Annotated in this window: 59 protein-coding genes and 2 pseudogenes (1 of these 61 running past the window's edge); 24 read left to right on the top strand and 37 right to left on the bottom strand. The window is 67.8% G+C overall.

Annotated elements, in window-relative coordinates; translation table 11 throughout:
- The 6 genes and pseudogenes from AC1DY7_RS27170 to AC1DY7_RS27195 form a co-directional block, all read right to left on the bottom strand.
- A pseudogene (locus AC1DY7_RS27170) lies at positions 1–190 on the bottom strand (HNH endonuclease); the annotation flags it as partial.
- 32 nt (positions 191–222) lie between these two features.
- On the bottom strand, positions 223–771 hold the full coding sequence (locus tag AC1DY7_RS27175; RefSeq protein WP_477496858.1) for an isochorismatase family protein: 549 nt from the start codon (positions 769–771) through the stop codon (positions 223–225).
- A 9-nt stretch (positions 772–780) separates the two neighbouring features.
- Entirely contained in the window at positions 781–2,055 is a 1,275-nt protein-coding gene (locus AC1DY7_RS27180; RefSeq protein ID WP_477496859.1) for a hypothetical protein, read from the bottom strand.
- Positions 2,052–2,465 (bottom strand): hypothetical protein, encoded by a 414-nt coding sequence (locus tag AC1DY7_RS27185; RefSeq protein ID WP_477496860.1) that lies wholly within the window; start codon positions 2,463–2,465, stop codon positions 2,052–2,054. The genes AC1DY7_RS27180 and AC1DY7_RS27185 overlap by 4 nt, the downstream gene beginning before the upstream one ends.
- The gene (locus AC1DY7_RS27190; RefSeq protein ID WP_477496861.1) at positions 2,462–2,632 is read right to left on the bottom strand and encodes a hypothetical protein; all 171 of its coding nucleotides are present in this window, start codon (positions 2,630–2,632) and stop codon (positions 2,462–2,464) included. The genes AC1DY7_RS27185 and AC1DY7_RS27190 overlap by 4 nt, the downstream gene beginning before the upstream one ends.
- Positions 2,629–4,467, bottom strand: coding sequence for a hypothetical protein (locus AC1DY7_RS27195; protein ID WP_477496862.1), 1,839 nt, complete (start codon positions 4,465–4,467; stop codon positions 2,629–2,631). The genes AC1DY7_RS27190 and AC1DY7_RS27195 overlap by 4 nt, the downstream gene beginning before the upstream one ends.
- A gap of 136 nt (positions 4,468–4,603) precedes the next feature.
- On the opposite strand from AC1DY7_RS27195, the gene AC1DY7_RS27200 reads away from it, so the two are divergent.
- The 4 genes from AC1DY7_RS27200 (at position 4,604) to AC1DY7_RS27215 (ending at position 8,246) form a co-directional block, all read left to right on the top strand.
- Positions 4,604–5,116 carry a hypothetical protein gene (locus AC1DY7_RS27200; RefSeq protein WP_477496863.1) on the top strand — a complete coding sequence of 171 codons (513 nt, stop codon included), beginning with the start codon at positions 4,604–4,606 and terminating at the stop codon, positions 5,114–5,116.
- Positions 5,117–5,208: 92 nt separating this feature from the next.
- Positions 5,209–6,441: a glycosyltransferase family 4 protein gene (locus tag AC1DY7_RS27205; RefSeq protein ID WP_477496864.1), complete on the top strand. Its 1,233-nt coding sequence runs from the start codon at positions 5,209–5,211 to the stop codon at positions 6,439–6,441.
- Positions 6,435–7,169, top strand: a complete 735-nt coding sequence (locus AC1DY7_RS27210; RefSeq protein WP_477496865.1) for a class I SAM-dependent methyltransferase — start codon at positions 6,435–6,437, stop codon at positions 7,167–7,169. Before AC1DY7_RS27205 ends, AC1DY7_RS27210 begins: the two co-directional genes overlap by 7 nt.
- A gap of 6 nt (positions 7,170–7,175) precedes the next feature.
- A complete protein-coding gene (locus AC1DY7_RS27215; protein WP_477496866.1) occupies positions 7,176–8,246 on the top strand; it encodes a prenyltransferase in 1,071 nt (356 codons plus the stop codon).
- Here AC1DY7_RS27215 and AC1DY7_RS27220 read toward each other — a convergent pair.
- Complete coding sequence (locus AC1DY7_RS27220; RefSeq protein WP_477496867.1) at positions 8,243–9,565, bottom strand: cytochrome P450; 1,323 nt, start codon at positions 9,563–9,565, stop codon at positions 8,243–8,245. The genes AC1DY7_RS27215 and AC1DY7_RS27220 overlap by 4 nt on opposite strands.
- Positions 9,566–9,613: 48 nt before the next feature.
- Positions 9,614–10,264: a class I SAM-dependent methyltransferase gene (locus AC1DY7_RS27225; protein ID WP_477496868.1), complete on the bottom strand. Its 651-nt coding sequence runs from the start codon at positions 10,262–10,264 to the stop codon at positions 9,614–9,616.
- Between the two features lie 53 nt (positions 10,265–10,317).
- On the opposite strand from AC1DY7_RS27225, the gene AC1DY7_RS27230 reads away from it, so the two are divergent.
- A complete protein-coding gene (locus AC1DY7_RS27230; RefSeq protein ID WP_477496869.1) occupies positions 10,318–10,887 on the top strand; it encodes a TetR family transcriptional regulator in 570 nt (189 codons plus the stop codon).
- Here the strand turns inward: AC1DY7_RS27230 and AC1DY7_RS27235 are convergent.
- Complete coding sequence (locus tag AC1DY7_RS27235) at positions 10,864–11,448, bottom strand: TetR/AcrR family transcriptional regulator (protein WP_477496870.1); 585 nt, start codon at positions 11,446–11,448, stop codon at positions 10,864–10,866. The genes AC1DY7_RS27230 and AC1DY7_RS27235 overlap by 24 nt on opposite strands.
- 98 nt (positions 11,449–11,546) lie before the next feature.
- On the opposite strand from AC1DY7_RS27235, the gene AC1DY7_RS27240 reads away from it, so the two are divergent.
- Entirely contained in the window at positions 11,547–12,866 is a 1,320-nt protein-coding gene (locus AC1DY7_RS27240) for a cytochrome P450 (RefSeq protein ID WP_477496871.1), read from the top strand.
- A 21-nt stretch (positions 12,867–12,887) separates the two neighbouring features.
- On the opposite strand, the gene msrA is transcribed toward AC1DY7_RS27240, so the two are convergent.
- Genes msrA through AC1DY7_RS27255 form a run of 3 tightly spaced genes read right to left on the bottom strand, consistent with a single transcriptional unit; the run spans position 12,888 to position 14,781 of the window.
- Positions 12,888–13,397, bottom strand: coding sequence for a peptide-methionine (S)-S-oxide reductase MsrA (msrA, locus tag AC1DY7_RS27245; RefSeq protein ID WP_477496872.1), 510 nt, complete (start codon positions 13,395–13,397; stop codon positions 12,888–12,890).
- Complete coding sequence (msrB, locus tag AC1DY7_RS27250; RefSeq protein WP_477496873.1) at positions 13,394–13,846, bottom strand: peptide-methionine (R)-S-oxide reductase MsrB; 453 nt, start codon at positions 13,844–13,846, stop codon at positions 13,394–13,396. Before msrB ends, msrA begins: the two co-directional genes overlap by 4 nt.
- A gap of 26 nt (positions 13,847–13,872) precedes the next feature.
- Positions 13,873–14,781 (bottom strand): alpha/beta fold hydrolase, encoded by a 909-nt coding sequence (locus AC1DY7_RS27255; protein WP_477496874.1) that lies wholly within the window; start codon positions 14,779–14,781, stop codon positions 13,873–13,875.
- An 82-nt stretch (positions 14,782–14,863) separates the two neighbouring features.
- Between AC1DY7_RS27255 and AC1DY7_RS27260 the strand changes: the two genes are divergently transcribed.
- The 5 genes from AC1DY7_RS27260 to AC1DY7_RS27280 are packed head-to-tail and all read left to right on the top strand — an operon-like array spanning position 14,864 to position 19,454.
- A complete protein-coding gene (locus AC1DY7_RS27260) occupies positions 14,864–15,673 on the top strand; it encodes a DUF4349 domain-containing protein (protein ID WP_477496953.1) in 810 nt (269 codons plus the stop codon).
- 42 nt (positions 15,674–15,715) lie between these two features.
- Positions 15,716–16,222: a nuclear transport factor 2 family protein gene (locus AC1DY7_RS27265; RefSeq protein WP_477496875.1), complete on the top strand. Its 507-nt coding sequence runs from the start codon at positions 15,716–15,718 to the stop codon at positions 16,220–16,222.
- Positions 16,219–17,235, top strand: a complete 1,017-nt coding sequence (locus AC1DY7_RS27270) for an NAD-dependent epimerase/dehydratase family protein (RefSeq protein WP_477496876.1) — start codon at positions 16,219–16,221, stop codon at positions 17,233–17,235. Before AC1DY7_RS27265 ends, AC1DY7_RS27270 begins: the two co-directional genes overlap by 4 nt.
- A gap of 55 nt (positions 17,236–17,290) precedes the next feature.
- On the top strand, positions 17,291–18,064 hold the full coding sequence (locus tag AC1DY7_RS27275; protein ID WP_477496954.1) for a class I SAM-dependent methyltransferase: 774 nt from the start codon (positions 17,291–17,293) through the stop codon (positions 18,062–18,064).
- A gap of 22 nt (positions 18,065–18,086) precedes the next feature.
- Positions 18,087–19,454, top strand: a complete 1,368-nt coding sequence (locus AC1DY7_RS27280) for an NAD(P)/FAD-dependent oxidoreductase (RefSeq protein WP_477496877.1) — start codon at positions 18,087–18,089, stop codon at positions 19,452–19,454.
- A 4-nt stretch (positions 19,455–19,458) separates the two neighbouring features.
- On the opposite strand, the gene AC1DY7_RS27285 is transcribed toward AC1DY7_RS27280, so the two are convergent.
- Both AC1DY7_RS27285 and AC1DY7_RS27290 read right to left on the bottom strand, forming a co-directional pair.
- Positions 19,459–20,433: an aldo/keto reductase gene (locus AC1DY7_RS27285; protein WP_477496878.1), complete on the bottom strand. Its 975-nt coding sequence runs from the start codon at positions 20,431–20,433 to the stop codon at positions 19,459–19,461.
- A complete protein-coding gene (locus tag AC1DY7_RS27290) occupies positions 20,433–20,900 on the bottom strand; it encodes an SRPBCC family protein (protein ID WP_477496879.1) in 468 nt (155 codons plus the stop codon). Before AC1DY7_RS27290 ends, AC1DY7_RS27285 begins: the two co-directional genes overlap by 1 nt.
- Before the next feature lie 63 nt (positions 20,901–20,963).
- Between AC1DY7_RS27290 and AC1DY7_RS27295 the strand changes: the two genes are divergently transcribed.
- Positions 20,964–21,323 (top strand): DUF427 domain-containing protein, encoded by a 360-nt coding sequence (locus AC1DY7_RS27295; RefSeq protein ID WP_477496880.1) that lies wholly within the window; start codon positions 20,964–20,966, stop codon positions 21,321–21,323.
- Between the two features lie 9 nt (positions 21,324–21,332).
- A complete protein-coding gene (locus tag AC1DY7_RS27300; RefSeq protein ID WP_477496881.1) occupies positions 21,333–22,217 on the top strand; it encodes a DNA-3-methyladenine glycosylase family protein in 885 nt (294 codons plus the stop codon).
- Here AC1DY7_RS27300 and aqpZ read toward each other — a convergent pair whose 3' ends face one another.
- The 3 genes from aqpZ to AC1DY7_RS27315 form a co-directional block, all read right to left on the bottom strand.
- Positions 22,218–22,988, bottom strand: coding sequence for an aquaporin Z (gene aqpZ / locus AC1DY7_RS27305; RefSeq protein WP_477496882.1), 771 nt, complete (start codon positions 22,986–22,988; stop codon positions 22,218–22,220).
- Positions 22,989–23,089: 101 nt separating this feature from the next.
- Positions 23,090–24,448 carry a chloride channel protein gene (locus AC1DY7_RS27310; RefSeq protein ID WP_477496883.1) on the bottom strand — a complete coding sequence of 453 codons (1,359 nt, stop codon included), beginning with the start codon at positions 24,446–24,448 and terminating at the stop codon, positions 23,090–23,092.
- Positions 24,449–24,480: 32 nt separating this feature from the next.
- Complete coding sequence (locus AC1DY7_RS27315) at positions 24,481–25,284, bottom strand: PaaI family thioesterase (RefSeq protein ID WP_477496884.1); 804 nt, start codon at positions 25,282–25,284, stop codon at positions 24,481–24,483.
- 543 nt (positions 25,285–25,827) lie between these two features.
- Between AC1DY7_RS27315 and gltB the strand changes: the two genes are divergently transcribed.
- Positions 25,828–30,411: a glutamate synthase large subunit gene (gene gltB / locus AC1DY7_RS27320; protein WP_477496885.1), complete on the top strand. Its 4,584-nt coding sequence runs from the start codon at positions 25,828–25,830 to the stop codon at positions 30,409–30,411.
- Positions 30,404–31,870, top strand: a complete 1,467-nt coding sequence (locus tag AC1DY7_RS27325) for a glutamate synthase subunit beta (protein ID WP_477496886.1) — start codon at positions 30,404–30,406, stop codon at positions 31,868–31,870. The genes gltB and AC1DY7_RS27325 overlap by 8 nt, the downstream gene beginning before the upstream one ends.
- Before the next feature lie 666 nt (positions 31,871–32,536).
- Here AC1DY7_RS27325 and AC1DY7_RS27330 read toward each other — a convergent pair.
- From AC1DY7_RS27330 to AC1DY7_RS27350, 5 genes are all read right to left on the bottom strand, one after another.
- Positions 32,537–33,379, bottom strand: a complete 843-nt coding sequence (locus AC1DY7_RS27330; protein ID WP_477496887.1) for an LLM class F420-dependent oxidoreductase — start codon at positions 33,377–33,379, stop codon at positions 32,537–32,539.
- Between the two features lie 77 nt (positions 33,380–33,456).
- Positions 33,457–34,875 (bottom strand): hypothetical protein, encoded by a 1,419-nt coding sequence (locus AC1DY7_RS27335; protein WP_477496888.1) that lies wholly within the window; start codon positions 34,873–34,875, stop codon positions 33,457–33,459.
- A 21-nt stretch (positions 34,876–34,896) separates the two neighbouring features.
- Positions 34,897–35,385, bottom strand: coding sequence for a YbaB/EbfC family DNA-binding protein (locus AC1DY7_RS27340; protein ID WP_477496889.1), 489 nt, complete (start codon positions 35,383–35,385; stop codon positions 34,897–34,899).
- Positions 35,386–35,390: 5 nt separating this feature from the next.
- Entirely contained in the window at positions 35,391–35,714 is a 324-nt protein-coding gene (locus tag AC1DY7_RS27345; RefSeq protein ID WP_477496890.1) for an ESX-1 secretion-associated protein, read from the bottom strand.
- 33 nt (positions 35,715–35,747) lie between these two features.
- Positions 35,748–36,701, bottom strand: a complete 954-nt coding sequence (locus AC1DY7_RS27350) for an EspA/EspE family type VII secretion system effector (protein ID WP_477496891.1) — start codon at positions 36,699–36,701, stop codon at positions 35,748–35,750.
- Positions 36,702–36,777: 76 nt separating this feature from the next.
- On the opposite strand from AC1DY7_RS27350, the gene AC1DY7_RS27355 reads away from it, so the two are divergent.
- A complete protein-coding gene (locus AC1DY7_RS27355; RefSeq protein WP_477496892.1) occupies positions 36,778–37,782 on the top strand; it encodes a PHP domain-containing protein in 1,005 nt (334 codons plus the stop codon).
- Positions 37,783–37,792: 10 nt separating this feature from the next.
- Positions 37,793–38,224, top strand: coding sequence for a hypothetical protein (locus AC1DY7_RS27360; RefSeq protein WP_477496893.1), 432 nt, complete (start codon positions 37,793–37,795; stop codon positions 38,222–38,224).
- Here AC1DY7_RS27360 and dinB read toward each other — a convergent pair.
- Together dinB and AC1DY7_RS27370 are read right to left on the bottom strand one after the other, a co-directional pair.
- Positions 38,221–39,426 carry a DNA polymerase IV gene (dinB, locus tag AC1DY7_RS27365; protein WP_477496894.1) on the bottom strand — a complete coding sequence of 402 codons (1,206 nt, stop codon included), beginning with the start codon at positions 39,424–39,426 and terminating at the stop codon, positions 38,221–38,223. The genes AC1DY7_RS27360 and dinB overlap by 4 nt on opposite strands.
- A 26-nt stretch (positions 39,427–39,452) precedes the next feature.
- Positions 39,453–40,082 (bottom strand): TetR/AcrR family transcriptional regulator, encoded by a 630-nt coding sequence (locus tag AC1DY7_RS27370; RefSeq protein WP_477496895.1) that lies wholly within the window; start codon positions 40,080–40,082, stop codon positions 39,453–39,455.
- A 78-nt stretch (positions 40,083–40,160) separates the two neighbouring features.
- Here AC1DY7_RS27370 and AC1DY7_RS27375 point away from each other — a divergent pair, with 78 nt between their 5' ends.
- Complete coding sequence (locus AC1DY7_RS27375) at positions 40,161–41,630, top strand: flavin-containing monooxygenase (RefSeq protein WP_477496896.1); 1,470 nt, start codon at positions 40,161–40,163, stop codon at positions 41,628–41,630.
- A gap of 51 nt (positions 41,631–41,681) precedes the next feature.
- Here the strand turns inward: AC1DY7_RS27375 and rraA are convergent.
- From rraA to AC1DY7_RS27410, 7 genes and pseudogenes are all read right to left on the bottom strand, one after another.
- A pseudogene (rraA, locus tag AC1DY7_RS27380) lies at positions 41,682–42,107 on the bottom strand (ribonuclease E activity regulator RraA); the annotation flags it as partial.
- A 23-nt stretch (positions 42,108–42,130) separates the two neighbouring features.
- On the bottom strand, positions 42,131–42,559 hold the full coding sequence (locus AC1DY7_RS27385; protein ID WP_477496897.1) for a hypothetical protein: 429 nt from the start codon (positions 42,557–42,559) through the stop codon (positions 42,131–42,133).
- A 61-nt stretch (positions 42,560–42,620) separates the two neighbouring features.
- Positions 42,621–43,487 (bottom strand): CopD family protein, encoded by an 867-nt coding sequence (locus AC1DY7_RS27390; RefSeq protein WP_477496955.1) that lies wholly within the window; start codon positions 43,485–43,487, stop codon positions 42,621–42,623.
- A gap of 41 nt (positions 43,488–43,528) precedes the next feature.
- Positions 43,529–44,032, bottom strand: a complete 504-nt coding sequence (locus tag AC1DY7_RS27395; protein ID WP_477496898.1) for a copper resistance CopC family protein — start codon at positions 44,030–44,032, stop codon at positions 43,529–43,531.
- The gene (locus tag AC1DY7_RS27400; protein WP_477496899.1) at positions 44,029–44,703 is read right to left on the bottom strand and encodes a YcnI family copper-binding membrane protein; all 675 of its coding nucleotides are present in this window, start codon (positions 44,701–44,703) and stop codon (positions 44,029–44,031) included. The genes AC1DY7_RS27395 and AC1DY7_RS27400 overlap by 4 nt, the downstream gene beginning before the upstream one ends.
- Before the next feature lie 41 nt (positions 44,704–44,744).
- On the bottom strand, positions 44,745–45,254 hold the full coding sequence (locus tag AC1DY7_RS27405; protein WP_477496900.1) for a hypothetical protein: 510 nt from the start codon (positions 45,252–45,254) through the stop codon (positions 44,745–44,747).
- Between the two features lie 10 nt (positions 45,255–45,264).
- On the bottom strand, positions 45,265–45,933 hold the full coding sequence (locus AC1DY7_RS27410) for a DUF6474 family protein (protein ID WP_477496901.1): 669 nt from the start codon (positions 45,931–45,933) through the stop codon (positions 45,265–45,267).
- A gap of 187 nt (positions 45,934–46,120) precedes the next feature.
- Here AC1DY7_RS27410 and AC1DY7_RS27415 point away from each other — a divergent pair, with 187 nt between their 5' ends.
- The 3 genes from AC1DY7_RS27415 to AC1DY7_RS27425 all read left to right on the top strand — a co-directional run bounded on the left by AC1DY7_RS27415 (position 46,121) and on the right by AC1DY7_RS27425 (position 48,993).
- Complete coding sequence (locus AC1DY7_RS27415; RefSeq protein WP_477496902.1) at positions 46,121–47,278, top strand: hypothetical protein; 1,158 nt, start codon at positions 46,121–46,123, stop codon at positions 47,276–47,278.
- 63 nt (positions 47,279–47,341) lie between these two features.
- Positions 47,342–47,833, top strand: coding sequence for an ImmA/IrrE family metallo-endopeptidase (locus tag AC1DY7_RS27420; protein ID WP_477496903.1), 492 nt, complete (start codon positions 47,342–47,344; stop codon positions 47,831–47,833).
- Complete coding sequence (locus AC1DY7_RS27425) at positions 47,830–48,993, top strand: hypothetical protein (RefSeq protein ID WP_477496904.1); 1,164 nt, start codon at positions 47,830–47,832, stop codon at positions 48,991–48,993. Before AC1DY7_RS27420 ends, AC1DY7_RS27425 begins: the two co-directional genes overlap by 4 nt.
- A 55-nt stretch (positions 48,994–49,048) precedes the next feature.
- On the opposite strand, the gene AC1DY7_RS27430 is transcribed toward AC1DY7_RS27425, so the two are convergent.
- The 5 genes from AC1DY7_RS27430 to AC1DY7_RS27450 form a co-directional block, all read right to left on the bottom strand.
- Positions 49,049–49,447 carry a helix-turn-helix domain-containing protein gene (locus tag AC1DY7_RS27430; protein WP_477496905.1) on the bottom strand — a complete coding sequence of 133 codons (399 nt, stop codon included), beginning with the start codon at positions 49,445–49,447 and terminating at the stop codon, positions 49,049–49,051.
- Positions 49,448–49,882: 435 nt separating this feature from the next.
- Positions 49,883–50,611, bottom strand: a complete 729-nt coding sequence (locus AC1DY7_RS27435) for a TMEM165/GDT1 family protein (RefSeq protein ID WP_477496906.1) — start codon at positions 50,609–50,611, stop codon at positions 49,883–49,885.
- 252 nt (positions 50,612–50,863) lie between these two features.
- Positions 50,864–51,397, bottom strand: a complete 534-nt coding sequence (locus tag AC1DY7_RS27440; protein ID WP_477496907.1) for a peptidase — start codon at positions 51,395–51,397, stop codon at positions 50,864–50,866.
- A 175-nt stretch (positions 51,398–51,572) separates the two neighbouring features.
- Entirely contained in the window at positions 51,573–52,196 is a 624-nt protein-coding gene (locus AC1DY7_RS27445; protein WP_477496908.1) for a superoxide dismutase, read from the bottom strand.
- A gap of 168 nt (positions 52,197–52,364) precedes the next feature.
- Positions 52,365–52,520, bottom strand: coding sequence for a hypothetical protein (locus tag AC1DY7_RS27450; RefSeq protein ID WP_477496909.1), 156 nt, complete (start codon positions 52,518–52,520; stop codon positions 52,365–52,367).
- A gap of 422 nt (positions 52,521–52,942) precedes the next feature.
- On the opposite strand from AC1DY7_RS27450, the gene AC1DY7_RS27455 reads away from it, so the two are divergent.
- From AC1DY7_RS27455 to AC1DY7_RS27465, 3 genes are read left to right on the top strand one after another with little or no spacing between them, the layout of a single operon-like run.
- Positions 52,943–53,284: a rhodanese-like domain-containing protein gene (locus AC1DY7_RS27455; RefSeq protein WP_477496910.1), complete on the top strand. Its 342-nt coding sequence runs from the start codon at positions 52,943–52,945 to the stop codon at positions 53,282–53,284.
- A 21-nt stretch (positions 53,285–53,305) separates the two neighbouring features.
- The gene (locus AC1DY7_RS27460; protein WP_477496911.1) at positions 53,306–54,361 is read left to right on the top strand and encodes a DUF4328 domain-containing protein; all 1,056 of its coding nucleotides are present in this window, start codon (positions 53,306–53,308) and stop codon (positions 54,359–54,361) included.
- Between the two features lie 4 nt (positions 54,362–54,365).
- A complete protein-coding gene (locus AC1DY7_RS27465) occupies positions 54,366–55,232 on the top strand; it encodes a glycerophosphodiester phosphodiesterase (RefSeq protein WP_477496912.1) in 867 nt (288 codons plus the stop codon).
- Between the two features lies 1 nt (position 55,233).
- Here the strand turns inward: AC1DY7_RS27465 and AC1DY7_RS27470 are convergent, their stop codons facing one another.
- On the bottom strand, positions 55,234–55,400 hold the final stretch of the coding sequence (locus tag AC1DY7_RS27470; RefSeq protein ID WP_477496913.1) for a ferritin. 379 nt of this gene lie beyond the right edge of the window; 167 of the gene's 546 nt are visible here — the last part of the coding sequence; its start codon lies beyond the right edge, outside the window — the gene reads right to left on this strand; it ends in the stop codon at positions 55,234–55,236.

Raw genomic sequence — 55,400 nt, forward strand, 5'->3', positions numbered from 1 at the left:
GTCCGCGGCCGCGTTTGTTCGTCGAGACGCCTGCGGCTGCTTCGGTGGCGTGGCGTTTGGTGGCCCAGGCTTCGGTGGCGCGGGCCTGTGCTGCCGCGGCGGCGGCCTTGAGATGCTCGAAGCGTTCGACCGCGCCGCGCAGGACCGCTTCATCGGCGTCGGCATCGAAGTCGAACAAACTTTCGAACATGAGGACGACGATACGCCCCGCCACCGACAAGTTCAGACGACCTCGACACCGGCTTCCCGCAACGCCGCGACAGCGTCGGAGGTGCTCGTCGGCGCCACGCCCGCGGTGAGATCCAGCAGCACCCGGGTACGGAAGCCCTCGGCTGCGGCGTCCGCGGCGGTGGCCTTCACGCAGTAGTCGGTGGCGATGCCGACCACGTCGACCTCGTCGACACCGCGCTCGCGTAACCACGAAGCCAGTCCGGTGCCGGCCGCGTCCGCGCCCTCGAATCCGCTGTAGGCCGCCGAATACTCACCCTTGGTGAACACCGCTTCCACCGCGGCCGGATCGAACGACGGGTGGAACTCGACACCGGGCGTGCCGACCACGCAGTGGCGCGGCCACGAGTCCCGGTAGTCGGGCGTCTCGGAGAAGTGCGAGCCGGGATCGATGTGGTTGTCCTTGGTGGCCACCACATGGTCGTAGTCGTGGGCGGTCAGCAGGGCCGCCACCGCGCGGGCGACCTCGGCGCCGCCGGCAACGGCCAGCGATCCGCCCTCGCAGAAGTCCCGTTGCACATCGACGACGATCAAGGCCCGCATACCGAAAGCCTAGCCGCCGAACAGCAGGTACAGCCCCGTGAAGGTATAGCCGACCATCACCAGCATCATCGCCAGCTGCCCGGTCAGCTGATGCCGCCTCGGCAGCACCCGTAACGCGCAGTCGTGCGCGGCCACCACCCCGGCGATGTGGCCGCCCAGGACGAAGAGGACCTTCAAGGTGGCCAGCACCGACGGGTGCAGGGACAGCACGTAATACACGTGCGCATCGTGCATACCCAGCAGTGCGTAGACGGTCTGCTGGCCCTTCTCGACCAGATAGGTCAGGTAGTGCGCGAACACATAGCCGATGACGATCGGGATGAGTGAGTGCGCCATCAACCCCGGCAGTCGGCGGCGCAGATCCCCGTCCACCCCGCCGGTGGCGCGGGCGGCCACGCTGAACGTCACGGCCACCGTCACCACGAACACCAGCAGCCCGACGGTCTTGAAAGCTGTTGGCTGCCAAGCGCCCGAGGTGTGGGCGTCGACGAAACCGCGCCACGCCGGCGTCGCCGAGAAGCTGTCGAAGGCCGTCGACCCCAGCAGTACCGCGAGTACGGTGACCGTCGCGGGCCGAATCGGCAACGTGGGTAGGTGGTGGAACGGGTTGCCGACGGCGATCTGGCCGTCCGCGTTGCGCCGCACGGGGGCACACCGCGACGCGACCACGCTGTACACCTCGAACGGGTCGGCGTGCGAGCACCACCGGGTGCCTAAGGCAATGGCGCCGCCGAGGGTCACGCCGAGGTAGATCAGCAGCCAGATCTTCACGGCGCCAAGCGAACCCGGATCAGGGCTGGCCAGCTCGAGCCAGACGAAGGCGAACAGGCCCAGCGCTGCCGGCCAATAGCCGAGGCGCACCGGATACCCGTCGGCGCGGACGCGGAGCAGCCGGGCAAGGGTGCGGACGGGCGACAGTACCCGCCAGACCGGGCCGAAAAGCACTGACAGCGCGACGATTCCGACCCACAGCAGCACGTAGAAGACGCCAGGCAACGCGTTCGACGAGTTCTGCGGACCCCATACCGCAGCCGCGGCCACCCACAGCGTGAAGGCGAGCCCCAGCAGGCCCACGGCCCAGCGGGTGACCGCAGCGTCCACCGCGGAGGTCACCCACCGTGGCAGCGGGCGTCCCGGCGTCGCCGGATCGAAGCGAGGCTTACGCCATGCCAGCGCCACCACGGCGAACGTGAAGGTCAGCGCCCAAGCCGCGCCGATCAGCGCGTAGGTCAGCGGGATCGGCAGATCGGCCGAGCCGCCGAGCCCATGGGCCAGCAGAGTCACTGCACCGTGATGGTGGCGACGGTCTTGTCCAGGTGGTGCAGCTCGACATCGACCTTGCCGGGCACGTCCACGGAGAACTGGAACGCCTGACCGTTCTCCGGCTTGATGTCGAACGTGTGCTCGGGATTGGAGTGCACGTGCAACTGATCGGCCACATCGCTGTTCACCCGGACGATGATCGGCTGCTTCACCTTGGCCTGCACCTGTTGATTGGTGGGCGTGACATTGCCGCCCGCGATGGTGACGTCGAGGACGACGCGTTCCGGCGGGGTCTGCTGGTCTGTCATGGCCGGTGCGGCGGTCCCGCTACTGGAGGCCGTGCTGGGGTTCTCCGACGATGTCGAGCCGCCGCAACCGGCGACCAGGAGGGCGACCGCGCCGGCGGCGGCCAGGGTCTTGAAAAGTGTCACGCTGAACCATCCTCGTCGGTCAGACCTGCGTTCTCACTGTCAGAGTCATCATCGGGGTTGGCCCGCCGGTCGCGCATGGCCACCCAAGCCACCACTCCGGCCACCACGACCGCCGGTGCGAACGCCGGCAGTGCCAGTAAGAGCGAGTGGTCGGCGAGAACGGTCACGGTTGCCCGACGGGTTCCCGGGCCTCGGCAGCGACGTGCTTCTCGCGTGAATTGATCCGTCCCGCACCCCAACTGAGCAACGCGATGAGGATCAGCGAGCACGCCAGCACCACCAGCGATGCCGCGCTGTACAGCCAGGACGGCACGTCGAGGTTGCGTTCGCGCTGCAACACCTTGATCTCTTCACTGAACGGCCGTGAGGTCGAGGCCAACGCTGGGGTCTCCTCGGCGCCGATACCCGGATCAGCGGGCAGGAACACCGGAACGGCTGCCATGGTCCGGCCGTCCTGCACGCGCAGCACCGTCTTCCAGGTGCCCCACACCGGGATGGGTCGGGTGGAGCGGTAATGGCCGGGGCCCACCCGCTCCAGATGGTCGATGACCAGTCCGCGGTCGTGTTCCAGCTTGCCCTGCCAGGCCAGGATGGACACCCATTCGGGGTCATCGCTGATCAGGTTGGCCGGGGTGATCTGGACGTCGGCGTCGGCCAGCCGCTGGCCCTCGGGGCCGGGCACGTCGGTGAGGGTGATCTGCGCGCTGGCGTTCTCCGGGACGGAGACGTTGAGCCCGTTGGCGATGGCGCCGCCGATCACCAGCACCGTGACGGTCACGATGCCGATGCCGATACCGCGCGACGGCAGCTTCTGCCCGGTGAGCACGATGGCCAGCAGTGCGCCGCACATGCCCATCCCGATGGCCACCGGCACCGAGGTCGCCAGCGCCTCACCCCACATGCTCTGCGGCCACGGGTTGCGGAACACGGCGTCGACCCAGAAGGACTCCAGCCACATGCCGACGGACCCGATCCCCAGGCCTGCGACCGCGCCGAACAGGATGGGCCGCTTGACAAGTGGGGTCAGGCCCAGGAGTTCGACCACGATCGCCGCGCCCAGGTAGAGGGCGAACCAGCTGGGCGGGGCGCCCAGCACCGGACCGACGACGAAGGACACCAGGCCGCGGATCAGCAGGGCGAAGGCGATGGCGCCGAAGGTGGCGAACCGGCCGAGGAAGAGCCGGGTGACGACCAGCGACATGGCCGCGGCCGCGGCGATCAGCATGGGGTGCAGCACCAGCCGGAACTGCTCGACGCCGAAGTCGTATTCGACGGGGAACACCGAGAGGCCGATGACCAGACCGCCGCACGCCAGATAGGCCAGGATGCTGCGGCGCTGCGCGGGTGCCTCGGCGCCCATCGCGATGTCACCCTCGCGGGTCAGCAACAGGGTGGCCACCAGCGACAGTCCGGCGCCGCCGATCAGCATCAGATGGGTGGGGCCCCACAGGGTGACGTCCTGGCCGAAGATGCGGTGCCAGATGTCGTCGAGCGGGAACCCGATGAGCGCGTACAGGCCGCAGCCGGCCATCAGGATGCCGCCGACGGGTGCGTACCAGGTGCGGGTGATCTTCACCGCTGCCGGTCCGGGCTTGTCATAAGGCAGGATGATCGACAGCGATCCGGCGATGAACAGCAGGAACAGCCCGATCAGGATGAAGTAGTGGGCGGGGTTGGCCAGCGGCCCGGCGTCGCGGCCCTTGCCGATGTGCAGGCTGACATCCCAGATGAAGCCGAACATCGCGCAGATGATCGTCGAGGTGAACAGCAGCGCCGGCAGGGCGACCCAGGGCGGCCGGTTCATCTTGCGGCCCGCGAGTTCGGCCAGATTCTGCAGCCAGGTGATGCGGCGCTGACGGTGCAGGTAGCCGATCCACAACAGGCCGGCGGTGACGATGGTGGCCACCACCGACATCCCGATGACCTGGTCCAGTGCAGCACCGCCGCCTTCGGTTCCGGCCGCGGCCAACACTGTGCTCGTTGCGTCGATCTGTTGCGCCATTATCCCACCCCGCCACGTCGAAGAGCCCGTACCTACTCGCCGGTAATATTGTCAGAAAGCTGTATTCGAAACCAGGGGTACCGGTCGCGTTTACGAGCCTAGGCAGTTTGCTGACGCCGCGGCTAGCCTTGATGCGATGAAACTCGCGGGCCTGCGCCAGCGCGACGGCGTCACCTGCGGCCCAACCGTGGCGGTGGTGGCGGGTGCGCTGCTGGATCCGGCGTACCGCGAAGCTCTGGAACACACAGAACTCTTCGAGGCCGAGCAGGGCCGGGTACACCGTCTGGTCAACCGCTTCTGGCCGCGCCGGCTGGGGACGACGCCACCCGGGGTGGCTCGCGCCATCAACGCACACAGCCCTGTCCCGTACCGGTGGAGGCTGTTCCGTGGTCTGCTGCCCGGTGGCCGGGACGACCTGTCCGATCTGCTGGACGCGGTCCGGTCGGGACGCCCGGTGGCGGTGCTCATCGGCCGGCTCGTGCCCCGGCACTGGATCCTCGTCGTCGACGCCGGCGAGGGCAGACTGCACTGCTACGAACCCGGTGCGGGACAGGTCCGCGAGATCGCGATCGGCACCGTCCGGCGCGGCGGGCTGACGGGTCTGGGCTTCCCGACGCCGTTTGCCTTTGTGCTGCCGCGGCAGTGGTGACCCGACGGCCGCGTTGCGTCTGCTAGCTCGTCAAACTATAGTCTGGACACATGTCCAGTGTGTCCCGCCGCAGTTCAGTGCAGTGAGCTGACGTGCGCATCGCCCTGCTTTCCTATCGGAGCAAGACGCACTGTGGTGGCCAAGGTGTGTACGTACGGCACCTGTCCCGCGGCCTGGTCGAGCTCGGCCATGAGGTCGAGGTGTTCTCCGGCCAGCCGTATCCGGACGGGCTGGACCCGCGCGTCCGGCTGACCAAGGTGCCGAGTCTGGATCTCTACCGCGAGCCCGATCCGTTCCGGGTGCCGCGGCCCAGCGAGATCCGGGACAGCATCGATCTGCTGGAGCTGTTCACCATGTGGTCGGCCGGCTTCCCGGAGCCCCGCACCTTCTGCATGCGGGTGGCCCGGATCCTGGCCGCCCGCCGCGCCGAGTTCGACGTCGTGCACGACAACCAGAGCCTGGGTTCCGCGCTGCTGGGCATCGCCGAGGACCTGCCGCTGGTGGCGACCGTGCACCACCCGATCACCCGGGACCGGGTGCTCGAGGTGGCCGCTGCCAAATGGTGGCGCAAGCCCCTGGTGCGGCGCTGGTACGGCTTCGCGGAGATGCAGAAGCGGGTGGCCCGCCGCATCCCCGAACTGTTGACGGTGTCGACCACGTCGGGCGCCGACATCGCCGAGGACTTCGGCGTGACCGGCGACCAGTTGCATGTGGTGCCGCTCGGTGTGGACACCGACCTGTTCCGGCCCGCCGAGCATCGGGTCCCCGGCCGCATCATCGCGATCGCCAGCGCCGACGTTCCGCTCAAGGGCGTCAGCAACCTGCTGCATGCGGTCGCCCGGCTGCGGGCCCACCACAACCTGGACGTCCAGTTGGTGTCCAAGCTGGAACCCAACGGCCCCACCGAGAAACTGATCGCCGAACTCGGTATCTCCGATATCGTGCACAGCTCCAGCGGGCTGCCCGACGAGGAGCTGGCCGCTCTGCTGGCATCGGCGGAGATCGCCTGCATCCCGTCCCTGTACGAGGGCTTCTCGTTACCCGCCGTCGAGGCCATGGCCAGCGGGACGCCGATCGTGGCCAGCCGCGCGGGAGCGCTGCCCGAGGTGCTGGGCGCCGAAGGCGAATGCGCCCGCCTGGTGCCCCCCGGCAATGTCGACCAGCTGACCGCCGTGCTCGGGGAACTGCTGGACTCCCCGGCTCAGCGCCGCGCGCTCGGCGCCGCCGGCCGGCAACGTGCACTGGACGTATTCAGCTGGGAATCTGTTGCCGCTCAGACGGTTTCAGTGTATGAGAAGGCAATAGAGAGGACCTCATCGTGCTGACCGTGGACTATGACCGGCTGGCTATCGGGCCCGGCACCGCGGTGATCGATGTGGGTTGCGGCGCGGGCCGCCATTCCTTCGAGGCCTATCGGCGCGGCGCCGATGTGATCGCCTTCGACCAGAGCGTCGAGGACCTCAACGACGTCGACGCCATCCTGACCGCGATGAAGGACCAGGGCGAGGCTCCTGCCGGCGCCCACGCGGAGGCGGTCAAGGGTGACGCCCTGGACCTGCCCTACGCCGATGGCACTTTCGACGTCGTCATCGCCTCGGAGATCCTCGAGCACGTGCCCGCCGACGACGCGGCCATCGCCGAACTGGTGCGGGTGCTCAAGCCCGGCGGCAAGCTGGCCGTGACGGTACCGCGCTGGCTGCCCGAGAAGGTGTGCTGGCTGCTCTCGGATGAGTACCACGCCAACGAGGGTGGACACATCCGCATTTACCGCGCCGACCAACTGCGCGACAAGATCACCTCTCGCGGCGTGCGGTTCGCAGGCGCGCATCACGCCCACGCGCTGCACGCCCCGTTCTGGTGGCTGAAATGTGCTGTCGGCGTGGATAAGCCGAAGCACCCCGCCGTCACGGCCTATCACAAGCTGCTGGTGTGGGACATGATGAGCCGACCGTGGCTGACGCGGGCCGCCGAGGATGTGCTCAACCCGCTGATCGGTAAGAGCGTCGCTCTATATTTTGAAAAGCCGGCGGCCTTCGAAAATCCGGGCGCGTAGGACACCATGGCTCGCCATGAGATTCCCGGTGTGCGAGGCGTGTTGACGCCGCGCCAATGTGTGCAGACGGCCGAATCGATCGCGGCCACCCAGGAATCGGACGGCGCCGTTCCGTGGTCGGTGGGTGGGCACACCGATCCGTGGGATCACGTCGAGAACCTGATGGCGCTGACGGTGGCGGGCCTGCTCGAGCCGGCCCGCGCCGGTTTCGACTGGTGCCGCCTGACCCAGCGTGCCGACGGCTCGTGGCCCATCCAGTTGCGCAACGGCGTCATCGAGGATGCCAACACCGACAGCAACTTCTGCGCCTACATCGCCACCGGGGTGTGGCATCACGTGCTGATCACCGGGGACCGCAGCTTCGCGCAGCAGATGTGGCCGACCGTCAGCCGGGCCATCGAGCTGGTGCTGAGCATGCAATTGGCGGGCGGCCAGATCAGTTGGGCCAGAAGCGATGCCGGGATGATGGATGAGGCGCTGTTGACCGGTTGCGCGAGCATCTACCACAGCATCCGGTGCGCGCTGGCGCTGGCGAACTATCTGGACGAGCCGCAGCCCGAGTGGGAGGTGGCGGTCGGTCAACTCGGTCACGTCATCGCCGACCATCCGGAGGCGTTCAGCCCCAAGGACACCCACGCGATGGAGTGGTACTACCCGATTCTCGGTGGGGCGGTGCGCGGTGCGGCCGCGCGCGCCCGGATCGAGGACCGCTGGGACGACTTCGTGGTCGACGGCCTGGGCATCCGGTGCGTGGACCACCGGCCGTGGGTGACCGGCGCCGAAACCTGCGAACTGGTGATGGCGCTGGACGCGATGGGCGACCGGGTGAGAGCCCACGAGCAGTTCGCGGCCATGCAGCACCTGCGCGAGACCGACGGCTCCTATTGGACGGGTCTGGTATTCGCCGACGGCAAGCGCTGGCCAGAGGAGCGCACCACCTGGACGGGTGCGGCGATGATCCTGGCCGCCGACGCGTTGTCCTCGGCCAGTCCGGCCGCCGGGATTTTCCGCGGTACCGGGCTGCCGCGCGGCCTGGAGAACGAATTCGACTGCGTCTGTCCGGCTTTCGGCCGCTAGGTACGGCGGCGCAGCTGCACCAGGGCTCCCCGCGCCGGTGCGATCGCCACGCCCCGGGACCGGGAGCGCTCGTCCGGTGCGCCGGTCGGCTCGATGACGAAGTCGCGCAGCAGGGTTCGCAGCACCACCCGCATCTCCATGGTGGCGAACGCGGCGCCGATGCAGCGCCGGACCCCGCCGCCGTAGGGCATCCACTCGGACGGATTCGGTACCCGGCGCAGGAAGCGGTCGGGGTCGAACCGCTGTGGATCGGGGAATACGTTCGGGTCCGAGTGCAGCAGCCCGATGCTCGCTGCGATGGTCTGCCCCTGCGGCAACGCCCACGGGCCCAGTTGCAGCAGAGGGCTTTTCACCTGCCGGAAGGTGACGTCGATGACGGGCCGGATGCGGAGCACCTCGAGGATGGTGGCGTCCAGCAGATCCTCGACGCCGCTGTCGAGTTCGGCGGTGAGCCGCGTCAGCACGTCCGGGTGCCGCTGCAGCCGTTCCACCGCCCAGGCCAGGGTGGTGGCCGTCGTCTCGTGGCCCGCCGCGAGCATGGTGAGAAGCTCGTCGGCGATCTCGACCCGGCTCATCGGACTACCGTCCTCATACCTGCTCTGTAGCAGGGTGGCCAGTACATCGTCACGCTCGGCGAGGGTGGGGTCGGACAGCGCCCGCTCGATCAGCCGGTCCACGATGGCGTCGTACTCGCGGCGGTATCGGTAGACCCGGCCCCACGGGCTCCAACGACCCCAATCCCATTGGGGCACAGGGATGAGCGACAGGGCTGAACCCAGCCTGATCGCCGGTGGCAGCAGCTCACGCAGCCGCTCGAGGTCCTGGCCATCGGCGCCGAATACCGCGCGCAGGATGACGTTGAGGGTGATGCGCATCATCGACGGCAGCGCCGCGAACTCCTGCGCCACCGGCCAGGTGGCGGCCTCGCGTCGTGTCTCTTCCTCGGTGATCTGTTCGAAAGCGGCCAGCCGGCGGCCGTGGAACGGTGGCGTCAGCAGTTTGCGCTGGGCCAGGTGCCGATCGCCGGTCAGTGCGAACAGCGAATTGGGACCCATCACCCGGCCCAGGTTGGCCTCGGTGGTGTCGACGACGGCCGGTCCGCACCGGAACAGTTCGCGCATCTGGTCGGGATCGCTGAGCACCACCAGGTGCCCGAAGATGGGCAGGTCGACGGAGAAGGCCGAGCCGTATCGGGCGCGCAGGATCTGCAGTGCGCGAAGCCGGTCGGCGACGCCGAGGGCACCTTGCACCGTTCGGGGCAGCGGCGGGCCGGGAGGCAGGCACGGAAGCGCGGATGCGATGGTCATAGCGCCGCGCACAGTAGACGGCGGAAACGTCGAACGGGTGGACGGCAGGCGTCCGCTGATCTAGCCCACGCGCTCCAGCAGCCGCAGTGAACTGGTCACCGAGACCTCCCGGAAGTCACCGGAATCGATTGCGCGCCGGTAGATGTGGTATGGGGCCTGGCCGCCGTCGTTCGGGTCGGGGAAGACGTCGTGGATCACCAGGCCGCCGCCCGGCGCCACCCACTTGGCCCAGCCGTCGTAATCGCGCTGGGCGTGCTCCTCGGTGTGGCCGCCGTCGATGAACAGGAACTGCACCGGCGTGCCCCACACCCGCGCCACCGTCGGGGACTTTCCCACGATCGGCACCACGTGGTCTTCCAGGCCGGCCAGATCCAGGGTGTGCCGCAGCGTCGGCAGCGTGTCGAAACGCCGGGTGACCGGGTCGACCAGCGTGGCGTCGTGGTACTCCCACCCGGGCTGGTGTTCCTCGGAGCCGTGATGATGGTCGACGGTGTAGATGACGCCGCCGACCTGGCGGGCGGCCGCGCCGAGCAACACCGTCGACCGGCCGCAGTAGGTGCCGATCTCGACCCCGACACCGCCGGCCAGGTAGTGCACGGCGGCGTCGTAGAGCGCCCGGCCCTCATCGGCGGGCATGAAACCGATGACCGTCTCGGCGAACTCGAAGAGCCGCGCGGCGTCGGGCGGCAGGGCGGTGTCGGCTGCACTCATGGCAGTCAACCTACCGTTGCTGGTGACAGGTCGTTGTAGTAGCGTCCAGACACGTGTCCGACGCGGCTGTGGAGTCGACTCGGCGGCGTCTGAGCGCCAAACAGGCCGACACCGTCGAGCGTCTTGGTCATGCCGCCATCGGCTTGCTGAACCGCGAGGGTTTCGCCGCGCTGACCGTGCGCCGGGTGGCCGCGGATGCCGGCGTGGGTGCGGCCACCGCCTACACCTACTTCTCCTCGAAAGAGCACCTCGTCGCGGAGGTGTTCTGGCGCCGGCTGGCCGCGTCGGCGCCCACCGAGCACGGCGACGGCGACGCGGTGGTCCGGGCGGTGGAGGTGCTGCGCCACATCGCGCTGCTGGTGGCCGACGAACCCGAATTCGCCAGTGCCGTCACGAGTGCGCTGCTGGCGCGTGACCCCGACGTCGAGGTGCTGCGTCAGCGCATCGGGCTGGATATCCGGGAGCGACTGATGGCCGCCCTCGGGCCCGGCACCGACATGACCGTCATCGAGACGCTGGAGCTGCTCTATTCGGGCGCCCTGGTCCGGGCGGGCATGGGATACGTCTCCTACGCCGATATCGCGCCACGCTTGGAACGGTCAGCGCGCCTCATCCTGAGCTGACGCTCCCATCACTGCCACCGAGGCGGTGATGGCCGGTTCCAGGATGTCGCGCACCGGCCTGCTGTCCTCGACGGTGAGCGCGGTGAGTTCACGCAGGCCGCCGAGCAGGATGACCGCCAACGACCGCGACACCGGGGCCAGCCCGGCCCGACGGAATCCCTCGCTGTCGGACAGCTCGACCAACATCTCGGTCAGGGAGCTCATCGCCGAGCGCTGGATGGTGCGCACCGAGGATCCGAGTGCGGGTAGCTCGCGGATCCAGCTCAGGGTGATCTCCGGGCGGGCGGCGATGTGGTCAACATACGAGGCCGCCGCCTGGCCGATCTGGTCACGCCACGGCGCCTGCGGATCGACAGCGGCCCGGATGCCGGCGATCAGGTCGTCATTGTTGGCGTGCAGCAGCTCGACGAAGCATTCTTCCTTTCCCGTGAACTCGTCGTAGAAGGTGCGCTTGGAGGTCTTGGCGTTGCGCACGATGTCGGCGACGGTGGTGGCGCGATAGCCCCGTTCGGCGATGGACGCCGCCAGGCCGTCGAGCAGCCGGGTGCGAAAAGCCGTCATGTCTACTCCAGACCCTTGCGCCCATTCGGTACCACGGAGTACCGTAACGCACACACCATTGGTACACGGCGGTACCAACGTAGGGGTCTGGAGCGCACATGACTGAGACAGCCACCGAGCAGCCGATTCTTCCCCGCGCGGCGCACCTGCCGCCCGGCCCGCGCGTCGCCCGCGCCCTGCAGGGTGTCACGTTCGCCCTCTTCCGCAGGCCGATGACCGAGATGCTGGTGCGCCGCTACGGCCCCGCCGTGACCGTGAGCTTGCCGGTGTTCGGCCAGACCGTCATCATCGCCGACCCGCAGCTGGCCAAGCAGTTGTTCACCGCCAACACCGACGACGTCGGCAACATCCAGCCCAACTTGTCCCGGGTGCTGGGCCCCGGTTCGGTGTTCGCGCTGGACCGCTCCGAGCACCGGCGCCGGCGCAAGTTGCTGACCCCGCCGTTCCACGGCAAGAGCATCAAGAACTACGAGCGCATCTTCGAAGAGGAGACGCAGCGCGAAGCCGCGAGCTGGCCTGTGGGGCAAGAGTTCCCGACGCTGGAGCCGATGATGCGGATCACCTTGAACGCCATTCTGCGTGCGGTGTTCGGCGCCGACGGTGCGCATCTGGACGAGCTGCGCCACATCATCCCGCCCTGGGTCACCCTGGGCTCCCGGCTGGCGACCATGCCCAAGCCGGCGCGCGATCTCGGGCGGTACAGCCCGTGGGGCCGACTCGCGGAATACCGCCGCCGGTACGACGCGGTGGTGGGCACGCTCATCGACGAGGTCCGCGCCGACCCGGGCCTGGCCGACCGCGACGACGTGCTGGCCCTGATGCTGCGCAGCACCTACGAGGACGGTTCCGCGATGTCCCGCGACGACATCGCCGACGAGCTGCTGACGCTGCTGGCCGCCGGGCACGAGACGACGGCATCCACCATGGGCTGGGTGTTCGAGCGGATCAGCCGGCACCCGCAGGTGCTGGCCAGGCTGGTCGAAGAGGCCGACGGGGACGGCAACGAATACCGTTCGGCCGTCATCCTGGAGACACAGCGGGCGCGCACCGTCATCGACTTCGCCGGCAGACATGTCTACACGCCGACTTTCGAACTCGGTGAATGGGTTGTCCCGCAAGGGCATTCGATCATGGTCAGCCTGTCCCAGCTGCACAAGCGGGAGTTCGCCGACGCGGACCGATTCGACCCGGAGCGCTTCCTGGGCACCCGGCCGCCGCTGGCCTGGGCCGCCTACGGCGGCGGCACCCGGCGCTGCGTCGGCGCGGTGTTCGCCAATGTCGAGATGGACATCGTGCTGCGAACGGTGCTGCGGCACTTCACCGTCGCCACCACCACCGCGCCCGCTGAGAAGGTGCATTCCCGGGGGATCGCCTTCACACCGAAGCGCGGTGGCAGGGTCACGCTCTACGAGCGTTAAACCGCCACGGCGGTGCCGTGATCAGACCTCAGCGCGCTTGGGCAGCTTCCAGCCGGCCCGCGGGAAGTGGCAGGTGTATCCCGACGGGTAGCGCACCAGGTAATCCTGGTGTTCCGGCTCGGCGTCCCAGAAGTCGGCCTCGGGGACGACCTCTGTGACCACCTTGCCGGGCCACAGCCCGGACGCGTCCACGTCGGCGATGGTGTCCAGCGCCACCTGCTTCTGCTCGTCGTCGACGTAGAAGATCGCCGAACGGTAGCTGCTGCCGACGTCGTTGCCCTGCCGGTCCTTCGTGGACGGATCGTGGATCTGGTAGAAGAACTCCAGCAGCGCCCGGTAGTCGGTCTGGGCGGGGTCGTAGATGATCTCGATGGCCTCGGCGTGCCCGGGGTGATTGCGGTACGTCGGGTGATCGTTTTTTCCGCCGGTGTAGCCGACCCGGGTGGAGACCACACCGGGCTGCTTACGGATCAGGTCCTGCATGCCCCAGAAGCAGCCGCCCGCCAGAATCGCCTTCTGGTTGTTGTTCACTTGTCCTCCTGTGTCGTGAAGAGCGTCCGATATTCGCCGTAGCCCTGCGCCTCGAGATCGTCGAGGTGGATGAACCTCAGCGAAGCCGAGTTGATGCAGTAGCGCAACCCGCCCCGGTCGCGGGGACCGTCGGTGAACAGGTGGCCGAGGTGGCTGTCGGCGTTCGCCGACCGCACCTCGGTTCTGAGCATCAGATGGGAGAAGTCGCGCTTGCGCACCACGTTCGCGGAGTCGATCGGCTTGGTGAAACTGGGCCAACCGCTGCCGCTGTCGAACTTGTCGGTGGAGGCGAACAACGGTTCGCCCGACACCACGTCGACGTAGATACCCGGTTCGTGGTTGTCCCAATACTCGCCGGTGAACGGCCGCTCGGTGCCGTCACGCTGGGTGACCCGGTACTGCTCCGGGGTCAGCGCATCCACCGCGCCCGGGTTCTTGTTGAACGTCATGCTTTTACAACCCCGGTGACATGCGGTTAGTTCCCGTCGCGCACCCGCTCGACGACCGCCAGGATCTGGTCGGCCACGGCCCGGGGCTGGTACAGCATCTGGTTGTGCCCGGTGCCCGGGATGGTCACGTTGGTGGTGCCCAGCGCGGCCGCCAGCAGGTCGTTGGCCGTGTGAATCTGCGCCAGGGTGTAGTTGTCCGGCTTCACCACCCACGGCGGGGCGAACTTGTCCGCGCTCAGCACGATGGCGGGCACCCGCGGCAGCGGAGGTGCGGCGGCGATCTGGGCGAAGGCGTCGTCGGCCAGGATGGCCTCGGGGCTCGCCGGATCGATCGCCATGCCGTCGGTGTTGAACGCCGCGTTCTGGTCGGGCCGGCCCACCGACAGAAGGAACTCCGACGTCGGCTCGGAGAACACCAAGCCACTGACCAGTTCCGGGTTGGTGCGGGCCAACAGGTCCAGGATCAGCGCGCCGTAGGAATGCGCGACGAACACCATCGGTGTCGGAAGGTCCGCCGCGGCAATGAGTTTGCGCACGTCGTCGACATCGTCGGTCAGGTGGTGCGGCTGCCGCACCGGGGTCGATCGGTCGGCGCCGTCGGGCCGGGTGTCGGGGCGGTCGTAGATACAGATCCTGGTGCCCGCCGCGACCAGGGGTTGCGCCGAGGCCGGGCTCAGGGCCGGCTCGGCCTCTTCGATCACGTCATAGGGAGACGACCGCGCCGGGTCGCCGGGCGGGATGGCGGCGTTCCACGCCTGCGCGTAACTGCCCTTGCCGGGGATGACGAACACCGTTGGCGCGCCCGAGCCTTGGCAGTCCAGGAACAGCGAACGGCCTCCGCCGATGGGCACCAGACCGGACGTGTCGGCTGCGGCGGTCGGCAGCGCACCGGTGACGGTGAGCAGTGCGGCGACCAGGACCGGCCGGATCCACATGCGCTCACGATACGTCCAGCGCACTCACAGATATCGGTACATTCGTTTTATGGCAAAGGCCCTGGCCCTCCTCGCCCTGCTGGTGGCGCTCACCGGATGTGCCGGCGGATCACCGATGGGTGATTCCGTTGCCCCGGTGGCAGAGGCACCCCAGTCGAAACTCTCCGACGCCGGTGGTGGCCCGCCGCTTGCCCCGCCGGGCGAACCGGCACCGGACATCAAGCGCGACATCATCAAGACGGCGACCGTCACGATGACCGCCGCCGACGTGCCCGGCACCGCCGACAAGGCCGCCGACGTCGCCACCGCGGCGGGCGGCCGCGTCGACAACCGGTCCGAGGACGCGGGCTCGGGGACCGGCCGGACGCACGTGTCGCTGGTGCTGAGGGTGCCCGCCGCGAAACTCGATGCGGCACTGGGTGACATCAAGAATCTGGGCACCGTCGAGAGCGTGCAGATCAGCTCCGACGACGTGACCGCGCAGCGGGCCGACCTGGACGCCCGCGTCACCGCACTGCAGACGTCGGTGGACCGGCTGCTCGGCATCATGCGTGACGCCAAGGATCCGGAGGCGCTGATCAAGGCCGAGGACGCCCTGTCGCAGCGCCAGGCTGATCTGGACAGCCTGCGTGCGCAGCGCGCCGCGCTCGGCGCGCAGATCGACTACAGCACCCTGAACGTCGAGATCCGCGCCGAACGGGTGGGTGGACCCGCGCCCGAGGAGTATCACGGATTCTTCGGGCAGGTGGAGCGCGGCTGGGACCTGCTGGTGAGCGCGGTCTCCAACGTGGTCCTGGCGTTCGGGCTGATGCTGCCGTGGTTGGCGGCGGTGGCCGTGCTCGGCGGGATCGGCTACGGAATCGTGAAGCTGGTGCGTTCCCGGCGTTCGTGAAAATCTCGACAAGAGCCGTTAGAACGTGTTCTAGTTTGTGGTGTGACGAGCACGTTGTTCACCCGTGATGAACTGGCAGAGGCCTTCGCTGTCTTCGAGCAGACCGTGGACCGGGCCGCGCAGACCCGGGACTGGGATCCATGGGTCGACCAGTACACCGAGGACGTCGAGTACATCGAACACGCGGCAGGCACCATGCGGGGACGCGAACAGGTGCGGCCGTGGATCTGGAAGACGATGGAGTCCTTCCCCGGCAATCACATGACCGCGTTCCCGTCGCTGTGGACGGTCATCGACGAGCCCGCCGGCCGGGTGCTCTGCGAGCTGGACAACCCGATGCGCGACCCGGGTGACGGCACCATCATCAGCGCCACCAACATCTCGATCGTCACCTACGCCGGCGACGGGTTGTGGCGGCGCCAGGAAGACATCTACAACCCGCTGCGCTTCGTGTCGGCGGCGATGAAGTGGTGCAAGAAGGCCAAGGAACTGGGCACGCTGCCCGATGAGGCCGAGCAGTGGATGCAGAGCATGAGAGGCGCGAAATGACGTCCTTGGTGATCGGAGCCAACGGCTACCTCGGCTCCCACGTGGTGCGTGCCCTGGTCGAGGACGGCGAGGATGTCCGGGTGATGGTGCGCGAGGGCGCCAACACCATCGGCATCGACGACCTCGACGTGGCGCGCTTCGTCGGCGACATCTGGGACAACGACGCGTTGCGGGCGGCGATGACCGGGGCCGACGTCGTCTACTACTGCGTCGTGGACACGCGGGGCTGGCTGCGCGATCCGTCGCCGCTGTTCCGCACCAACGTCGAGGGCACCCGCAACGTGCTGGACGTCGCGACGGAACCCGAAATCGTTTCGGGTCTCCAGAAATTCGTGTTCACCAGCAGCTACTCCACGGTGGGGCGCCGTCGCGGCCGGGTGGCCACCGAGGCCGACGTGATCGACGAGAAGGGCCTGACGCCCTACGTCCGGTCCCGGGTACAGGCCGAACGGCTGGTACTGCACTACGCGCGGGAAAAGGGTCTGCCCGCGGTGGCGATGTGCGTGTCCACCACCTACGGCGGCAAGGACTGGGGCCGGACCCCGCACGGCGCGATCATCGCCGGCGCCGCCTTCGGCAAGCTGCCCTTCGTGATGAGCGGGATCGCGCTGGAAGCCGTCGGGGTCAACGACGCCGCGCGCGCACTGATCAAGGCCGCGGCCAAGGGCCGGCCCGGCGAGCGCTACCTGATCTCGGAGAAGATGATCAGCAACGCCGAGGTGGCCCGGATCGCGGCGGAGGCCGCCGGTGTGCCCGCCCCGGCCAAGTCGATTCCCCTGCCGCTGACCTACCTCCTGGCCACGATGGGCACCGTCAAGGGCAAGCTGAAGGGCACCGACGAGAAGCTCTCGCTGGCCTCGCTGCGGCTGATGCGCGCCGAGGCGCCGGTGGACTGCACCAAGGCCCGGCGCGAACTCGGCTGGGAGCCAACACCTGTGGAGAACTCGATCCGGGAGGCGGCACGGTTCTGGGTGGGCCTGCGGGAGGCGCGGCGCAAGAGCAAGGCAGGTTAGCCTGGACCAGGTGAGCGCCAAGCTATCGGTCGATCTGTCCGGTGCGCCCCTGACCATGCTGGCCACCCTGTACGCCAAGGCGCTGGACGCCGATCTGCCGAACTCGATCCTGCACGACCGGTGGGCCAGCGGGATCGTCGACCGGATCGACTACGACTGGTCACGCACCTCCATCACCGCGACTAACTCCCCCGCGGTCACGACCCGTTCGGCGCACTTCGACCATTGGACGCGCCAGTTCCTCGCCGCGTATCGGGATGCCGTGGTGCTGCATCTCGGGTGTGGTCTGGACAGCCGGTTCTGGCGGGTGGACCCCGGACTTGCCGTCGACTGGTACGACATCGACTACCCCGAGGTGGCCGCACTTCGGGAGAAGCTCTATCCCACCGCCACGAACTACCGGGTGATCGCTGCCTCGGTCACCGACCCCGGCTGGCTGGCCGACATCCCCGGCGACCGTCCGGTGCTGATGCTCGGCGAGGGCCTCACCATGTACCTGACCGCGGCCGACGGGGTGGCCCTGCTGCGGCGCATCGTCGGGCACTTCCCCAGTGGGGAACTGCAATTCGACGCGTTCAGCCGGTTCGGGATCAAGACGCAGTGGAGCAATGCGATCGTGCGCAGGGCGGGCGCGACGCTGCACTGGGGCATCAACCGGCCCGAGGAGATCGTGACGGCGGTGCCGGGGGTGCGGCTGCTGGCGTGGCAGTCCCCGTTCGAGACGGCGAGCTTCCGGCAGGTGTCGCTCCCGTTCCGGGCGATGGCCCGGGCCATGTCGGCGGCCGACGCCACGAAGTACATGGCCCAGTACCACCGCTACGCGTTCTAGGCACTGCTGCCAGAATCGACCGATGCCGGTGAATGGTCACGTCTCCCATTGGTTCGACACGCTGCCGACGCCACGGCCGCCCCTGCCGGGGGACCGGGACGCCGACGTCGTGATCGTCGGCGCGGGCTATACCGGGCTGTGGACGGCCTACTACCTCAAGACGCTGGATCCGTCTCTGCGCGTCACCATCCTGGAGGCCCGGTTCGCCGGCTTCGGCGCGTCGGGCCGCAACGGCGGCTGGCTCTCGGGTCTGGTGCCCGGTGACCGCCACGCCATGGCGAAGCAGTACGGGCGCGACGGCGTCATCGCCTGGCAGCGCGCGCTGAACGATGCCGTGGACGAGGTCATCGACGTCGCCGCACGCGAAGGCATCGACGCGGGCGTCGTCAAGGGCGGCACCCTGGAGATCGCGCGGAACCCGGCGCAGGCGGCGCGGCTGGCGGCGCATCTGGCCGAGGAACGTGCGTGGCAGATCGACGGCATCAGCGAACTGACGAGTGCCGAAGCGGCGCAACGTATCCGGTTCACCGATGTGGTGTCGGCGTTCCACACCCCGCACTGCGCGCGCATCCAGCCGGCCTGGTTGGCCACCGGGCTGGCCGACACCGTGGAACGGCTCGGCGTCACCATCTACGAGCGCTCCCTGGTCAGCGAGATCGCGCCCGGCCGGGCCGCCACCGCCCGGGGTGTCGTCCGGGCGCCGATCGTGCTGCGCTGCACCGAAGGGTTCACCGCGCGGATGAGCGGGTTACGACGACGCTGGCTGCCGATGAACAGCTCGATGATCGCCACCGAACCGATTCCGGCCCGACTGTGGGACGACATCGGTTGGGCGGGAAGGGAAACCGTCGGCGACTCGGCGCACGGCTTCTTCTACGCGCAGCGCACCGTCGATGACCGCATAGCCATCGGCGGGCGCAGTGTCCCCTACCGCTTCGCCTCCCGCACCGACCATGACGGTCAGGTGCCGGCCCGCACCATCACCGCGCTGACGCAGGTGTTGCACGACATCCTGCCGCAGGTGCGTGAGGTGCCCATCGCACACGGCTGGTGCGGTGTGCTGGCCGTGCCGCGGGATTGGGATGCCGGGGTGGCGTTGGACTCGGCCAGCGGATTGGGTTGGGCGGGTGGTTATGTGGGCCACGGGGTGACCGCGACGAACCTGGCCGGCCGCACACTGGCCGACCTGGTGCTGCGCCGCGACACCGACATCACCCGGTTGCCGTGGGTCGGCCACCAGTCACGTGACTGGGAGCCCGAACCGCTGCGCTGGCTGGGTGTCCGGGGCCTGTACATCGCCTACAAACTGGCCGACCGGCACGAGGCGGGTGGCCGCGCGCGCACGTCACCCATCGCGCGGGTGGCGGACCTGATCACCGGTCGGCCGTGACCGGTCAGCGCCGGTCGATCATGTCCATCTGCGCGTCGGTGTGATGGCCGCCGGCGGCCGGGGCCATCGCATCCAGCGTCGCCAGTTGGTCGGCGCTCAGCGTCACGCTGTCGGCAGCGACGTTCTCCTCGAGTCGCCCGACCCGCTTGGTGCCCGGAATCGGCACGATGTCAGGGCCTTTGGAGAGTAGCCAGGCCAGCGCGACCTGGGCGGGTGTGGCACCCGCCTCGTCGGCGATGGCCCGCACCTGGTCGGCCAGGGCCAGGTTGCGCGCGAAGTTCTCGGCCACGAACCGGGGGTTGTCGCGGCGGGTGTCGTCATCGGCCAGGTCGTCCACCGACCGGATCTGGCCCGTCAGGAATCCGCGGCCCAGCGGCGAGTAGGCCACGAATCCGATGCCGAGCTCACGCAGCGCGGCGAGGATGTCGGATTCGGAATCCCTTGTCCACAAAGAGTATTCGGACTGCAACGCGGATATCGGGTGCACCGCGTTGGCGCGCCGGATGGTCTCGACACCCACCTCGGACAGTCCGATGTGGCGGACCTTGCCTTCGGAGATCAGCTCGGCGACCGTCCCGATGGTGTCCTCGATCGGGGTCTGCCGGTCCAGCCGGTGCTGGTAGTACAGGTCGATGTGATCGGTGCCCAACCGCTGCAGTGATCCCTCGACGGCGGTGCGGATGTTGGCCGGGCTGCTGTCGGCGCCCTCGCGGCCGGTGTGCGAGACCATGCCGAACTTGGTGGCCAGCACCACCTGATCGCGCCGGCCTGCCAGCGCCCGGCCCACCAGTTCCTCGTTGACGTAGGGCCCGTACACCTCGGCGGTGTCGATCAGGGTGACGCCCAGATCGAGGGCACGGTGGATGGTCCGGATGGACTCGGCGTCGTCGAGCCCGGCGCTGCCGTACGCGAATGACATGCCCATGGTGCCCAGCCCGATCCGGCCGACCTGCAGGGTTCCGAGCTGTGCGGCTTGCATCAGCCTTCGGCCTTGGCCTTGAGGCGCGCCAGGGTGAGCTTGATGTGCTCGGCGTTGGCCGTGCCGCGATCGGAGATGCCGGTGGCCAGCCCGGCGAGCGGCTTGAACCAGCCCGGCCTGCGGTCCCAGGTCTGTTCGGTGACCGTGCACCCGCCCTCGGTGGCCGCGATGTCATAGCGCCAGTGCGCGATCGGCAGACCCGTGGACTTCACGTCGAACGCGAACGCCCGGCCCGGCTCGGCGGCGGTCACGGTGCACTTGGTGGTCCATTTCTTGGACCCGTTGCGGTTGTGGCCCTTGAACACAGCCCCCGGAGCCACCGCATTGCCGGTGACCCATTCCATGGCGTCCGTCTCCTCGGCCAGCGCGGCCAGCGTCGGCAGGTCGGTGATCAGCGCGTACACCGCCTCGGGCGAGGCGGCGATGGTGACGTCGGCGCCCGCGGCGGGCGCTGTGTGCTCGGTCATGGGCAGATGGTAGCCAGAAGCGGGCCCGGGAACAGCGGGTTGGCCGCCGCCGTTGTGCCCTGTATGGCAGAACGTCACGTGCTCGAGCCCACCGCGGAGCACCCCATCACCATCACCCCCACCGGCCGGCGCGTCACGGTCCGCGTGAACGGTGCCGTCGTCGCCGATACCGAGGACGCGCTGACGCTGCAGGAGTCGACCTATCCGGCGGTGCAGTATGTGCCGCTGGCCGACGTCACGGCCGACGTGCTGACCCGCAGCGGCACCCAGACCTACTGCCCGTACAAGGGCGACGCCAGTTATTACGACGTGGCCGGGACACCGGATGTCATCTGGACCTACGAGCAGCCCTATCCGGCGGTCGCCGCGATCGCGGGCCGGGTGGCGTTCTATCCGGACAAGGCCGACATCACGCTCGATTAACCTGAACCGGTGCCCACCCGCAGCGTGGCCTTCGCCGGTCCCGTCAGCCCCGGGCTGACGCTGTTCCCACTGCGGCGCGGCCCCGGCGACCCCTGCTTCAGAGTGTCCGACGGCGTGATCTGGCGGGCCAGCCTGATGCCCACCGGTCCGGTGACGGCGCGGATCAGCAGTTCCCGCAGCATCGTGGACTGCGAGGCGTGGGGGCCCGGTGCCGACGAATTCCTGGACGGCCTTCCCGCCTATTTGGGGGCCGACGACGACGCGTCCGGCTTCGAGCCGGTCGACCCGGTGATCGCCAAGGCGTATGAGCGGGTCCCGCATCTTCGGCTCGGCCGCACCGGTCGGGTGCTGGAAGCGCTGATCCCGGCGATCATCGAACAGCGGGTGGCCGGCAAGGACGCCTTTCGGGGGTGGCGGCTACTGGTGACGAAATACGGGACTCCGGCGCCGGGCCCGGCGCCCGCCGGGATGCGGGTGCCGCCCGCGGCGGCGGTGTGGCGAACCATCCCGTCCTGGGAATTCCACCTCGCCAACATCGATCCCGGCCGCGCCCGCACCCTCGTGGGCTGCGCGCAGCGCGCCGATGCCCTGGAACGCTGCCGCACCGAGGCGGGCCTCCGGTCGATGCCCGGCGTGGGGGAGTGGACCGCAGCCGAGACCATGCAACGCGCCTTCGGCGACGCCGACGCCATCTCGGTGGGCGACTACCACCTGTCCAACATGATAGGGATGTCCTTGCTGGGCTACCGCATCGACGACGGCGCGATGGTCGAACTGCTGGAACCGCTGCGGCCGCACCGCCAGCGGGCGGTGCGGCTGCTCGAGGCCAGTGGCCTGGCGCGCAACCCGAGATTCGGTGCACGCCAGGCTATTCCGGATTTGAAGGCCCTGTAGCTAGCTCACCCGGTCCAGGGTGTCGTCGCGGTCGGGCCGGTCCGCGAGCTGTTCGGCGACACCGAACAGGAACGGATAGGCCACACCGGCGATCGCGGCTCCGACCAATGGCGCCAACCAGAAGGCCCACAGTTGCGCGGGTGCGCCGTCGCCGTTGAAGAACGCCACCGCCGTCGAGCGGGCCGGGTTCACCGAGGTGTTGGAGATCGGGATGGAGATCAGGTGGATCAGTGTCAGGGTGAGCCCGATGGAAAGGCCGGCAAAGCCTTTCGGGGCCCGGTCGTCGGTGGAACCGAGGATCACCAGCAGGAAGATGCCCGTCAGGACCACCTCGGTGACCAGCACGGCCACCAGCGAGAAGCCGCCGGGCGAGTGGGCGCCGAAACCGTTGGCGGCCATGTTGCCCGTCGCGCTCCAGCCGGCTTGACCGCTGGCCACGAAGTAGATGACGCCGCCGGCGACCAGGCCGCCGAGCACCTGCGCCACCCAGTACACGGGCAGCGCCGACCATTCCACCCGTCGGGCCAGGGCGGCGCCCAGGGTGACGGCGGGGTTGAAGTGCCCGCCGGAGATGGTGCCGAAGGCGTACACGCCGGTGAGCACTGTCAGGCCGAATGCCAATGCGACGCCGAGGAATCCGATGCCGAGGGAGGTTCCGTCGGCGGCCACGAACTTGGCGGCGAAGACGGCGCTGCCGCAGCCGCCGAGGACGAGCCAGAAGGTTCCGATGAACTCGGCTGCCAGCCGGTGTTGCATGGTGGGTCTTTTCATGGCGAGCTCCTTTGCCGGACATGCTGTCTGACGTGAGAGTCGCACAGCCGACACCCAGCAAAACTGAAAGTGTCCGAATCTTGGCTGTTTAGCAACAGTTTCTAGATTTGGGTGTCACTGTCCCGGTTCAGGCGCTGGGCCTTGTAGATCGACACACTGCTGCGGCTGATCAGCAGGTAGGCGATCCCCACGGTGATCATGGCACCGGGGAGCACCGAGAACGAGTTGGTCATCTCGGCCACCATGATCATCACCGCCAGGGGTGCGTGTGCCACCGAGCCGAAGCAGGCCATCATCGCGACCACCACGAAAACCCCAGGGCCCTCCGGAATTCCGGGCAGACCGGTGAGGTCGGCCAGTCGCCAGATCGCCGCCCCGACGAAGCCGCCGATGACGATGCCGGGGCCGAAGATGCCGCCGGAGCCGCCGGTGCCGATGGACAGCGAGGTGGCGACGATCTTGGCCAGCGGCAGCACCAGCACGATCCACAGCGGGATGGTCATCAGGCTGTCCTTGGCGGCGGCCAGCTGCACCCAGCCGTACCCGCTGGCCAGGATCTGCGGGATCAGCAGTGCCAGCAGACCCACCGCCAGACCGCCCAGCGCGGGTTTTACGACGATGCCACCCGGCAGCCGGGCGGTCAGCGCGACGGTGCCGTAGAACACCCGGGCGTAGGCGTAACCGATTGCCGCGGCGACGATTCCGATGAGCACGAACCAGCCCAGCTGCACCGGGTCGAAGACGTAGCCCGTGACCACGGTGCCGAACAGTGGCTCGAAGCCGAGGATGCTGCCGTACACCGCGTAGGCGGTGCCGGAGGTGATGAAACCCGGCACCAGCGACCGGTAATCGAAATCCTCGCGGTAGACGATCGAGGCGGCCAGCACCGCGCCGCCCAGGGGCGCGCCGAAGATCGCGCCGATACCGGAGCCGATACCGAGTGACACGGCGATCCGGCCGTCGGCATCGGAGAGGTCCAGGCGCCGCGTCAGCAGGGAACCGAACCCGGCGGAGATCTGGGCGGTGGGACCTTCCCGGCCCGCCGAACCGCCCGAGCCGATGGTGAGCGCGCTGGACACCATCTTCACCAGAACGGCCCGTGCCCTGATGGCGCGGGGATCGCTGTGGACGGCTTCGATGGCGTTGTCGGTGCCGTGGCCCTGCGCCTCGGGCGCGAACCGCGCCACGATGAGCGCGGAGACCAGGGCGCCTCCGAAGGCGATCAGCGGGATGGCCCAGGCCCGCGTGAAATGCGGTGAGCCGGGATCGCCGCCGTCACCGAAGGCCGTCGGCACGTCATAGCCGCCGAGATATCCGAGCAGGAACTCGCTGGAGTACTTCAGCATGAGGAAGAACAGCACCGCCCCGAGTCCGGCGATGATGCCGATCGCGATCCCGAGGATGAGCCATTTGCGCAGGTAACCGGAGTTGCGCACGAACGCGGCGAGGGGGGCCAGCACCCGTCGGATGCTAGTGCCGAATCAGGCGCGTGTCAGAGATAGGCGGTCAGCCGGCCCACCAGAGCCAGCCGCCCCTCGGAGTCGAACGCCTGCGCATCGGCCACGCCACTGCTGCGCCCGCTGTGCAGAGCCGTTGCGGTGTAATGAGATCGGCCACCGGAGATGAGCCGGCGCAGGTAGTTCACCCGCAGCGACGCCGTTCGCAGCGCCGTGTCGCGGCCGGTGTTGAGTGCCGCGGCCGCCACCAGCTCCAGTCCCGCCGCGGCCACCCCGCCGTGCACCGCGCCCATCGTGTTGTTCACCGCGGGGTTGGAATGCTGCACGAGCACCGGGTCGGTACCGCCCGCCTCGGCCACCTCGACGGCCATCAGCTCATCGAGCGCGGTGGGAACCGTGTCGGGCGCAGCGGCGGCACTGCCCGCGGGCGTGCCGGGGACGGACGCGGTGATGTAGAAGGTCCGGACCGTGCTGACCCCGATACCGACGCCACCGTGGCTGAGATCACACGCGGACAGCGACGTGGCCGTCGCGGTGCCCACGGCCCGGCTCTCGGCCAGCACCGGCGTAGCCGGGTCGGCGGCGATGATCGTCAGCGCGTCGGGCGTGAACTCCATGGCGAGCTCGCTGGACACCGTCCAGTGGCCGTCGGGGCGCCGCAGATGGTTGGCGAAGCCGGCGATGTGATCGATCAGCACGGCCAGTGGCGCGAGACTCGGTGTCCCGGTGAAGGGATTGAGCAGAGCGGACATGGGCATGGTGGCGGCGCAACGCTCCGCGGTGGCGTCCAGGTTGACGATCCCGAAGCGGCCGGGCGGTGAGTTCAGTGGATACGACATCTCGTGCAGCTTGACACGGCGCCACCGTCGGAGCGCGCGCAGCCAATTCGCAGTGCGGCCGGAGTGTCTGGTGTGACGGATGGTGTCCGTGGTCGGGGCGGGTGGCGCGGTGCCTAAGAATCTGACCAGGCTTTGAGCAAATAAATGCATTCTCATCTACGCATGTCAGAATTGAATAGCCCGTATTCAGCAAACGATTGTGAGGATAGGTCCTGCGCGGCGCCGGGCTGGTTCGGGGGCGCGGGATAGATGAAAAGGCAAGGGCCGCAAGTCGTTTGACGGTCCGTGCGAATAGCGCACGGTCTCCGCACTCCACCTCGTCGGCGGGGTTAGTTAGGTATGACTAAGTTGGCATGTCAGGCGGTGTTTGTCATATCGTTTTTCCCAACTCAAGGCGAGCGGGCTTAGCCGTCGTTCAGTGCTGCACGCAGGCACCGCGTCGCCGGGCCGGTACCGCCGGCGGATGCCGCTGGTCACAGCAGGCAGCAACACACCCAGCTTCACGCGAGCTCGGGCGAGATAGTGAAGGTCAGGTGGTATCCGGTGGGACCAGGGCCCAGTGGTCTGTACAACCCCGCGTATGAGCACGACTCATGCGGAGTTGCCATGGTCGCCGACATGCACGGCCGCCGCAGCCGCGACATCGTCGACAAGGCCATCACGGCCCTGCTGAACCTGGAGCACCGCGGCGCCGCGGGCGCCGAGCCCAATACCGGAGACGGCGCGGGCATCCTGCTGCAGGTGCCGGACGCGTTCCTGCGGGCCGTCGTGGACTTCGAGCTGCCCGAGGAGGGCAGCTACGTCACAGGCATCGCCTTCCTGCCGCAATCGGCGCGCGACGCCAAGCTGGCCTGCGAGGCCGTCGAGAAGATCGTCGAGGCCGAAGGCCTGACGCTGCTCGGCTGGCGCGACGTCCCGACCGACGACTCGTCGCTGGGCGCACTCGCCCGCGACGCCATGCCCACGCTGCGGCAGGTGTTCATCGGCGGAGCCTCCGGGATGGACCTGGAGCGCCGCGCCTTCGTCATCCGCAAGCGCGCCGAGCACGAGCTGGGCACCAAGGGACCCGGACAGGACGGCCCCGGCCGCGAAACCGTCTACTTCCCAAGTCTTTCCGGCCAGACCCTGGTCTACAAGGGCATGCTCACCACCCCGCAGCTGCGGGCGTTCTACCTGGACCTGCAGGACGACCGGCTCGAAAGTGCGCTGGGCATCGTGCACTCCCGGTTCTCCACCAACACGTTCCCGTCGTGGCCGCTGGCGCACCCGTTCCGCCGCGTCGCGCACAACGGTGAGATCAACACCGTCACCGGTAACGAGAACTGGATGCGGGCGCGGGAAGCGCTGATCCACACCGACGTGTTCGGTTACCACAACGACCTGAACAAGATCTTCCCGGTCTGTACGCCCGGGGCCTCGGATACCGCCCGGTTCGACGAGGTCCTGGAACTCCTGCACCTCGGTGGCCGCAGCATCGCCCACGCGGTGCTGATGATGATCCCCGAGGCGTGGGAGCGCAACGAGGACATGGATCCGGCCCGGCGGGCCTTCTATCGCTACCACGGCTCGCTGATGGAGCCGTGGGACGGCCCCGCGTCGGTGTGCTTCACCGACGGCACCGTCGTCGGCGCGGTGCTGGACCGCAACGGCCTGCGTCCGTCGCGCATCTGGGTGACCGACGACGGACTCGTCGTGATGGCCTCGGAAGCCGGCGTGCTGGACCTCGACCCGTCCACGGTGGTGCAGAAGCTGCGCCTGCAGCCCGGCCGGATGTTCCTGGTGGACACCGCGCAGGGCCGCATCGTCTCCGACGAGGAGATCAAGGCCGAACTGGCCGCCGAGCACCCCTACCAGGAATGGCTGGACGCCGGTCAGTTCCACGTCGACGACCTGCCCCCCGGCGACTACGTCAAGATGCCGCACCACCGCGTGGTGCTGCGTCAGCAGGCCTTCGGTTACACCTACGAAGAGCTCAACCTGCTGGTGGCGCCGATGGCGCGGACCGGTGCCGAGGCGCTCGGCTCGATGGGCACCGACACCCCCATCGCGGTGCTGTCCCAACGCCCCCGGATGCTCTACGACTACTTCCAGCAGTTGTTCGCCCAGGTCACCAACCCGCCCCTGGACGCCATCCGCGAAGAGGTGGTCACCAGCCTGGCCGGTGTCATCGGCCCCGAGGGTGACCTGCTGAACCCGGACGAGAACTCCTGCCGCCAGATCATGCTGCCGCAGCCGATCCTGCGTAACGCCGATCTGTCCAAGATCATCCACGTCGATCCCGACCACGAGATCCGCGGCCGCAAGCACGGCATGCGGGCCGCGGTGGTCAGCTGCCTGTACCCCGTCGCCGACGGCGGTGCCGGCCTGCGCCGGGCGCTGGAGGAAGTCCGCGCCAAGGTCAGCCAGGCCATCCGCAACGGTGCCCGCATCATCGTGCTGTCGGACCGCGAGTCCAACGAATGGCTGGCGCCGATCCCGTCGCTGCTGTCGGTGGCGTCCGTGCACCACCATCTGGTCCGCGAGCGCACCCGCACCCAGGTCGGCCTGGTGGTCGAGTCCGGTGACGCCCGCGAGGTGCACCACATGGCCATGCTGTGTGGCTTCGGCGCCGCCGCGATCAACCCGTACATGGCGTTCGAGTCCATCGAGGACATGGTCGACCGCGGCATCATCACCGGCTTGACCAGTGATGCGGCCAAGGCCAACTACGTCAAGGCCGCGGGCAAGGGCGTGCTGAAGGTGATGTCCAAGATGGGCATCTCCACCCTGGCCTCCTACACCGGAGCGCAGCTGTTCCAGGCCGTCGGCATCGGCCAGCGGGTGCTCGACGAGTACTTCACCGGATTGCACTGCCCCACAGGCGGTATCGACCTGGACGACATCGCAGCCGATGTGTCCGCCCGGCATGACCTGGCCTACCTGGACCGGCCCGACGAGTGGGCGCACCGCGAGCTCGAGGTCGGTGGCGAATACCAGTGGCGCCGCGAGGGCGAGTACCACCTGTTCAACCCGGACACGGTGTTCAAGCTGCAGCACTCCACGCGCACCGGGCAGTACTCGGTGTTCAAGGAGTACACCAAGCTGATCGACGACCAGAGCGAGCGGATGGCCTCGCTGCGCGGCCTGCTGAAGTTCAAAGATGATGTACGGCAGCCGGTTCCGCTGGACGAGGTGGAATCCGCCAGCGAGATCGTCAAGCGTTTCTCGACCGGCGCGATGAGCTACGGCTCGATCTCGGCCGAGGCGCACGAGACCCTGGCCATCGCGATGAACCGGCTCGGTGGCCGGTCGAACTCCGGTGAGGGTGGCGAGGCCGTCGAGCGGTTCGAGCCCGACGCCAACGGCGACTGGCGCCGCAGCGCCATCAAGCAGGTCGCTTCCGGCCGGTTCGGTGTGACCAGTCACTACCTGACCAACTGCACCGATATCCAGATCAAGATGGCCCAGGGCGCCAAACCTGGTGAGGGCGGCCAGCTTCCGGGCCACAAGGTGTACCCGTGGGTGGCCGACGTGCGGCACTCCACGCCCGGCGTGGGGCTGATCTCACCCCCGCCGCACCACGACATCTACTCCATCGAGGATCTGGCGCAGCTGATCCACGACCTGAAGAACGCCAACCCGGCGGCGCGTGTGCACGTGAAGCTGGTGTCGGAGAACGGCGTCGGCACGGTGGCCGCGGGCGTCTCGAAGGCGCACGCCGACGTGGTGCTGATCTCCGGTCACGACGGTGGCACCGGCGCCACGCCGCTGACCTCGCAGAAGCATGCGGGTGCGCCGTGGGAGCTGGGCCTGGCCGAGACGCAGCAGACGCTGCTGCTCAACGGGCTTCGGGACCGCATCGTCGTGCAGGTCGACGGGCAGCTCAAGACGGGCCGCGACGTCGTGGTCGCCGCGCTGCTGGGCGCCGAGGAGTTCGGCTTCGCCACCGCCCCGCTGGTGGTGTCGGGCTGCATCATGATGCGGGTCTGCCACCTCGACACCTGCCCGGTGGGTGTGGCCACCCAGAACCCGGTGCTGCGCGAGCGGTTCAACGGCAAGCCCGAGTTCGTGGAGAACTTCTTCCTGTTCATCGCCGAAGAAGTCCGGGAGCTCATGGCGCAGCTCGGATTCCGCACCATCAACGAGATGGTCGGCCAGGTTTCGACGCTGGACACCCAGCGCGCCGCGGAGCACTGGAAGGCGCACAAGCTCGACCTGTCGCCGGTGCTGCACGAGCCGGAGTCGGCGTTCATGAACCAGGATCTGTACTGCACGTCGGTGCAGGATCACGGGCTGGACAAGGCGCTGGATCAGCAGCTGATCACCCAGAGTCGCGAGGCGATCGACAGCGGGACGGCGGTCAGCTTCACCACCAAGATCGCCAACGTGAACCGCACCGTCGGAACAATGCTCGGCCACGAGGTGACGAAAGTCTATGGCGGGCAGGGCCTTCCGGACGGCACCATCGACATCACCTTCGACGGCTCGGCCGGTAACAGCTTCGGTGCGTTCGTGCCGCGCGGTATTACGCTGACCGTCCGCGGTGATGCCAATGACTATGTGGGCAAAGGCCTCTCGGGTGGACGCATCGTGGTGCGGCCGTCTGCCGCTGCCCCGTCGAATTACGTCGCCGAGGAGAACATCATCGGCGGAAACGTGATCCTGTTCGGCGCCACCAGCGGACAGGCGTTCCTGCGCGGTGTGGTCGGCGAGCGTTTCGCCGTCCGCAACTCCGGGGCGCACGCGGTCGTCGAGGGCGTCGGTGACCACGGATGTGAGTACATGACCGGCGGCAAGGTGGTCATCCTCGGGCAGACCGGGCGCAACTTCGCCGCCGGTATGTCCGGTGGCGCGGCCTACGTCTATGACCCGGACAAGCAGTTGGCGGGCAACGTGAATGGGGAGATGGTCGATCTTGACGCTCTGGACGATGCCGACCTCGAATGGCTGCACGGCATGATCACCGCGCACGTGGAGGTCACCGATTCGGCTGTGGGTCACCGGATTCTGGCCGACTGGCCAGCGCATCAGTCGAAATTCGTGAAGGTCATGCCGCGCGACTACAAGAAGGTACTGGTGGCGATAGCAGAGGCTGAGTCCGCGGGCAACGACGTCGGCGAAGCGATCATGGCGGCCGCTCGTGGCTGATCCGAACGGCTTCCTCAAGCACACCGCCCGGGAGACCCCGACCCGGCGTCCAGTCGACCTGCGCCTGCAGGACTGGAAAGAGGTCTACGAGGACTTCTCGAAGGACACCCTGCAGGTCCAGGCATCACGCTGCATGGACTGCGGTATCCCGTTCTGTCACAACGGTTGTCCGCTGGGGAACCTGATCCCCGAGTGGAACGACCTGGTGTTCCGCGACCGCTGGCGCGACAGCATCGAGCGCCTGCACGCCACGAACAACTTCCCGGAGTTCACCGGCCGGCTGTGCCCGGCTCCGTGTGAGGCGTCCTGCGTGCTGGGCATCAATCAGGATCCGGTGACCATCAAGCAGGTCGAGGTCGAGATCATCGACAACGCCTGGGAGCAGGGCTGGGTCAAGCCGCTGCCGCCGGACGTGCTGACCGGTAAGAAGGTCGCCGTGGTCGGCTCCGGGCCTGCCGGGCTGGCCGCCGCCCAGCAGCTCACCCGTGCCGGACACGAGGTGACCGTCTTCGAGCGGGCCGACCGCATCGGTGGCCTGCTGCGCTACGGCATCCCCGAGTTCAAGATGGAGAAGCGCCACATCGACCGGCGTCTGGAGCAGATGGCGGCCGAGGGCACCACGTTCCGCACCGGCGTCAACGTCGGCGTCGACATCACCGTCGAGCAGCTGGATGAGGATTTCGACGCCGTGGTGCTGGCCGGCGGTGCGACCGCCTGGCGTGACCTGCCGATCCCGGGCCGCGAGCTGGACGGTATCCACCAGGCCATGGAGTACCTGCCGTGGGCCAACCGCCTGCAGCAGGGCGATGACGTGGCCGGCCCCGACGGTCAGCCGCCCATCACCGCCAAGGACAAGAAGGTCGTCATCATCGGCGGCGGCGACACCGGGGCGGACTGCCTGGGCACCGCGCACCGCCAGGGTGCCGCCAGCATCCACCAGTTCGAGATCATGCCCCGCCCGCCGGAGACCCGTGCGGACTCGACGCCGTGGCCGACCTACCCGTTGATGTTCCGGGTGGCCTCCGCGCACGAGGAGGGTGGCGAGCGGGTGTTCTCGGTCAACACCGAGCAGTTCGTCGGCGCCGACGGCAAGGTGACCTCGCTGCAGGTGCACGAGGTGCAGATGAAGGCCGGGAAGTTCGAGAAGGTCGAGGGGTCGGATTTCGACCTGGACGCCGACGTCGTCTTCCTGGCGATGGGCTTCGTCGGGCCGGAGCGTGAGGGCCTGCTGACCGACCTGGGTGTGGAGCTGACCGACCGCGGCAACGTGGCCCGTGCCGACGACTTCCAGACGACGGTGCCGGGCGTGTTCGTGGCCGGCGACATGGGTCGCGGGCAGTCGCTGATCGTGTGGGCGATCGCCGAGGGCCGCGCCGCGGCCGCGGGTGTCGACCGGTTCCTGATGGGTGAGTCGGCCTTGCCGGCACCGATCAAGCCCACCGCTGCCCCGCAACGGTAGGTCACGGTTGGCTGTCCGCGAGATTGCAGTTGTTGCGTGCGCTGGTCGCAGAATCGCGACGCAACCGCAATCTCGCGGGCCGGACGGGTCACAAAGCGATCGCGCGGCGTAACTTCAGCAACTTCAGTCCCACCAGAAACATCGGACTTTTCGTCGGCGCGCCTTTCTGTGTTTGCTCCGTCACAGGTATCTAATGATCCCGCAGGGGTCGTGCGGTAAAGTGACCCCCCGGTGCATGTAAACGCCCGACCGCAGGAGTTTTCACCGTGTACAACAACACTTATTCACGGTCCCGAGTCAGCCGAATTGCCTGGTCATGGTTCCGTCATCCAGTCAAGAGCCGAGAATTCCCAGCTAAGCACGAGCGCCTGATCACCGCCGCGGAGATGCTCCGCTTCGGCGCCTGATCCACTCCGTTTTCCGGCCTCGTACTGACGGCGGCGTTACTTTGCCAGCCGTTATCGTTTCGTTACCGCCAGTTCGGTAGCGCTCTTCACCGCCGCACCCGGCCTCTTTGAAACTCATTACCGCCGAACTGGCGTTTCGGCGCGCAAAAACCCCGTGCAATGCACAGGATGTACCCAGAGACCGCGGCGCCGCCGTTCGGCCTCTGCCGGACCGGCGGCTCCCGCAGGGTGACCTGCCCCCTGCGGGAACCGTCCCGGGTCAGAGCTTGGCGTCCCGGATGGCCTCGGCCAGCGGCTCCAGCACCGCGGTGTCGTACGGCGGCGGCAGGTAGATGATGGCCAGATCCAGGCCCGCCTCGCCGAGGGCGGCCGCTTCGGCGACGACCTTGGCGTAGTCGCGGTCCTCACCGAGGCGGACGTGCGCGGAGGTGGTGATCTCCTTCGGGTCGCGGCCGATGTCGGCGCAGTGCGCGTCCAGCACCCCACGCAGTCGTGCGAACTCCTCCGGCGGGCCGCCGACGAAGTTCCAGTGATCGGCGTACTTGGCGGTGATCTTCAAGGTGCGCTTCTCGCCGCTACCGCCGATGCAGAACGGCGGGTGCGGCTGTTGCGGGCCCTTGGGCTCGTTGCGGGCGTCCTTGAGCTGATAGAACTTGCCGTCGAACGTCGTGGTCTCCTGGGTGAGCAGGCCCTTGAGGATCTGGCAGGCCTCCTCGAAGCGGTCGAACCGTTCCTTGATGCTGCCCAACTCGATGCCGTAGGCGCCGGACTCTTCCTCATTCCAGCCGGCACCGATGCCGAGCTCGAGGCGGCCATTGGAGATGATGTCCAGCGCCGCGGCCATGTTGGCCAGCACCGCGGGATGGCGGTAGTGGATGCCCGTCACCAGCACGCCCACCCGAAGCCGCGTGGTGGCCTGGGCCAGCGCGGTCAGCGTCGTCCAGCCCTCCAGGCACGGACCGGTGGAATCGGAGAAGATCGGATAGAAGTGATCGAAGGTCCAGCCGGATTCGAAGACGTCGATGTCATCGGCCGTTTTCCAGATGGCCAGCATGTCGGCCCATGTCGTGTTCTGCGGGGATGTCTTGAAGGCGAATCTCACACGAACCAAAACTAGTCCTGTTGCGGGATTCATTCCGGGGACTTGTTGGCAGTTTGGTGTGAATCGGTGGCGACGGGCTAGCCGGGTGCTACGAGCGACATCAATTCCGTTCCGTCATCGGACAATTGGACGAGGGTGGTGTTGATGCGCCAGACGTGGCGGAAGGAGCCTGTCGGGGATCGGACTGTCCACAGCGACTCGCAGGACGCCAAGTCGGCGCCACTGGTTTCCAATCCGACCGTGGCGTTGCCGGACGCCAGCACCGCGACCTTGCCGTCACTGGCGATAAAACTGCCCTCACCCAGGCCGTATCCGCAGACCCTCCCCGTGGCTCCCCTGCGCAGGTCGTACTGGTGCCAACCGGGATTTCCCATGGCGAAGAGGGTGGTCCCGATGAGTCGGGTCTGGGCCGGCGCAGGACCGGGTTGGCGCAGAAGTTCTTCGCCCTGGGCCGAGTACACGGCCCACCCGTCATGTGGTGACGCGACTATCGGAAGATCGGATGAATCATCACCGAGTACGCCGTCCGCGATGTCCTTACCGACGCGGCGGCCGGACTCGTCGAAGAGTCGAACCATCGAAGCACCGTCACGGTCCACGACCTCGGACGCGAAGCCACCGGGGTACAGCGTGGTCCGGGCCTGCGTGGCATCATCTTCCAAGTCCGGGTGGACAACGACGCCGTCTCTGGGCGAGAACACGATGCTGGAGTCCGAAGTACGACCCGAACCCTGCGCGGCCCGTGCGGGAGAGAGTTCCCGGACCGTTGGATTGGTGTGGCTGATCCTGCCATTCCCCGGAACGAACCAGGTCGTCTGGGCGCGATCTCCCACTCCGTAAACGCCGCTGGATTCCGTTGCGGCAATGGCATATATACCGATCTGGCGGACGGCGAGTCTGCCGGTGTAAGTCCGAAGATCTGTTGGGCCGGTGAAGATCAACGCTCCGCTGTTGGCGTCGACGGTCCAGGCGGTGACGTTCTCCGTCTCATTGGCGATGCATAGCAGTGAGTGCGGGCCATTGAGATAGCAATCTGGAGGACGCCCGGATGTCGCCAGTCGCACAGCCGGAAACAACGGCCGGCCATCGCGGATGTCGAGGCCGACCAGCCACCACGCCGGATTCGTGGCACCCGGAGATCCTGTGACGAAATAGGCTCTGTCGCCTATGTTTCCGAAGAACGGGTTGGAATCGAATGGTGAGGCATTTGTGGCGAACCTGATCGGATCGAGTGCGACTTCGGGCGGAGGAGTTGCGACAAGATCCGACACATTTGTGCGCCAACCGGGCTTCGGCGTCACCTGCATCGACGTCGACAGGAGTGCTTGCGGCGGAGGAAGCCAGTCGCCCGGGGTCGTCGCCGGGGACGTCGGACCGGAATTCGACGCGAGGTTTATGCCGATCACGGTGAGAAGGACAGTTACCAGAGCGCCGGTGGCGATCAGAAGCCAGCGGATCCTGCTCTGAGAACCTGTCCCCGCATGCTGCTGAGTCATGATCTATGCCTTCTCATATGACTATTCGTCAATCCCGTATCGAGCAGCGAGGACTTGCGCGCGATAGTGCTTTACCCACTCGGGTGACGGAAGTTGCAGGTCGCGCTCGATGAAGCTGCGAGTCGCCGCGGGGTCGTGGCCCATGCGGTTCAGCATCGCTGCGATGACGCAGTGCTGAGCTGCGTGCGCTTGCATTCGAGCCAACTTCGCAATGAACGCTATTTCCCTGCCCAGCTCTGCTTCGGTCATCGCGGTTACCTGAGGGGCGAGTTCGATCTTCAAGATCTTGCCGTCCATCAGTGCGGTGACGATGACGGTGTTTGCCGGGTTACCCGCGGTGAAAGTGACTGTGGTGAGGCAGTCATCGCCGTCCTTGGTTGGTGCAAAAGACGCGTGCAGACCTACGTCGGGATCTGCTTCCTCGCCGACCATGAATGCATCGAACGCGTCAATCCCCGAATCGCCTGCAGCAAGTTCGTAGTCTTCGCTGTCCCACGGCGTGTCACGCATCGGGGTCACATGTAGCCGGCTTGGTTGATCTTGCCGCCCGAGCGATAGTCGGCGCTGTCGTAATTCGAAGCGGCGGTGGACAGTTTGTCCGATAGTTCGGTGGACACCCGCTGCAAGGTCGACCCTGCCGCCGAGCGAGAGGTGTCTGCGCTGGACAGTGCCACGCTGGTTGGCCAACACACCAACCCGTGCGAACTACTCACCCGGGAAGCGGTGTCCCCGATCGCTCGATTCGCCCCGATGAGCTTGTCTTTGGCGACGTCCTGTTGGTCGGACAGTTTTCGGATGTGCTCCGTCAGCACATGAAGATTCTGATCTCCGTCGGTCATGGCAGTCCGCCGTCCTCCTTCACTTGCTGCGGGTCACGAGTAGGGAATTCCGGGCGAATTGGGCGGTGAATCAGGAGTCGGAACCCAGTACGGGTTCTTCGGGTTGAGACGGTCCGGCCGCGTCTCGATGTCCATGTCGATCTCCTGGGTGACGAATGGTGCTCCGGGTACGGGATTCCCGTGAGCATCCAGAACGGTGCCACTGCTGTCGGTGGCGACCTTGCCGTACGCGTCGCCGAGGCTGTGGATGCGGAGCGCATTCTCCGCGACGTTCTTGACCAGAACTGCCATCGTGGCCTGCGTCGTCGCCAGCGCAGCGGAGGCCGCGGCAGCGTCCGCCACCAGCTTCGCGTGCGCCAAACCGGGCACGCAGTTCATCCAGGCGGTGGCGGCCCCGAAGTCCGAGAGGTACTGGTTCGTGTCGTCGAGCGTCCTTCGGGCCCGGCTCACCTGGCCTGCTTCGGTGCTGAGCACACCGGCGATTTCCTGGTCGGCGCCTTGTACGGCGGATGCGTGTGCACGGTGCCTGCTGTTGGTGGTCAAGTAGGTGTCTGATGCGGCGCCGCTCCAGCGATCGCCCCGAGGATCCGCGTCCGACAGGGTTTGGACTACCTTCTGCATCCGTACGGCCGACTCGTGATAGCCGTTGCCGTCCTCGGGATCGCCCGACCCCGTGGTCGCTTTCTCTGCCTCGATCGCCAGCTGCGCTGCCGACAGGATCCGCGAGTCGGCGAGCTTCCCGACTGCAGAACCGACGTACTTCTCGGCGATCTTTCGTGGGACCTGCGTGATCCCCATGCCCAGACCACCGAGACCGCTCAGCACGTCCCCCACATCTCCGATGACCTTGCGGCCATCCGTGAGGGCGCCATGGGCATCGAGATTCACGACGTCCTGGAAGAGTTTGGGGACGTCCTGGACGCCACTCCTGATCCCATTACCCAGGTCGAACAGATCTTTGAGCAGATCTCCGCCGCCGTCACCCATCCGACACCACCCCCGTCGAGCAGCGTAACAAGGCATCGCCATGGGCCGGCGCACGTTTTCCCGGCACACTGGACTCATGGACCCGGTGAGCGCGCTGCGCGAAATCGCCTATTACAAGGACCGGGCGCGCGAGGAATCCCGCCGGGTGATGGCCTACCGCAAGGCCGCCGACGTGGTGGAGGCACTGTCCGACGAGCAGCGGGAGAAGTTGGGGCGCAGCAACGGCTGGCAGTCGCTACCGGGCGTCGGGCCGAAGACCGCGAAGGTCATCGCGCAGGCGTGGGCTGGCAGCGAACCCGACACCCTCATCGAATTACGCGAGAAGGCAACCGATCTCGGCGGCGGCGACATCCGCGCCGCGCTCAAGGGTGACCTGCACCTGCATTCGAACTGGTCGGACGGTTCGGCGCCGATCTCGGAGATGATGGCCACCGCACAACGGCTCGGCCACGAATACTGTGCGCTGACCGATCATTCGCCGCGCCTCACCGTCGCGAACGGGCTGTCGCCGGACCGGCTCCGTCACCAACTCGACGTGATAGACGAACTGCGCGAACAGTTCTCGCCGATGCGCATCCTGACGGGTATCGAAGTCGACATCCTCGACGACGGCAGCCTCGACCAGGAACCTGAACTGCTGGAGCGCCTGGACATCGTGGTGGCCAGCGTGCACTCGAAACTGGCGATGGACGCCGATGCGATGACCCGGCGGATGGTCCGCGCCGTGTCCGGTGGCCAGGCTGATGTGCTCGGGCACTGCACGGGCCGGCTGGTCGAGGGCAGCCGCGGCACCCGGCCGGAGTCGAAGTTCGACGCCGAGAAGGTGTTCACCGCGTGCGTCGACAACGGGGTCGCCGTCGAGATCAACTCTCGCCCCGAGCGCTGCGACCCGCCGGACCGGCTGCTGAACCTCGCGATCGAGATCGGCTGCGTGTTCAGCATCGACACCGACGCGCACGCGCCCGGCCAGCTCGACTTCCTCGGCTACGGGGCCGCGCGGGCGCTGGAGGCCGGCGTGCCGCAGGACCGGATCGTCAACACCTGGACGGCCGAGCGACTCCTGGCGTGGACGGCTCCCTAGACTCGGCGCCATGGCCGCGAATCTCGGGATCGACACCGTCATCACGCTGCTGGCTACCGGGCTGATCTTCCTGGCGGCCCTGATCCTGGGAGCCTGGAAGTACCGCCAGATGGCGACCAGCCCAGACCATCTGGCGCACCCCTACGTCGACATCGCGCACCGCGCCGCCCTGTTGTACTCGTTCGCGACGCTCCTGGTAGCGGTGTTCGTAGAGCTCAGCGCGTGGCCTGTGTGGGTGAACCTCACGGCCGCAATGGTTTTGGTGTTCTTCTTCGTGACGGCCATCGCCGCCTACGTGCAGCACGGGCTACGCAGGGACACCACCAACCAGTTCGAGAACCCCAGACCCGGCCTGCACGCCGGGATGATGGCGCTGATGGCCGGTGAGATCGGCGGATTCCTGGTGCTGTTCGCCGGGTTCGTGGCGGCCCAATTCGGTTAGTCCGGGAGCATCGGCATCTCCAGACCCGGATCACGGCCGAGCAGCACGCCTCTGGTCAGCATGGCGTTGCCGAAGCGCTCCCTGACCCGGTCCACAGCGGTATCGATCGCGAGGGGGTCAGAGCCACCCCCGAGCGGCAGTTCCAGTTGTGCGGCACCGTCCCGGTCGATGTTGGATACGGCGAATCCCACCAGGGTCAGACCGCGTTCGCCGATAAGTGGGGCCGCCGCGGCCACCAATCCCCGGGCGGCGGCCAGTACCATCTCGGTCGACGAGGTGGCCCGGGCCAAGGTGTGTGAACGGGTGGCCCGGCCGAAATCGTCGAAGCGCAGGCGCAGCACCACCGTGCGACCGGTGCGCCCGGACGCCCGCATCCGCCGGGTGATCCGGTCGACCAGGTTGATGACCACCGCATCGATCTCGTTGGCGGACATGGTGTTTCCGGACCGTCCCAGCGCTCGCTGGGCACCCACCGAACGACGCCGCACCCCGGTGACCACCCGTCGGCGATCGATGTTGCGGGATAGGCAGAACAGTTGTCGGCCCATCGCACCACCGACCATCGCGCCCAGCGAGCCTTCGCTCAGTTCGGCCACGTCTGCGACCGTGTGGATGCCGTGCGCGTGCAGTTTCTCGGCCGTCTTCGCGCCCACGCCCCACAGGCTGCGCACCGGCAGGGGGTGCAGGAACGCGAGCTCGCGGTCGGGCGGCACCAAGAGCAGGCCGTCGGGTTTGGCCTGCTGGCTGGCGACCTTCGCGAGGAACTTGGTGCGGGCGATGCCGACGGTGATCGGTAGGCCGACGCGGTCGCGGACGTGGTCGCGCAGCGCCGCCCCGATCTGCACCGGGGTGCCCGACACCCGCCCCAAGCCCGACACGTCGAGGAAGGCCTCGTCGATGGACAGGGGCTCGACCAGGGGAGTGGTGTCGTGGAAGACGTCGAAAACGGCGCGGCTGGCCTGCGAGTAGGCCGACATGCGTGGCGGGACGACGATGGCGTGTGGGCAGAGCTGCCGGGCAAGGCGGCCGCCCATCGCGGTGCGGACACCGTAGGCCTTGGCCTCATAACTCGCCGCCAGGACCACCCCGCCGCCGACGATGACGGGCCGCCCGCGCAGCGTGGGGTCATCCCGCTGCTCCACAGACGCGTAGAACGAATCGAGATCCGCGTGCAGGATGCTCGCCGGGGAGGACACGAACATATGTTCGCATCCGGGTCCGACATGCCTCAGGCGGTGCCGTAGATACTGGTCAGCCAGATGTGGGTGAGGGTGTCGACCACCTTGTCGTGCTCGACGGCCAACTGCTCACCGGCCAGCGTCGCCATCATCACGCGCTCGTTCATCTGGTTCAAACACGTGGCGAGGTCCAGTGCCGGAATGGTCTCCGGCGCGACGCCGCGGTCCCGCTCCGCCTTGATCAGTGCGGCCGTCAAGCCGATCCACTTCTGCATCAGCCCGTCCCAGACGCCCCGGAATTCCGGGCTGGAGGTCAACGCCTCGGTGCCGGCGCGGGCTGTGGTGGCGTGGGAACCGAAGGAGCTGAAGAAGATCTCGATTCCGCGCCGGACGGCCTGATGAGGGTCGGTGGGCATGCTGTCCAGTGCGCGATCGAAGCCAGTGTCGACGATCTTGAAGATGGGGTCCAGCAGCGTGAGCAGCACCGCTTCCTTGGATGGGAAGTAGAAGTAGAAGGTGGGCCGTGAGATGCCCGCGCCTTTGGCGAGGTCATCGACGGAGATGTCGGCGAAGGCGCGGTCCTCCAGCAGGCGCCGCGCTGTCGCCAGGATGGCGGCCTCGCGATCATCGCCCGACGGGCGCGCCGCGCGGCGGCCACGGGCCGGACTGGAGGTGGTCATGAGCCAAGACTTTACGCCATGTCGAAAGTTTCAACACACTGTTGACTGACTCAACACCATGTTGATACCGTCGGTCCCATGAACGAACACTTCGATGTCGTGATCGTCGGCGCCGGCATTTCGGGTATCAGCACCGCCTGGCACCTTCAGGAGCGCTGTCCGTCCAAGAGTTACGTCATCCTGGAACGCCGCGAGAACATCGGCGGCACCTGGGACCTGTTCAAGTACCCCGGGATCCGCTCCGATTCCGACATGTTCACCCTGGGCTTCCGGTTCAAGCCGTGGACCTCGGCGCGCTCGATCGCCGACGGACCGTCGATCTGGAACTACATCAACGAAGCCGCCGTCGAGAACGGCATCGACAAGCACATCCGCACCGGCCAGAAGGTCGTCGCGGCCGACTGGTCCGACACCGACAACAAGTGGACCGTCACCGTCGAGGCGGACGGCGTGCAGAAGCAGGTCACCGCCTCCTTCCTGTCGGTGTGCAGCGGCTACTACAACTACGACCAGGGCTACACCCCGGCGTTCCCCGGTGCCGAGGACTTCGAGGGTCAGATCATCCATCCCCAGCACTGGCCGGAAGAGCTGGACTACGCGGGCAAGAAGATCGTCGTGATCGGCTCGGGCGCCACCGCCGTCACCCTCATCCCGTCACTGATCAACGGCGGCGCCGGACAGGTCACCATGCTGCAGCGCTCGCCCACCTACATCGGCTCGCTGCCGCTGGAAGACCCGGTGGCCAAGCAGGCCAACAAGTTCCTGCCGAAGAACATGGCGCACTTCGTGAATCGGTGGAAGGCCATTGCCTACGCCACCGGGCAGTACCAGCTCGCACGCAAGTTCCCCGCGGTGTTCAAGAAGGCGCTGCGGGAGATGGCGACCCGACGGCTGCCGTCGGACTTCGACTACGACAAGCACTTCAGCCCGCGCTACAACCCGTGGGATGAGCGAGTGTGCCTGGCGCCCAACGGCGATCTGTTCAAGGCCATCCGTTCCGGCAAGGCCGATGTGGTCACCGACACCATCGACCGGTTCACCGAGACGGGGATCAAGTTGGCCTCCGGTGAGGAGCTGGCGGCCGACATCATCATCACCGCAACCGGTTTGAACATGCAGTTGTTCGGCGGGGCGAAGGCGCTGCGCAACGGTGAGCCCATCGATCTGACCAAGTCGATGACCTACAAGGGCCTGATGCTCTCCGGTGTGCCGAACATGGCGATCACCTTCGGGTACACCAACGCGTCGTGGACGTTGAAGGCAGACCTGGTGTCGGAGTTCATCTGCCGCGTGCTGAACTACATGGACGACAACGGTTTCGACCGTGTCGAGGCGCAACACCCCGGTGCGTCCGTCGGTGAGGAGCCCTTCATGGACTTCACCCCCGGCTACTTCAAGCGCGCCATGGACACCCTGCCCAAGTCCGGTTCACAGGCCCCGTGGCGGCTCAAGCAGAACTACTTCATCGATCTGCGCACCATCCGCTACGGCAAGGTCGACGAGGAGTCGCTGCTCTTCACCAAACACCGCACGGCCGTGACGGTCTAGACGTTCAGACACGTAGGGCCCCGAGATCACCCGATCTCGGGGCCCTACGTGGACGAAGGTGACGCCGCCGAAGGAGACCTCGACATCGCGTTCGCCCGCACCGGTTTTGGTGCCCTTACGCGGATTGGTGCCCAGCGCCTTGATGCCGACGTCGATGGTGCGCAGCGTCGACGCGTCCCGTACCGCGCCGTGCACGATGACCCCGGCCCACCCGTTGTCCTGGGCCAGCCCGGCGATGATGTCGCCGACGAGCGCGGTGTGCAGGGATCCGTCGCCGTCGACGACCAGCACGCCGCCGTTGCCCGGCGTCGACAGAATCGACTTGAGCAGCGCGTTGTCCTCGAAACAACGGACGGTGGTGATCGGCCCGGCGAAGCTGGTCCGGGCGCCGTAGTTCTGTAACTGCAGATCGCAGCTTCGGACGTCGGGATAGATCTCGTCGACCAGATCAGCGGTGGCGCGGGGTTCGATGCTCACGCCTTGAATGCTAGCGAGGACGGTCAGTCCTCTTCGGACCCCCGGCGGGCGAGGTAGACCACCAGAACGGCGAGCAAGCCGGCGACCAGGGCCGCGGCCAGCGGCAGCCGGGACTGTGCGGGATCAGGTGACGGCACCACGGTGAGTTGTGCGGGCGCCGACTCGACCGTCGATTTTGCTTGGGCGGCAGCCTCTTTGGCCGCGGACACCGTCTCGACAGGTTGGGGTTGTGCAACGGCGAGCGGCGGCGGCTGCTTGGCTGGAGGGGCTTTCTTGGCGGGCGCGGCCTTCTTCGCCGGCGCCGCCTTCTTGGCCGGAGTGGCCTTCTTCACCGCGGCCTTCTTGGCGGGGACCTTCTTCGCCGGGGCCTTCTGCGCGGGCACCTTCTTGGCGGGTGGAACCGGCGGCTGCTCGCTCGGCGTCTCGTCGGGCCGGTCCGGCTCGTCGGCCATGTGGGGCGCTCCTTCACTGTGTGGCACAGGCGGTGGCTCCATCATGCCAGCCGGGTATTCGCTAGCCGGTGACTGCCAGTGCGGCGGCCAGCGTCAGGGCGACGGTCATCAGCGCCAGCTCGACGTCGGAACGCCTGCTCGAGCTGGCCGCCGTCACCCGATGTCCCCGCGCCGACGGCAGCCAGCCCGTCCGGTTGTGCCAGGCCAGCGCCAGAAGTGCGGCGGTGAACAGCACCTTGGCCAAGATCAGGTGGCCGTAACCGGTGCTCCACAACTGAGCAGGTGCGTCCAGCGTCACCAGGGCGCTGCCGATCCCGCCCGCCAGCAGTACGACCACACACCACAGCGACACCGCGGAGAACCGCGGCAGCACCCGCGCCCACTGGCCGCGGTGCCCCACCGTCAGTACCAGCGCCGCGAGCAGCCCACACCACACCGCCGCCGCCAGGGCGTGCAAGGTGACGGCGATTCCGCCGAACGCGTTCTCGGACAGATGGCCGGCCAGGGTGCGGGCGGTGGTGCCGATCGCGGCGATGCCGGCCACCGCGACCCCGGCGGCCGGCGTCCGCCACCCGATGGTGAGGACGCCGACCAGTGCCGCGGCCAGCACGCAGATCAGGTCGGCCCGGCCGGCCACCGTCGATACGGCGTATTCGACGGTGGTCCGGACACCGAGGGTGCTCAGCGGCACGGCGGCGGTGGCGGCCGCCGCGGTGCACAGCCTGGCGACCTCCGCGACCAGCCAGGCCGCCGAGGCGATCACCAGGGCCGACGAACTGCGTGCGGACAGCTCGGCGCGGTAGCGCGGGATGTCCAGCAGCGGCACCAAGGCCAGGCCCAGCACCACCACCGCGGCACCGTCGGCCGCGGCCCTGGTCACCGTCGCCGCGATCGCGTGCTGCGGGTAGGTCAACACCCAGGCCAGCATCAGGCCGGCCAGCACGGCCGCGGTGCCACCGAGCGCCCTTCTCACGTGCGCCGGCGCCGGCTCCACCAGATGCCCGCGCCGACGATCGCCACGGCGAGGACGGCGAACGGCCAGACCGGGATCTCACCGTCGGACGCCGCCGGTGCGGAAACCGGGGGCCCCGGGGTGCCGGTGCCCGCCACCGAGAGCCGGAACGCCCAGGAACCGTTCACCACGTGGCCGTCCGCCGACGTCACCCGGTAGTTGGCCGTGTAGGTGCCCGCCGGACCGAGCGGGCGAAGGTCGACCTGCACCGCGGGCCCCTGGACCCGGGCTTCTCCGGTCGACCACAGATTGCCGTCCGGTCCCACCACCGTCATCGACGCGAAGGCGGTCTGGAGCTGCTCGTTGAAGGTGGCGGTGATCAGGGCCGGCCCCGCGGTCAGCACTGTGTCGGGCGCCGGATCACTGGACACCCGCACCGCGTGCGCGGAAGCCACGCCGGCTCCCGCCAGTGCGGCCACCGCGAGGACGGCGCCGAGGACGGCCAGCAGGCGCAGCCTCATGCCTGCCGCCGCCCGATGAGCGCGGCGGCCACGGCGATGGCGGCCAGCGCCAGCGCGCCGCCGGCCAGCCAGCGGGCGCCGTTGTCGGCCTTGCTCACCGGTTGCGCCTGCACCGCAGGGGCCGCCGGCGTCGAAGCGGGCGCGGGTGCCGGTGCGTGCGACTCCTCGGGTTCGCCGGACAACGACAACTCGGGTGCGGGGTGCTCGGGTTCGGCGCCACCGGGCAGCGGCGGCTGATCCCAGCGCACGACGGTCCCGTCGGAATAGGTCTGGGTGGCCGGGAAGCTGACGCTGTCCTGCTTGGGCAGCGTCACCGAGATCCGGAACGAGCCGAACTGATCGGGGCCGATCCCGTTCTGCGGTGTGGCCGTCCAGGTGACCGACCGAACCGTGCCCGCGGCGGCGTCGCGGTCCAGGCGCGCGGTCCAGCCGGGCATCTGCTCGGTGCTCGCCGACGCGACGTTCGGCAATGTGACGGTCAAACTCGTTGTGAGGGCGGCCTTTTCGGACTCATTGGGGACGCGGAAGGTGAGCACGGCCGACCCGCCCGGATGGGCGTCGTCGGCGTTGACGTGCACGTGTGCGGAGGCCGGGGCGGCGGTGATGAGTGCGGCGCCGGCCGCGGCCAGCGTGAAAAGGACGCGCGCGGGCGCCCGGTGGATGAATCGCATTCTGTTGTCGGCTTTCTGGGGGAGGGGTCGTGGGTCGGCGGTCAGGCCGGGACCGGTGGACCCCGATGCGATATCGATGCCCGCACCAACCAGGCCGAGTGCCGTGGCTGGCCCTCGGAGCGATAGATCCGTGTGGTGGCCGGTACCCGCAGCGACAGCGGTCCGGCGATGGCGTCGATGGTGCGCGACAGTGCGGCACACAGCCGTTCGCCCGCCCCGATGAGGACGGCGCCCGCAAGCACCGCGACGAGGTGGGCAGCGAGCATCGCCAGGGGATGGGCCTGGACATGTCCGTGCTGCCCGATGTCGAGCAGTTGATGGCCCAGCACCTGACCGGCCGCCAGGACCGTCAGCAGGGTGCGCACTCCGCCGCGGGTCGTGGCCGCCACCGCTCCCACGGCGGCGGCGAGGACCAGGAGTTGGGCCAGCGCCGCGCCGGTGGGGAACATCGCGGAGGCGGTGCCGTGCGCCGCCAGGGCCAGCGCGGCCGTCAGTGCTCCGACAGCTCCGCCGCGCAGCAGCGCCGGCCGGCGCGGTGGTGCGGCGGTCATGGGCGGTCGCTCAGCCGAGTCCGAGGCGGGCCAGGAGGTCGGCGTCGATTCCGTCGAGCTGGGCGCTGATCGCGGCGTGCGCCGGGCGACGGCGCTCTGCGGGCATGTTCTCGGCGGCGGTGATCGCCGCCGACAGGTCGGTCAGGCGGTCGGTGATCGCCGCGACGAACTGCTTGGTCTCGGCATCCTTGGGTTTCTTGGCGGCCACCTGCTGCAGGGTCTGCTCGGCGCCGGCGACGCGGGCCGACAGCGACGCCCCGTGGCCGGAATACTGACCGAGCTGGCTCAACGGAACGCCCAACCGGTCGGCGCGGCGCTGGTCGAGCAGTCCGCGGGCCGTCACCAGCACGCGGTAGGCCAGCGGCACCAGGATCGGCGCGAGCAGTCGCGACACCGTCAACGTCCGGCGAATTCTGGTCGGCGACAGCAACTTGCCTTCGCGGGCGGCTTTGAGCTGGGTCTCAGCAACTTTGAGCGCAGAACGGTCGCTGTCCCGCTGAGCCCTGATCTGGGACTGGAGCGCCCGGGACTGTTCCTTGCGATCGGCCTTGATGCGGCGGGCGTCGTTCTTGGCGGCGAGTTTGGCCTCCAACTTCGCCTTCGTCTTGATGGAGCGCTTGATGGCGCGGGCCTCGGCCCGGCGGACTGCCCGGCTCTTGCGTCGCGTGAACAGGCCCATCGGTATTGCCTCCCGGTTCGTCAACGACTGCCGAGGTCGCGGCACGGCAGTGTGGCCAACACTATCGCCCGTACCACGCGGCAGCCGCCGGTGACCTCCCGCGGCGGTGAATTTAGTTCCACAGCAAACAATTCGGCCGCGATATGAGACAATCGGGTAAATTTCTGCCGCCGCACAGTGCGGTGCGGTGAGGGGTGGTGACGACGTGGTGTCGCGGGTGCGAGTCGCGGCGGCAGCCTGTCTGATGGCTTCCGGCCTGTTCGTCGGTGGTGCCGGCGGCGCACTGGCGTTTGCCAGTCCGGAGGACGGTGAGAGTCCGGGCGGTGGCGAGGTGGCCAGCGGAAGTACCGGCGCCGCGGCCCCGGACACCGTGGGATCGGCCCCGGCCGAGGGCGCCGTGGGGACCGGGCCCGACCGGCGGGGGCGTTCGGCGCGGCCACCCCGGGTGATCATCGGCAACGGACGTGACACGACGCCGTCGGACGCTGGGGAAAGCGCCCCGGAAGGAAAATCCAGCAAACAATCCGAGAATGCGGGCGGAAGCTCGGGCACCGCGCCGGGGGCGCCCGCCGGCGAACAGCCCAGAGATCCGGGCGACCCGACGCCCTCCGCGCCCGGTGTGGCGACGGTGGGCGCTGATCCCGACCCGGGACTCGCCGCGGCGGCACCGCCCAACCCGGGTGATCCCGGTGCCGAGAACCCGCAAGGACCAGAAGACCCCGAAGATCCGGACGCCTGCGACGAGGACGGTCAACACTGCCTGCCGTGGTGGTGGCCCAAACCCGGGCTGAGCTCGTCGGGTAACGGCGATGGTGGCGTCGGAAGTGGCGCTGCCAGGCCGCCCACCCGACGGCCGCCCAACCCGCCGGTGATGCAACTACCGGTTCCTGCGCAGGCCCCGAACGGCGAGGTCCCCGTACTGCCCGCCATCCCCGACATCGTCAACCCGGCCCCCGGGCTGGCCGCCGCCGCGCTCCCGCTGCCCGCGGTGTCATTGCCCCAGATCGTGGTGCCGCCCGCGGCGGGCGGCGGCATCGGTGCCGGCGGCGGTGCGGCCGGTGCCCCACCTCCCGCTGCGCCGCGTGCCCCGAGCGCCCCGCGCTCACCCGCGGAGCCGCCGCGCAACCCGGTGCAGGCCGTCGACAATCCGGTGGTGCCGGCGTCCTACCGGGTGGGGTATGGCGAGTACCTGCGCACCGCAGGCATCTCGCAGGTGGTTGCGGTGGCCGTTCCCGGAGCCACCGGGATCGTGTTGCTGACCGGCGCGGGTGGGATCATTGGTTATCGCCAGGCCCGGTCGGCGCTCGCCTCACGATCGAGCCGGTCGGCCAGGTTCACGAGTTGACCGGAACTGCTCGCCTGCACGGCGTTGCACCGCCATAGTGGAAGTATCGAAAGGGGGGTCGAAATGCCTGCTAGTCGCAGTGTGACCAAAGCTGTGAGCGCGGTACTGGATCTTGCCCCACGTAAGGGAGAGGTGTCCCTCCCACGGTTGGTGGAGGCTGTCAGTGCGGACCGCGGACGGCCGATCGAACTGAAGATGGCGGAGTTGCCGGCCGGTGTGTGCGGCCAGTGGCGTCAGTACGCTGACCACGATGTCTTCCTGATCCAAAAGGGATTGCCGGCGTGGGACCGGACCCTGGCCCACGAACTCGGTCACCTGGTGCTCGGGCATGACGGCATCCCGGTGGTGGAAGCGGCACGCGGCACCATGGAGCTCGCCGGGTCCGACCTCATCGGTTACATGCTGAACCAGCGGACCGGTTGTATGGGACCCGCCGGCGAGGATGCCGAGCAGGAGGCCGAGGATTTCGCCGCGCTGTTGATCTACCGACTGGGCCGACTACCGTCCGATCGATCGTCGATCGTGCAGGTGCGGCTCGGAGAGGCGTTTGGTTGATCGTCTGGGTGATCGCCGGTCTTCTGGGGCTGGCGACCGGCTTGCGTATCGGATGGGCTCTGGTCAACAAGCAATCCTTAGTCAGCAGCGCCATGATCTTGGCCCTGGGCAGTCTGGGCACCGTCGCGGCGCTGAATTGGCAGCCGCTGACGCTGCTGATCGACACGGCGCTGCACTGGCCCAACATCGCTGTGGCCCTCAGCCAGGTCGCGCTGATCTCCTGTGCGGCGGGCAGCTGCGTCATGATCACAACGGTCGCCTCCGACCGTAAGCCGGTGACGATCCGGCGGATCGCCATCGCGCAGTACATGGTGGCGCTCGCGATCGCCGTCGTCACCATGGTCGGGTTCTTCGTCTCCGGGCAGGAACCGGAGATGGCACCGCAGGAGTATCTGCGCCGCAACCTGGTCGGGGCGGACGGCTGGTCGGCGTGGCTGCTGCCGATGCTCTACGTGCTACTGGCGCTGACCCTGGTGGCCTGGGCGGGCGTGCGGCATTCCAACCGGACCCGCCGCGGTCGGGCGCTGTTCGTGTTCAGCATCGGGATCGTGCTGATCGTGCTGGCCAGTGCCTTTTTCCTACTGCGTGCGGTGGGCAACACCGACCTGCTCGGGGTCGGCTCCGCGGCGACGCTGCTGGGCTGCGCCATGCTGGTGGTCGCGGGCGGGTCGCTGCTGCCCAGCATCGAGGACTGGTTCGGGGCCCGGCGTGAGCTGCGCACCGTCTCGCCGCTGCTGGCCGAGCTCAGCGGCCGGCACCCGGACGTGGGTATCGGCGTGCGCCCGCGCGGCCCGCTGTTGTTCCGGGTGGCCGAACAGATGTCGCTGATCTCGGACTCGCTGTATCTGGAGGCCACCGCCGCGGAGATCACCCGCAGGCGGGTCCAGTCCAACGGGTCGGTCGCCGAGGAGGACGATCCCGACGACGTGGTGGATATCACGGAGCTGGAGTCGCCCCCGGTGCCCGCAGGCGAACAGGCCAGAGGCATTGCACGGTGGATCTACGACGGTCGTGGTGACGGCCGCGATGCCGCCAATGCGGATTTTCCGGGACTCAACTGGCTGCGCCAGCCCCCGACCTACTCGGATCGGGAATGGATCCTGGCGATCGCCGAACAGTACTGCGAGCTCGAACATACAAACGGTGCCACCGTGCGTTAGACGCTCGGTGGCACCGTGTGGTGATGCGTGGGGTTGATCCTGGCCGGGGCCGGAATCAGCTGTCCAGGTTCTCCTTGCGGCGCAGCTCGTCGGCCTTGAGGGCCAGATCCTGCTGCGACTCGGCGGAGAGCCCGACGGTGCGGGCGGCGATACGGCGCACGCCCTCGTCCCGCATGTTGGCGAGCCAGCTCAGCTCTTTGTCGAGCTTCTCGTAGTACTCGTCGTCGGTGAAGTACGCCGGCTTGATGCGGAAGAAATTGGCGAGCGCAGCCATCGTGGTGACCGATGGGTTGGTCCGGTTGCCCGAACGGAGTTGCGACAGGTACGGGGCCGACATCGTGACGCCTTCAGCCTTCAACGCGCCGATGACCTCAGCAGATGTGTGCGGACCGCGCCCCGGCGGGTAAACCGTCTCGAACAACCGGTTTAGCCGGGCGGCGAACGTCTTGCTCATCTACTTTCCTCCACATAACTCACGAGTGGTGCACGTTAGTCTCGTATTTGCTGATCATCGTAGCGAGAGTTGTCGCCACAACCAAGTGCAAACCACGGAAAAGTCGCATCCCGTAGGCACAGCATACTCCGCTATGCCCCTCAGCAGCACGTCAGGCAGTTTGGAGAACCCAGGACCACTGGTTCGGCGAACGAAAAAATAACGCGTGCGCTGTTTTGCCCGGATCGACCATGCGGTGCGCGTAGTCACAGCTCGCCCACGGTGTGTGCTCAGCCGGACGCGCTACCTGCAGCAAAGCGGAAAGTTGAATTTGCTGGTGACGCTGGCGAAATAAGGGCAGCCACAGTCATAAGTGTGCTTATGGGCACGTGAATATGTGGCCCCCACGGCCGATCCCGATTGTCATCCGAACGGATGGCGGTAGCCAGCCGTCGTTCAGCGGTATTCCGGCGACGAATCTAGTGGTGTGTCGGCGCTTTGGCCGTTGTTCGGCGAGCTGAGAGCCGCGCGGTGGCGCCGGTGGCGCACGACCGCGGTGCCGACGGAGGTGACGGCGAGCGTGCCGGTGACCGCCACGGCCACCCAGGGCAGCCCCAGCGCGTTGTCGAACAACAGCCAGAAGCCGAAGAGTGCGAAGAGTACGGCGGCCATGCTGTGCAGGAAGCCCTCGGGCAGCCGCCGGTGCAGCAGCGCTCCCGCCGCGATCGCGACGCCGTCCGCGGCCACCATGCCTATCGTGGCGCCGATCCAGACCCCGGCCCAGTTGTGGTCGCTGGCCAGCGCCACCGTGGCCAGCATCGTCTTGTCGCCGAGCTCGGCGAGCACGAAGGAGGAGACGACGGCGAACACGATGAAGCGAGGTTCGGCGATCTGCACCTCGTCGCCGTCGTCCGCCTTGGCACGGCTGTCCCGCCAGGTCCACACCGCGAAAAGCAGGAAGGCGATGGCCGCGGCGAACGCGATGGGGCGCTCCGGGAGCGTGAGGCCCAGGAAGTGGCCGATTGTGACGGACAGCCCGTGCACCAGGAACGCGGCGATACCGACGCCCGACAGCACCACCCACCAACGGTGGCGCAGCGCGTAGGTCATGGTGATCAACTGGGATTTGTCGCCAAGCTCGGCGACGAACACGACTCCCATACTGACGAGTGCGGCACTGAGCACGATGACGACCTTTCGACACGGTGCCCGCGGACCACATGCTGGCGGTCCCACGGACATTCGGTCGAAGGTCTCGCCCACCACGCCTACAAGAGGTGCGGTTCGCCGGCCGGGCTTTCGCCAGTATGTCGACACGACGATTGGGGGCTACTCCCCTTCGCTGATGCATCGACGATAGCCGCTGCACCAGGGAGCCGCCACCGCACGAGCCGATTTCGGGAGCCCGTACTTTCTTGCGACGCTAGGCGAAAAGCCTTATGCGGCAAGTAACATCGCCAGGATCGCGGTATCCGGGTGGCTGATCGGGTCCACTCCGACGCGGCTGACCATCGAGGTGATGGTCCCGTCGGACTCGGCCTCCACCCACGCGGCACGGTGCTCCAGGCCGAGGTGCGGCAGGCCCGGCAACAGCACGCAGCCCGAGGCGGCGCCGCTACATTCGGGCAGCGACGGGGTGGTCTCCGACGGCGGATGCAGCATCAGCAGCGCCGGCGGTTGACGGTCGGCGAAAAACCCGGGGGGAACCGCAGATTCGCCGACCACGGTGCCTTCGGCCAACACGAGTCCGACGGTGCCCGGTGCGGGTTGGTCGGGTAGCTCCTCACGGACGCCGAAAATCGTTGTGGTGGAGAGCAATCCGGGCAGCGAGGCGACGCGGACCGCCACGATCAACAGCTGGGCCCACTCCTTGGTCGAATCCGGCCAACGGCCGGACACCACAAACCCTTTGAGTGCACCGCCCGTGTGGAACGGGGCGATCTCCACCGCCCGTTGGGGTCCGGTGTCCATCTGGCCTCCCGACAGTGCTTGATCGCTGGCGACACTGCTGTGGGTCGATCCGCCCAGAATGCGGCAGGAAGTGGTTAGCACGCAAGAGGACACGAGTGCCAGACATGAACCGTTATGTCACGCAAAGGGCCCCGCACGCTCTGCGTGCGGGGCCCTTCGGCGTATACGTCGAGGCTCAGCCGAAGATGAGACCACCGGTCTTGGAGGTCGCCTTGGCGAACCGGTCCTGCACGTCGGCCCAGTTGACGACGTTCCAGAACGCGGTGACGTAGTCGGCCTTCACGTTCTTGTACTGCAGGTAGTACGCGTGCTCCCACATGTCGACCTGCAACAGCGGGATGATGCCCAGCGGCACGTTGGCCTGCTGGTCGTACAGCTGGAAGGTCAGCAGACGGTCGCCCAGGCTGTCGTAGCCGAGCACCGCCCAGCCCGAGCCCTGCAGACCGTTGGCGGCCGCGGTGAACTGTGCGCGGAACTTGTCGAACGACCCGAACTGGTCATCGATCGCCTGGGCCAGTTCGCCGGTGGGCTTGTCGCCACCGTTGGGGGACAGGTTCTTCCACCAGATGCTGTGGTTGACGTGACCGCCGAGGTGGAACGCGAGGTTCTTCTCGTTCAGGAAGATGGCGGACTGGTCGTCCTTGGCGCGGGCTTCCTCGAGCTTGGACAGCGCGTCGTTCAGACCCTTGACGTAGGTCGCGTGATGCTTGCTGTGGTGGATCTCGTTGATCTGTCCGGAAATGTGGGGTTCCAGGGCGCTGTAGTCGTAATCAAGCTCCGGGAGGGTGTATTCAGCCACTGGCTTCCTTCCTAGTCATTTTGATCCGCATGGGATCAGCGGTGGAGTTCGGCGTCGGACATGGCGGGCATATCTCGACAACAAGCTCGACACCATCCTTGCCTCATGACGGCTGGCACCGCAAGGACGAGCCCCGTTACTGCGCACGGGGAATAAAACCGGCCCGGCTCAGGTCAAGACGATGAGTGCGAGAACGGCGAGGAGTACCAGGGCGATCACGCCGGCGCGCAGACATGCCATGGCCTGATTGCCGTACATCCGCGACGGGCCCTGCCAATCGGACGGGGGCACAGCTGATCCGGGACCCAGTGGGTGCGCTGCCATCAGAAGCTCCTGACCTGCACGATCGATACATCCCCCAGTGAGATCTGTCACACGGCTGTTGTGACGGTGATCATAAACCCTGATCAGCCGCAGATGAAATCGGCATCCGTGTTTGAGATCGTGCCTTGATGGGAACAATCACGCTGAGCCGAACTCGGCAGAATTGACCGTGCGTGAAAGTTAGCTGGGCGAGCTTTTTCGCTCGACGCTGTCCGGACTTGTTGATCACGGGGCGTTTTGGGGCTCAGGTTATCCACAGCCGATCCAATGATTCGCACGCATGCGAGGGGTTCTATGGCACTCGGTGCCTGTGGATAGACCTGTGGAAACTGTGGATAGCTCATTCATTGCTGGGGCGGCGGCGCATGCCGGCATGACCCGAAGTCTTGCGTTGTCGGGCGGGCAGGACAGAATGGGTGCTCATGTCCGAGATTGAGGTGCTCCACGCCGAAATGAACGACGTTCCGGTCGCGTTCGACGAAACCGTGGTTTTCCTGGATGTCCGCGAGGACGACGAATGGCAGCGGGGTCACGCCGCCGGTGCGCAGCACATCCCGATGGGCGATGTGCCTGCCCGAATCGACGAGATCGACCGCGACGCGAAGCTCTACGTCGTCTGCCACGCCGGCGGGCGGTCCCTGCGTGTCGCCCAGTACCTGGCCAGGAACGGGTTCGAACCCACCAACGTGACCGGCGGGATGCTGGCGTGGACGCAGGCCGGACGTCCGGTCACCACCGACGGCGGCTCCGCCGGAACGGTCTGAGCGGGCCGTAGGCTGGTCGGCGTGATTCAGGTCTGCGCCCAGTGTGGGACGCGGTGGAACGTCCGCGACCGTCAGCGGGCCTGGTGCCCGCGATGCCGAGGCACCCTGCTGGCGCCCGGCGTGCTGCCGTCAGCGCCGCAGCCGCCACAGCCCGGTAACCAGGATCCGCGCTGGAGCCCGCCGGCCGGCGCCCCGAACCGGCCGCAACCCGGGCCGCTCCCGCAGGGCTTCAAGTGGATCGCGGTGCGTCCCGGCGCGGCGCCGCCGCCGCGGCACCAGCGTCGTCCGCTGGGGCCCACCCCGCGCTACGCGAGCGTCCCGCGGTGGAGTCTGTACGGACCGGCCGGCCAACTCACCGACGGCACGGGTGTGGAATCCGAGACGCGTGGCGGCCCGTCGGCCACGATGGTCCGGGTCACCTTGGTGGCCACGATGGCGTTCCTCGGCTTCGCCGCTGTGATGCACGTGGTGCGCTACGCCCTGCTGCTGATCAACCGGACCGTGCTGCTCAACCCCGTCCTCGCTGCGGTGGTCACCTGGGGCGGCGTGGTCGCCAGCGTGCTCGCGCTGTTCGCGGTGGTCGTCACGGCGGTGGTGCTGACCAACTGGCTGATCGCGCGCCGTGCCGCGGTGTTCGCCCACAATGACCGCGACGACCCGCGGTCGAAATGGCAGCTGTGGGCGGGGTGCCTGGTTCCGCTGGTCAACCTCTTCTGGGCGCCGGTGTACCTGATCGAATTGGCCCGCGCCGAGGGGCGTACCGGCCTGCGGATCACCGCATGGTGGATCACCTGGATCTTCAGCACCGCCGTGTCGGTGTTGTCGATCGCGACCAGTTTCGTCAGCGACGCCCAGGGCATCGCGAACAACACCGTGGCCACGACCATCGCGTACCTGCTGGCGCTGGCCACCGTCGTGCTGGCGCTGCAGGTGTTCCAGGGCTTCGAACGCCGCCCGGTCGACCGCCCGGTCAAGCGCTGGGTCATGGTCGCCACGGGCGCCGGCGCGGAATCCGGTGAACATTCGGGCGAATCCGCTCCAGCGGTTGAGACCGAAGACCAAAACCCGGCAGCATAGCCATATGACCGCGGGCGAGGCCGGCGCCACAGGGCCAGCCGGATCGGAACCGACATCGGAATCCTCAGCCGTACGTGACCCCTTCGTCGTCGCCCACCGCGGCGCGTCGGCCGAACGTCCGGAGCATACGCTGGCCGCCTACGAGTTGGCGTTGCAGGAAGGGGCCGACGGCGTCGAGTGCGATGTCCGGCTCAGCAGGGACGGCCACCTGGTGTGTGTGCACGACCGCCGGGTGGACCGCACCTCCGACGGAACCGGTCTGGTCAGCGAGATGACGCTGGCTCAGCTTCGGGAACTGGACTATGGCTCCTGGCACGCGGGCTGGCGCGAGAGCGGCGCCACCGGTGACACCGGGTTGTTGACGCTGGACTCGTTGATCACGCTGGTGCTGGACTCGAAGCGGCCGGTGAAGATCTTCATCGAGACCAAGCACCCCGTGCGCTACGGCGCGCTCGTCGAGAGCAAAGTGCTGGCCCTGCTGCACCGGTACGGGATCGCCGCGCCGCCGTCGGCGGATCTGGCCCGCGCGGTGGTCATGTCGTTCTCCGCCGCGGCGGTGTGGCGGGTGCGGCGTGCCGCGCCGATGCTGCCGACGGTGCTACTGGGCGAGACGTCCCGCTATCTGGGCGGCAGCGCGGCCACCACCGTCGGGGCCACCGCCGTCGGTCCGTCCATCGCCACCTTGCGGGACCACCCCGAGCTGGTCGACCGCGCGGCCGCTCAGGGCCGGGCGCTGTACTGCTGGACCGTCGACCACTACGAGGACGTGCGGTATTGCCGTGACGTCGGGGTGGGCTGGGTGGCTACCAATCACCCCGGCCGGACCAAGGACTGGTTGCAGAACGGTCTGACCGGGGCGGGTCGGGACTAGTTCAGAGGTTGCCGCCCGCCGCTTTCGGAGCGCTCGGGTCGGTGGCGCCGCGGGTGAGTTCGCGGGCGACGAAGTCCTCCAGATGGAACAGGTTGGCGCCGGCGCGCTCCGCGATGCGGACCAGCGACGAGATGGTGGCGACCTCCTCCACCTGCTCCTTGAGGAACC

This window comes from Mycobacterium sp. P2_H7 (genome assembly GCF_056403275.1).

What these genes read in the sequence shown, in the direction of transcription:
- AC1DY7_RS27370 (WP_477496895.1), bottom strand. Translation starts at nt 40,082, where the DNA reads ATGACCACCTCCAGTCCGGCCCGTGGCCGCCGCGCGGCGCGCCCGTCG.
- AC1DY7_RS27420 (WP_477496903.1), top strand. Translation starts at nt 47,342, where the DNA reads ATGCCTGCTAGTCGCAGTGTGACCAAAGCTGTGAGCGCGGTACTGGAT.
- AC1DY7_RS27200 (WP_477496863.1), top strand. Translation starts at nt 4,604, where the DNA reads ATGAAACTCGCGGGCCTGCGCCAGCGCGACGGCGTCACCTGCGGCCCA.
- AC1DY7_RS27355 (WP_477496892.1), top strand. Translation starts at nt 36,778, where the DNA reads ATGGACCCGGTGAGCGCGCTGCGCGAAATCGCCTATTACAAGGACCGG.
- AC1DY7_RS27455 (WP_477496910.1), top strand. Translation starts at nt 52,943, where the DNA reads ATGTCCGAGATTGAGGTGCTCCACGCCGAAATGAACGACGTTCCGGTC.
- aqpZ (WP_477496882.1), bottom strand. Translation starts at nt 22,988, where the DNA reads ATGAAAAGACCCACCATGCAACACCGGCTGGCAGCCGAGTTCATCGGA.
- AC1DY7_RS27295 (WP_477496880.1), top strand. Translation starts at nt 20,964, where the DNA reads ATGGCAGAACGTCACGTGCTCGAGCCCACCGCGGAGCACCCCATCACC.
- AC1DY7_RS27255 (WP_477496874.1), bottom strand. Translation starts at nt 14,781, where the DNA reads ATGTGGATCCGGCCGGTCCTGGTCGCCGCACTGCTCACCGTCACCGGT.
- AC1DY7_RS27410 (WP_477496901.1), bottom strand. Translation starts at nt 45,933, where the DNA reads ATGGGCCTGTTCACGCGACGCAAGAGCCGGGCAGTCCGCCGGGCCGAG.
- AC1DY7_RS27270 (WP_477496876.1), top strand. Translation starts at nt 16,219, where the DNA reads ATGACGTCCTTGGTGATCGGAGCCAACGGCTACCTCGGCTCCCACGTG.
- msrB (WP_477496873.1), bottom strand. Translation starts at nt 13,846, where the DNA reads ATGACGTTCAACAAGAACCCGGGCGCGGTGGATGCGCTGACCCCGGAG.
- AC1DY7_RS27340 (WP_477496889.1), bottom strand. Translation starts at nt 35,385, where the DNA reads ATGCGTGACACGCCGTGGGACAGCGAAGACTACGAACTTGCTGCAGGC.
- AC1DY7_RS27440 (WP_477496907.1), bottom strand. Translation starts at nt 51,397, where the DNA reads ATGGACACCGGACCCCAACGGGCGGTGGAGATCGCCCCGTTCCACACG.
- AC1DY7_RS27290 (WP_477496879.1), bottom strand. Translation starts at nt 20,900, where the DNA reads ATGACCGAGCACACAGCGCCCGCCGCGGGCGCCGACGTCACCATCGCC.
- dinB (WP_477496894.1), bottom strand. Translation starts at nt 39,426, where the DNA reads ATGTTCGTGTCCTCCCCGGCGAGCATCCTGCACGCGGATCTCGATTCG.
- AC1DY7_RS27275 (WP_477496954.1), top strand. Translation starts at nt 17,291, where the DNA reads ATGCTGGCCACCCTGTACGCCAAGGCGCTGGACGCCGATCTGCCGAAC.
- AC1DY7_RS27385 (WP_477496897.1), bottom strand. Translation starts at nt 42,559, where the DNA reads ATGGCCGACGAGCCGGACCGGCCCGACGAGACGCCGAGCGAGCAGCCG.
- AC1DY7_RS27345 (WP_477496890.1), bottom strand. Translation starts at nt 35,714, where the DNA reads ATGACCGACGGAGATCAGAATCTTCATGTGCTGACGGAGCACATCCGA.
- AC1DY7_RS27195 (WP_477496862.1), bottom strand. Translation starts at nt 4,467, where the DNA reads ATGGCGCAACAGATCGACGCAACGAGCACAGTGTTGGCCGCGGCCGGA.
- AC1DY7_RS27395 (WP_477496898.1), bottom strand. Translation starts at nt 44,032, where the DNA reads ATGAGGCTGCGCCTGCTGGCCGTCCTCGGCGCCGTCCTCGCGGTGGCC.
- AC1DY7_RS27405 (WP_477496900.1), bottom strand. Translation starts at nt 45,254, where the DNA reads ATGACCGCCGCACCACCGCGCCGGCCGGCGCTGCTGCGCGGCGGAGCT.
- AC1DY7_RS27315 (WP_477496884.1), bottom strand. Translation starts at nt 25,284, where the DNA reads ATGTCGTATCCACTGAACTCACCGCCCGGCCGCTTCGGGATCGTCAAC.
- AC1DY7_RS27375 (WP_477496896.1), top strand. Translation starts at nt 40,161, where the DNA reads ATGAACGAACACTTCGATGTCGTGATCGTCGGCGCCGGCATTTCGGGT.
- AC1DY7_RS27335 (WP_477496888.1), bottom strand. Translation starts at nt 34,875, where the DNA reads ATGACTCAGCAGCATGCGGGGACAGGTTCTCAGAGCAGGATCCGCTGG.
- AC1DY7_RS27430 (WP_477496905.1), bottom strand. Translation starts at nt 49,447, where the DNA reads ATGAGCAAGACGTTCGCCGCCCGGCTAAACCGGTTGTTCGAGACGGTT.
- AC1DY7_RS27215 (WP_477496866.1), top strand. Translation starts at nt 7,176, where the DNA reads ATGGCTCGCCATGAGATTCCCGGTGTGCGAGGCGTGTTGACGCCGCGC.
- AC1DY7_RS27175 (WP_477496858.1), bottom strand. Translation starts at nt 771, where the DNA reads ATGCGGGCCTTGATCGTCGTCGATGTGCAACGGGACTTCTGCGAGGGC.
- AC1DY7_RS27450 (WP_477496909.1), bottom strand. Translation starts at nt 52,520, where the DNA reads ATGGCAGCGCACCCACTGGGTCCCGGATCAGCTGTGCCCCCGTCCGAT.
- AC1DY7_RS27240 (WP_477496871.1), top strand. Translation starts at nt 11,547, where the DNA reads ATGACTGAGACAGCCACCGAGCAGCCGATTCTTCCCCGCGCGGCGCAC.
- AC1DY7_RS27235 (WP_477496870.1), bottom strand. Translation starts at nt 11,448, where the DNA reads ATGACGGCTTTTCGCACCCGGCTGCTCGACGGCCTGGCGGCGTCCATC.
- AC1DY7_RS27390 (WP_477496955.1), bottom strand. Translation starts at nt 43,487, where the DNA reads ATGCTGGCCTGGGTGTTGACCTACCCGCAGCACGCGATCGCGGCGACG.
- AC1DY7_RS27280 (WP_477496877.1), top strand. Translation starts at nt 18,087, where the DNA reads ATGCCGGTGAATGGTCACGTCTCCCATTGGTTCGACACGCTGCCGACG.
- AC1DY7_RS27400 (WP_477496899.1), bottom strand. Translation starts at nt 44,703, where the DNA reads ATGCGATTCATCCACCGGGCGCCCGCGCGCGTCCTTTTCACGCTGGCC.
- AC1DY7_RS27360 (WP_477496893.1), top strand. Translation starts at nt 37,793, where the DNA reads ATGGCCGCGAATCTCGGGATCGACACCGTCATCACGCTGCTGGCTACC.
- AC1DY7_RS27350 (WP_477496891.1), bottom strand. Translation starts at nt 36,701, where the DNA reads ATGGGTGACGGCGGCGGAGATCTGCTCAAAGATCTGTTCGACCTGGGT.
- AC1DY7_RS27225 (WP_477496868.1), bottom strand. Translation starts at nt 10,264, where the DNA reads ATGAGTGCAGCCGACACCGCCCTGCCGCCCGACGCCGCGCGGCTCTTC.
- AC1DY7_RS27285 (WP_477496878.1), bottom strand. Translation starts at nt 20,433, where the DNA reads ATGCAAGCCGCACAGCTCGGAACCCTGCAGGTCGGCCGGATCGGGCTG.
- AC1DY7_RS27465 (WP_477496912.1), top strand. Translation starts at nt 54,366, where the DNA reads ATGACCGCGGGCGAGGCCGGCGCCACAGGGCCAGCCGGATCGGAACCG.